General features: G+C 72.8%; 55 protein-coding genes (2 of these 55 running past the window's edge). 36 read left to right on the forward strand and 19 right to left on the reverse strand.

Annotation, left to right across the window (positions count from 1 at the left end):
* The 4 genes in view from ABFJ78_RS19735 to ABFJ78_RS19750 are tightly spaced (at most 30 nt apart) and all read right to left on the reverse strand, a layout consistent with a single transcriptional unit that may run on beyond the window.
* A protein-coding gene (locus tag ABFJ78_RS19735) for a ketosynthase chain-length factor (RefSeq protein WP_436387829.1) crosses the window boundary here: on the reverse strand, nt 1-1,039 show its 5' portion. The gene continues 155 nt to the left of window position 1, outside the view; 1,039 of the gene's 1,194 nt are visible here — the first part of the coding sequence; its start codon is at nt 1,037-1,039; its stop codon lies beyond the left edge, outside the window.
* Nucleotides 1,040-1,050: 11 nt separating this feature from the next.
* Nucleotides 1,051-2,322 (reverse strand): beta-ketoacyl-[acyl-carrier-protein] synthase family protein, encoded by a 1,272-nt coding sequence (locus tag ABFJ78_RS19740; protein ID WP_436387830.1) that lies wholly within the window; start codon nt 2,320-2,322, stop codon nt 1,051-1,053.
* A complete protein-coding gene (locus ABFJ78_RS19745) occupies nt 2,319-2,645 on the reverse strand; it encodes a TcmI family type II polyketide cyclase (protein WP_436387831.1) in 327 nt (108 codons plus the stop codon). Before ABFJ78_RS19745 ends, ABFJ78_RS19740 begins: the two co-directional genes overlap by 4 nt.
* 30 nt (nt 2,646-2,675) lie before the next feature.
* Entirely contained in the window at nt 2,676-4,139 is a 1,464-nt protein-coding gene (locus ABFJ78_RS19750; RefSeq protein WP_436387832.1) for an FAD-dependent monooxygenase, read from the reverse strand.
* 431 nt (nt 4,140-4,570) lie between these two features.
* Between ABFJ78_RS19750 and ABFJ78_RS19755 the strand changes: the two genes are divergently transcribed.
* Genes ABFJ78_RS19755 through ABFJ78_RS19785 form a run of 7 tightly spaced genes read left to right on the forward strand, consistent with a single transcriptional unit; the run spans nt 4,571 to nt 10,572 of the window.
* Nucleotides 4,571-5,335, forward strand: a complete 765-nt coding sequence (locus tag ABFJ78_RS19755) for an SDR family oxidoreductase (protein ID WP_436387833.1) — start codon at nt 4,571-4,573, stop codon at nt 5,333-5,335.
* Entirely contained in the window at nt 5,335-6,510 is a 1,176-nt protein-coding gene (locus ABFJ78_RS19760; protein WP_436387834.1) for an MFS transporter, read from the forward strand. Before ABFJ78_RS19755 ends, ABFJ78_RS19760 begins: the two co-directional genes overlap by 1 nt.
* The gene (locus ABFJ78_RS19765; RefSeq protein ID WP_436387835.1) at nt 6,507-7,097 is read left to right on the forward strand and encodes an NADPH-dependent FMN reductase; all 591 of its coding nucleotides are present in this window, start codon (nt 6,507-6,509) and stop codon (nt 7,095-7,097) included. Before ABFJ78_RS19760 ends, ABFJ78_RS19765 begins: the two co-directional genes overlap by 4 nt.
* Before the next feature lie 41 nt (nt 7,098-7,138).
* Nucleotides 7,139-7,549, forward strand: coding sequence for an antibiotic biosynthesis monooxygenase family protein (locus tag ABFJ78_RS19770; RefSeq protein ID WP_436387836.1), 411 nt, complete (start codon nt 7,139-7,141; stop codon nt 7,547-7,549).
* On the forward strand, nt 7,546-8,166 hold the full coding sequence (locus ABFJ78_RS19775; RefSeq protein ID WP_436387837.1) for a hypothetical protein: 621 nt from the start codon (nt 7,546-7,548) through the stop codon (nt 8,164-8,166). The genes ABFJ78_RS19770 and ABFJ78_RS19775 overlap by 4 nt, the downstream gene beginning before the upstream one ends.
* Nucleotides 8,163-9,353 (forward strand): cytochrome P450, encoded by a 1,191-nt coding sequence (locus ABFJ78_RS19780; protein ID WP_436387838.1) that lies wholly within the window; start codon nt 8,163-8,165, stop codon nt 9,351-9,353. Before ABFJ78_RS19775 ends, ABFJ78_RS19780 begins: the two co-directional genes overlap by 4 nt.
* A gap of 28 nt (nt 9,354-9,381) precedes the next feature.
* Entirely contained in the window at nt 9,382-10,572 is a 1,191-nt protein-coding gene (locus ABFJ78_RS19785; protein WP_436387839.1) for a cytochrome P450, read from the forward strand.
* Nucleotides 10,573-10,617: 45 nt separating this feature from the next.
* Here the strand turns inward: ABFJ78_RS19785 and ABFJ78_RS19790 are convergent, their stop codons facing one another.
* Nucleotides 10,618-11,400 carry an oxidoreductase gene (locus ABFJ78_RS19790; protein ID WP_436387840.1) on the reverse strand — a complete coding sequence of 261 codons (783 nt, stop codon included), beginning with the start codon at nt 11,398-11,400 and terminating at the stop codon, nt 10,618-10,620.
* 181 nt (nt 11,401-11,581) lie between these two features.
* Between ABFJ78_RS19790 and ABFJ78_RS19795 the strand changes: the two genes are divergently transcribed.
* On the forward strand, nt 11,582-12,229 hold the full coding sequence (locus tag ABFJ78_RS19795) for a DsbA family oxidoreductase (RefSeq protein WP_436387841.1): 648 nt from the start codon (nt 11,582-11,584) through the stop codon (nt 12,227-12,229).
* A gap of 31 nt (nt 12,230-12,260) precedes the next feature.
* Nucleotides 12,261-13,847 (forward strand): FAD-binding protein, encoded by a 1,587-nt coding sequence (locus tag ABFJ78_RS19800; RefSeq protein ID WP_436387842.1) that lies wholly within the window; start codon nt 12,261-12,263, stop codon nt 13,845-13,847.
* 10 nt (nt 13,848-13,857) lie between these two features.
* Here ABFJ78_RS19800 and ABFJ78_RS19805 read toward each other — a convergent pair whose 3' ends face one another.
* Entirely contained in the window at nt 13,858-14,532 is a 675-nt protein-coding gene (locus ABFJ78_RS19805) for a DUF4190 domain-containing protein (RefSeq protein WP_436387843.1), read from the reverse strand.
* Nucleotides 14,533-14,802: 270 nt separating this feature from the next.
* On the opposite strand from ABFJ78_RS19805, the gene ABFJ78_RS19810 reads away from it, so the two are divergent.
* The 3 genes from ABFJ78_RS19810 to ABFJ78_RS19820 all read left to right on the forward strand — a co-directional run bounded on the left by ABFJ78_RS19810 (nt 14,803) and on the right by ABFJ78_RS19820 (nt 17,577).
* On the forward strand, nt 14,803-15,762 hold the full coding sequence (locus ABFJ78_RS19810) for an AraC family transcriptional regulator (protein ID WP_436387844.1): 960 nt from the start codon (nt 14,803-14,805) through the stop codon (nt 15,760-15,762).
* Nucleotides 15,763-15,840: 78 nt separating this feature from the next.
* On the forward strand, nt 15,841-16,833 hold the full coding sequence (locus ABFJ78_RS19815; RefSeq protein ID WP_436387845.1) for a carbon-nitrogen hydrolase family protein: 993 nt from the start codon (nt 15,841-15,843) through the stop codon (nt 16,831-16,833).
* A gap of 189 nt (nt 16,834-17,022) precedes the next feature.
* Nucleotides 17,023-17,577 carry a cysteine hydrolase family protein gene (locus ABFJ78_RS19820; RefSeq protein WP_436387846.1) on the forward strand — a complete coding sequence of 185 codons (555 nt, stop codon included), beginning with the start codon at nt 17,023-17,025 and terminating at the stop codon, nt 17,575-17,577.
* Nucleotides 17,578-17,584: 7 nt separating this feature from the next.
* Here the strand turns inward: ABFJ78_RS19820 and ABFJ78_RS19825 are convergent, their stop codons facing one another.
* Nucleotides 17,585-18,886 (reverse strand): MFS transporter, encoded by a 1,302-nt coding sequence (locus tag ABFJ78_RS19825; RefSeq protein ID WP_436387847.1) that lies wholly within the window; start codon nt 18,884-18,886, stop codon nt 17,585-17,587.
* Nucleotides 18,887-19,004: 118 nt separating this feature from the next.
* Between ABFJ78_RS19825 and ABFJ78_RS19830 the strand changes: the two genes are divergently transcribed.
* Complete coding sequence (locus ABFJ78_RS19830) at nt 19,005-19,856, forward strand: PaaX family transcriptional regulator (RefSeq protein ID WP_436387848.1); 852 nt, start codon at nt 19,005-19,007, stop codon at nt 19,854-19,856.
* A gap of 25 nt (nt 19,857-19,881) precedes the next feature.
* Here ABFJ78_RS19830 and ABFJ78_RS19835 read toward each other — a convergent pair whose 3' ends face one another.
* Nucleotides 19,882-20,445 carry a TetR/AcrR family transcriptional regulator gene (locus tag ABFJ78_RS19835; protein WP_436387849.1) on the reverse strand — a complete coding sequence of 188 codons (564 nt, stop codon included), beginning with the start codon at nt 20,443-20,445 and terminating at the stop codon, nt 19,882-19,884.
* Nucleotides 20,446-20,560: 115 nt separating this feature from the next.
* Here ABFJ78_RS19835 and ABFJ78_RS19840 point away from each other — a divergent pair, with 115 nt between their 5' ends.
* From ABFJ78_RS19840 to ABFJ78_RS19850, 3 genes are all read left to right on the forward strand, one after another.
* Nucleotides 20,561-21,751 carry a cytochrome P450 gene (locus ABFJ78_RS19840; protein WP_436387850.1) on the forward strand — a complete coding sequence of 397 codons (1,191 nt, stop codon included), beginning with the start codon at nt 20,561-20,563 and terminating at the stop codon, nt 21,749-21,751.
* Between the two features lie 22 nt (nt 21,752-21,773).
* Nucleotides 21,774-22,346, forward strand: coding sequence for a G/U mismatch-specific DNA glycosylase (gene mug / locus ABFJ78_RS19845; protein WP_436387851.1), 573 nt, complete (start codon nt 21,774-21,776; stop codon nt 22,344-22,346).
* Nucleotides 22,347-22,432: 86 nt separating this feature from the next.
* A complete protein-coding gene (locus ABFJ78_RS19850; RefSeq protein ID WP_436387852.1) occupies nt 22,433-24,001 on the forward strand; it encodes a long-chain-fatty-acid--CoA ligase in 1,569 nt (522 codons plus the stop codon).
* A gap of 4 nt (nt 24,002-24,005) precedes the next feature.
* On the opposite strand, the gene ABFJ78_RS19855 is transcribed toward ABFJ78_RS19850, so the two are convergent.
* Nucleotides 24,006-24,728 (reverse strand): HAD-IA family hydrolase, encoded by a 723-nt coding sequence (locus tag ABFJ78_RS19855; protein ID WP_436387853.1) that lies wholly within the window; start codon nt 24,726-24,728, stop codon nt 24,006-24,008.
* A gap of 25 nt (nt 24,729-24,753) precedes the next feature.
* Complete coding sequence (locus ABFJ78_RS19860) at nt 24,754-25,389, reverse strand: GntR family transcriptional regulator (protein ID WP_436387854.1); 636 nt, start codon at nt 25,387-25,389, stop codon at nt 24,754-24,756.
* Nucleotides 25,390-25,671: 282 nt separating this feature from the next.
* On the opposite strand from ABFJ78_RS19860, the gene ABFJ78_RS19865 reads away from it, so the two are divergent.
* The 4 genes from ABFJ78_RS19865 to ABFJ78_RS19880 all read left to right on the forward strand — a co-directional run bounded on the left by ABFJ78_RS19865 (nt 25,672) and on the right by ABFJ78_RS19880 (nt 30,023).
* Nucleotides 25,672-26,511, forward strand: a complete 840-nt coding sequence (locus ABFJ78_RS19865; RefSeq protein ID WP_436387855.1) for an ABC transporter ATP-binding protein — start codon at nt 25,672-25,674, stop codon at nt 26,509-26,511.
* A gap of 28 nt (nt 26,512-26,539) precedes the next feature.
* The gene (locus tag ABFJ78_RS19870) at nt 26,540-27,520 is read left to right on the forward strand and encodes an ABC transporter substrate-binding protein (protein WP_436387856.1); all 981 of its coding nucleotides are present in this window, start codon (nt 26,540-26,542) and stop codon (nt 27,518-27,520) included.
* Nucleotides 27,520-29,598 (forward strand): iron ABC transporter permease, encoded by a 2,079-nt coding sequence (locus ABFJ78_RS19875; protein ID WP_436387857.1) that lies wholly within the window; start codon nt 27,520-27,522, stop codon nt 29,596-29,598. Before ABFJ78_RS19870 ends, ABFJ78_RS19875 begins: the two co-directional genes overlap by 1 nt.
* A gap of 83 nt (nt 29,599-29,681) precedes the next feature.
* Nucleotides 29,682-30,023: a hypothetical protein gene (locus ABFJ78_RS19880; protein WP_436387858.1), complete on the forward strand. Its 342-nt coding sequence runs from the start codon at nt 29,682-29,684 to the stop codon at nt 30,021-30,023.
* Here the strand turns inward: ABFJ78_RS19880 and ABFJ78_RS19885 are convergent.
* The gene (locus tag ABFJ78_RS19885) at nt 29,989-31,206 is read right to left on the reverse strand and encodes an FAD-dependent monooxygenase (protein WP_436387859.1); all 1,218 of its coding nucleotides are present in this window, start codon (nt 31,204-31,206) and stop codon (nt 29,989-29,991) included. The two genes, ABFJ78_RS19880 and ABFJ78_RS19885, sit on opposite strands and share 35 nt — an antisense overlap.
* Nucleotides 31,207-31,557: 351 nt before the next feature.
* Here ABFJ78_RS19885 and ABFJ78_RS19890 point away from each other — a divergent pair, with 351 nt between their 5' ends.
* The 5 genes from ABFJ78_RS19890 to ABFJ78_RS19910 all read left to right on the forward strand — a co-directional run bounded on the left by ABFJ78_RS19890 (nt 31,558) and on the right by ABFJ78_RS19910 (nt 37,925).
* Nucleotides 31,558-32,130, forward strand: coding sequence for a VOC family protein (locus ABFJ78_RS19890; protein ID WP_436387860.1), 573 nt, complete (start codon nt 31,558-31,560; stop codon nt 32,128-32,130).
* Nucleotides 32,131-32,163: 33 nt separating this feature from the next.
* Nucleotides 32,164-32,613: a hypothetical protein gene (locus ABFJ78_RS19895; protein ID WP_436387861.1), complete on the forward strand. Its 450-nt coding sequence runs from the start codon at nt 32,164-32,166 to the stop codon at nt 32,611-32,613.
* Nucleotides 32,614-32,682: 69 nt separating this feature from the next.
* Nucleotides 32,683-35,445 (forward strand): helix-turn-helix transcriptional regulator, encoded by a 2,763-nt coding sequence (locus ABFJ78_RS19900; RefSeq protein WP_436387862.1) that lies wholly within the window; start codon nt 32,683-32,685, stop codon nt 35,443-35,445.
* 91 nt (nt 35,446-35,536) lie between these two features.
* Nucleotides 35,537-36,634: a ferredoxin reductase gene (locus tag ABFJ78_RS19905; protein WP_436387863.1), complete on the forward strand. Its 1,098-nt coding sequence runs from the start codon at nt 35,537-35,539 to the stop codon at nt 36,632-36,634.
* A 31-nt stretch (nt 36,635-36,665) separates the two neighbouring features.
* A complete protein-coding gene (locus ABFJ78_RS19910; RefSeq protein ID WP_436387864.1) occupies nt 36,666-37,925 on the forward strand; it encodes a fatty acid desaturase family protein in 1,260 nt (419 codons plus the stop codon).
* Between the two features lies 1 nt (nt 37,926).
* On the opposite strand, the gene ABFJ78_RS19915 is transcribed toward ABFJ78_RS19910, so the two are convergent.
* Nucleotides 37,927-38,316: an ATP-binding protein gene (locus ABFJ78_RS19915; RefSeq protein ID WP_436387865.1), complete on the reverse strand. Its 390-nt coding sequence runs from the start codon at nt 38,314-38,316 to the stop codon at nt 37,927-37,929.
* 158 nt (nt 38,317-38,474) lie between these two features.
* Between ABFJ78_RS19915 and ABFJ78_RS19920 the strand changes: the two genes are divergently transcribed.
* Complete coding sequence (locus ABFJ78_RS19920) at nt 38,475-38,852, forward strand: hypothetical protein (protein ID WP_436387866.1); 378 nt, start codon at nt 38,475-38,477, stop codon at nt 38,850-38,852.
* A gap of 82 nt (nt 38,853-38,934) precedes the next feature.
* Nucleotides 38,935-39,609, forward strand: coding sequence for a DUF6766 family protein (locus ABFJ78_RS19925; RefSeq protein ID WP_436387867.1), 675 nt, complete (start codon nt 38,935-38,937; stop codon nt 39,607-39,609).
* Nucleotides 39,610-39,652: 43 nt separating this feature from the next.
* Here ABFJ78_RS19925 and ABFJ78_RS19930 read toward each other — a convergent pair whose 3' ends face one another.
* From ABFJ78_RS19930 to ABFJ78_RS19950, 5 genes are all read right to left on the reverse strand, one after another.
* A complete protein-coding gene (locus tag ABFJ78_RS19930) occupies nt 39,653-41,938 on the reverse strand; it encodes a protein kinase domain-containing protein (protein WP_436387868.1) in 2,286 nt (761 codons plus the stop codon).
* 110 nt (nt 41,939-42,048) lie between these two features.
* The gene (locus tag ABFJ78_RS19935; protein WP_436387869.1) at nt 42,049-42,843 is read right to left on the reverse strand and encodes an IclR family transcriptional regulator; all 795 of its coding nucleotides are present in this window, start codon (nt 42,841-42,843) and stop codon (nt 42,049-42,051) included.
* A gap of 21 nt (nt 42,844-42,864) precedes the next feature.
* Nucleotides 42,865-43,794: a PDR/VanB family oxidoreductase gene (locus ABFJ78_RS19940; RefSeq protein ID WP_436387870.1), complete on the reverse strand. Its 930-nt coding sequence runs from the start codon at nt 43,792-43,794 to the stop codon at nt 42,865-42,867.
* Nucleotides 43,791-43,970 (reverse strand): hypothetical protein, encoded by a 180-nt coding sequence (locus tag ABFJ78_RS19945; RefSeq protein ID WP_436387871.1) that lies wholly within the window; start codon nt 43,968-43,970, stop codon nt 43,791-43,793. The genes ABFJ78_RS19940 and ABFJ78_RS19945 overlap by 4 nt, the downstream gene beginning before the upstream one ends.
* Complete coding sequence (locus ABFJ78_RS19950) at nt 43,967-44,992, reverse strand: aromatic ring-hydroxylating dioxygenase subunit alpha (RefSeq protein WP_436387872.1); 1,026 nt, start codon at nt 44,990-44,992, stop codon at nt 43,967-43,969. Before ABFJ78_RS19950 ends, ABFJ78_RS19945 begins: the two co-directional genes overlap by 4 nt.
* A 191-nt stretch (nt 44,993-45,183) precedes the next feature.
* On the opposite strand from ABFJ78_RS19950, the gene ABFJ78_RS19955 reads away from it, so the two are divergent.
* The 9 genes from ABFJ78_RS19955 (at nt 45,184) to ABFJ78_RS19995 (ending at nt 53,979) form a co-directional block, all read left to right on the forward strand.
* Nucleotides 45,184-45,657 carry a MarR family winged helix-turn-helix transcriptional regulator gene (locus ABFJ78_RS19955; RefSeq protein ID WP_436387873.1) on the forward strand — a complete coding sequence of 158 codons (474 nt, stop codon included), beginning with the start codon at nt 45,184-45,186 and terminating at the stop codon, nt 45,655-45,657.
* 70 nt (nt 45,658-45,727) lie between these two features.
* On the forward strand, nt 45,728-47,116 hold the full coding sequence (locus tag ABFJ78_RS19960) for an MFS transporter (RefSeq protein ID WP_436387874.1): 1,389 nt from the start codon (nt 45,728-45,730) through the stop codon (nt 47,114-47,116).
* Nucleotides 47,117-47,136: 20 nt separating this feature from the next.
* On the forward strand, nt 47,137-48,309 hold the full coding sequence (locus ABFJ78_RS19965; protein WP_436387875.1) for a M24 family metallopeptidase: 1,173 nt from the start codon (nt 47,137-47,139) through the stop codon (nt 48,307-48,309).
* Nucleotides 48,306-49,349, forward strand: coding sequence for an aminopeptidase P family N-terminal domain-containing protein (locus ABFJ78_RS19970; protein WP_436387876.1), 1,044 nt, complete (start codon nt 48,306-48,308; stop codon nt 49,347-49,349). Before ABFJ78_RS19965 ends, ABFJ78_RS19970 begins: the two co-directional genes overlap by 4 nt.
* Nucleotides 49,346-50,425, forward strand: coding sequence for an ornithine cyclodeaminase family protein (locus ABFJ78_RS19975; protein ID WP_436387877.1), 1,080 nt, complete (start codon nt 49,346-49,348; stop codon nt 50,423-50,425). The genes ABFJ78_RS19970 and ABFJ78_RS19975 overlap by 4 nt, the downstream gene beginning before the upstream one ends.
* Nucleotides 50,426-50,451: 26 nt before the next feature.
* Complete coding sequence (locus ABFJ78_RS19980; RefSeq protein WP_436387878.1) at nt 50,452-50,964, forward strand: 3-isopropylmalate dehydratase; 513 nt, start codon at nt 50,452-50,454, stop codon at nt 50,962-50,964.
* A complete protein-coding gene (locus ABFJ78_RS19985; protein WP_436387879.1) occupies nt 50,961-52,241 on the forward strand; it encodes an aconitase/3-isopropylmalate dehydratase large subunit family protein in 1,281 nt (426 codons plus the stop codon). The genes ABFJ78_RS19980 and ABFJ78_RS19985 overlap by 4 nt, the downstream gene beginning before the upstream one ends.
* Entirely contained in the window at nt 52,238-53,485 is a 1,248-nt protein-coding gene (locus tag ABFJ78_RS19990; RefSeq protein WP_436387880.1) for a 3-isopropylmalate dehydratase large subunit, read from the forward strand. Before ABFJ78_RS19985 ends, ABFJ78_RS19990 begins: the two co-directional genes overlap by 4 nt.
* Nucleotides 53,482-53,979 (forward strand): 3-isopropylmalate dehydratase, encoded by a 498-nt coding sequence (locus ABFJ78_RS19995; RefSeq protein WP_436387881.1) that lies wholly within the window; start codon nt 53,482-53,484, stop codon nt 53,977-53,979. Before ABFJ78_RS19990 ends, ABFJ78_RS19995 begins: the two co-directional genes overlap by 4 nt.
* Before the next feature lie 30 nt (nt 53,980-54,009).
* Here the strand turns inward: ABFJ78_RS19995 and ABFJ78_RS20000 are convergent, their stop codons facing one another.
* On the reverse strand, nt 54,010-54,273 hold the full coding sequence (locus tag ABFJ78_RS20000; protein ID WP_436387882.1) for a DUF6510 family protein: 264 nt from the start codon (nt 54,271-54,273) through the stop codon (nt 54,010-54,012).
* 1 nt (nt 54,274) lies between these two features.
* On the reverse strand, nt 54,275-54,936 hold the 3' portion of the coding sequence (locus ABFJ78_RS20005) for a ferredoxin reductase (RefSeq protein WP_436387883.1). It continues 58 nt past the right edge of the window; 662 of the gene's 720 nt are visible here — the last part of the coding sequence; its start codon lies off the right edge, out of view; it ends in the stop codon at nt 54,275-54,277.

The following is a 54,936-nucleotide window of genomic DNA, read 5'->3' on the forward strand; positions in this document are numbered from 1 at the left end:
GGTCGCGGATGGCCAGCAGGGCCGCCGCGACGTCGAGTGAGGCGGCTCCGGCGTTCAGCCGGCCGGTCATCGTCTTGGGCGCGGTCACCGGAACCTGCCCGCGGCCGAAGACGTCGCCGATCGCGTCGGCCTCGATCCGGTCGAGCTCGGGGATCCCGGCGGCGTCGGCGAAGACGACGTCCACTTCGGTCGGCGACACGGCCGCGTCGTCGAGAGCGAGCTCGATCGCCTTGCGCAGCCCCGGTTCCCGGCCGCTGCCCGGCCGTGGGTCCATGGTGGCCCCGTAGCCGGCGAGCTCGCCGTAGACGCGGGCGCCCCGGCTCCGCGCCGACTCCGCGTCTTCGAGCACCAGCAGCGCCCCGCCCTCGCCCGAGACGTGCCCCGCGGCCCCGGCGTCGAAGGGCAGGTAGGCCCGGTCGGGAGCGGCGGAGGCGCTCATCCGGTCCGAGGACATCTGCGCGACCCAGCCCCACGGGCAGATCGCGCCGTCGACGCCGCCGGAGAGGATCAGCCTGCTGCCGAGCCGCAGCTGCCGCCGCGCCTGCGCGAGCGCGTCCAGCCCGCCCGCCTGGTCGCTGACGACGACGCCGGTGAACCCGCGCAGGCCGTTGCGGATGGAGATCTGGCCGGTGTTCACGGCGTAGAACCAGGCGTAGGACTGGTACGCGCTGACGGCCTTGCTCCCCTTGCTCCACAGGTTTTCCAGCTCGCGCTGGCCGAACTCGAAGCCGCCGCCGGAGCTGGCGGTCACGACACCGGCGCTGAACTCGGGCAGCTCGGCGGGCCGGACACCCGCGTCGGCGATGGCCCAGTCCGCGGCCACCAGCGCGAGCTGCGTCATGTGGTCGCTCTGCGGGATCAGCCGCGCCGGCAGGTGGTCGGCGGGGTCGAACCCGGGGACCTCGCCCGCCAGCGTCACCGGGTAGCCCGCCGGGTCGAACCGGGTGACCCGGCCGATCCCGCTGCGGCCCGCGAGGACCGCCGACCAGTACTGCTCGGTGCCGAGGCCGTTCGGTGCGAGCACCCCGATCCCGGTCACCACCGCCGCCCTCACGCGGCCCGCCGTTCCGGGGCGGCCAGCACGATGGCGCTCTGGAAGCCGCCGAAGCCGCTGCCGACGCTGAGCACGACGTCGGTCCGCCACTCGCGGGCGGTCAGCGGGACGTAGTCCAGGTCCAGCTCCGGGTCGGGGTCGTGCAGGTTCGCCGTGGGCGGCACGACGTCGTGCTCGATCGCCAGCGCGGAGGCGGCGATCTCGATCGAGCCGATCGCGCCGAGGGAGTGGCCGACCATCGACTTGATCGAGCTGACCGGCACGGCGTAGGCGTGGTCGCCGAGGCTGCGCTTGAAGGCCGCGGTCTCGTGGCGGTCGTTCTGCTTCGTGCCCGACCCGTGGGCGTTGACGTAGTCGACGTCCTCCGGGGCGCACCGCGCTTCGGCCAGCGCCACCTTGATCGCCTCGGCCATCTCCACGCCGTCGGGCCGCAAGCCGGTCATGTGGTAGGCGTTGGACCGCGACGCGTAGCCGGCGATCTCCGCGTAGATATGGGCACCGCGGCGCCGGGCGCTCTCGTACTCCTCCAGGACGAACCCGGCCGCGCCCTCGCCGAGCACGAACCCGTTGCGGGACCGGTCGTAGGGCCGCGACGCGTGCTCGGGGTCGTCGTTGTGCACGGTGGTCGCCTTGATCGCGTCGAAGCAGGCGACCGTGATCGGCGAGATCGGCGCGTCGGTGGCGCCGGTGACCATGACGTCCACCGCGCCTTCGCGGATCAGCTCGACGGCGTAGCCGACCGAGTCGATGCCCGACGTGCACCCCGTGGACACCACGGTGCTCGGGCCCTCCGCCCCGCTGCTCCAGGCGACCTCGGTCGCGAACGAGCTGGGGACGAAGAAGTTGTACAGCTCGCGGCCGGCGTAGTGGTGCTCGACCAGGTTCAGCCGCCCGTCGTCGCTGACCACCCGGTACTCGTTCTCCAGCCCGATGGTGGACCCGACCGCGCTGCCGAGGGCCACGCCGATCCGGTGCGGGTCGAGCCCGGACAGGTCCAGACCGCTGTCGGACAGCGCTTCCCGCGTGCTCACCACGGCGAACTGCGCGGCCCGGTCCATCCGGCGGATCTCCGCGGAGCGCAGCCCGAGCCGGTCCGGCCGGAAGTCGACCTCCGCCGCGACGCGCGACCGGTAGGCCGACGCGTCGAACAGCGAAAGCGCTCTCGTGGCGGTGCGCCCCTCGCTGATCAGGTTCCAGAACTCCTTGGTGCCGACTCCCCCCGGAGCCACCACACCGATCCCGGTGATGACGACCCTGCGTCGTGTCATGCGTCCCGCTCCCAGGTGTAGAACCGGGTGGCCATCGCGTCCGAAGGCGAGCGCCAGTCCGGCGAATAGGATTCGATGTAGGGCCGCAGATCGGCGCTGATCCGCTGGAAGAGCGGCTCGGACTTGGCCGCCTCGATGTGCTCGCCGCTGTTCTCCTCGGCGAAGTCCTGCAGGTGGAAGTACAGGCCGCGGTAGCTGAACAGCTGGCGGCGCAGGGTGCCCATGCGGTGCGGCAGGTCCGTGGTGTCGAACGCGGCGAACAGCCGGGCCACGTCCTCGCCCGACTCCGGCCGCATCCGGGCGACGATCAGGTTGCTGTGCATGCTCGTGGCTCTCCTCTTTCCCGTTCCCCGTCAGGGAGTCCGTGCCGGGCCGAACCAGCGGTCCAGCGCCGTGGTCAGGTCGTGGTGGCTGCCGGGGGCCGCCCAGGCCACGTGGCCGTCGGGCCGGACGAGGACCGCGGTCGTGTCCCCGGCGGTCTCGCCCGCCGGCGTCCCGGTGACGACGTCGATCCGGTCGGCCCAGGGCGCGGCACGGGCCCGCAGCACCGGGTTGTCCCGCAGGTCCAGCAGCACGCCGCGAGCCGGGCGCAGCAGCGCGGTGGTGGTGACCGGACCGGCGGCCGTCGCCAGTTCCCAGTGCGGCACGCGCCGGCCCAGCAGCGGGTGCGAGCCGGCTCCGACGTCGTAGCGGATGTCCAGGCCGCTGACCAGGCCGGCCAGGTGCCGGGCCGCTTCCGGGACCGCCGTCAGCTCGGCCAGCATCCGGCGCAGCGGCACGATTTCGGGCCCGGACAGGATCAGGTGCCCCTGCGCCCGGGTGCTCACCAGCAGGCGCTCGCCGACCGGGTGGCGCTCGTCGTGGTAGCTGTCGAGGAGCTCGTCGCCCACGTGCCCGCGCACCCGCGCCGCGAGCTTCCAGCCGAGGTTGACCGAGTCCTGGATGCTCGTGTTCATGCCCTGCCCGCCCGCGGCGAGGTGGATGTGCGCGGCGTCGCCGGCCAGCAGCACGCGGCCGCGCCGGTAGCGGGCGGCCTGGCGGGCCGCGTCGCCGAACGCGCTCAGCCACACGGGTTCGCCCGCCGAGACGTCGTCGCCCGCGAGCCGTTGCCACAGCTCGGCCAGTTCGCCGTACCGGACCGGCTCGTCGCGCGGCCGGGGCGCCTTCCCGTGCTCGCTCGCGATCAGCCGGGTGATCCCGCCCGGCAGCTTCGCGGCCATCACCATCCCGCCGGGCACCTGCTCCCCGATCATCCGCGGCCGCACGTCGATCCCGCGCACGTCGGCGAGCAGCAGCTCCCGCGTCGCCGGCGTGCCGGGGAACTCGAACCCGGCGAGGCGCCGGACCGCGCTGCGGCCGCCGTCGCACCCCACGAGGTACTCGCACGTGAGCTCTTCGGTCCGCCGGGCTCCCCGGGCGGTCACCTCGACGTGGCCGTCCTCCTGGCGCAGCCCGACGACCTCGGTCCCGCGCCGCACGTCGGCGCCCAGCTCGAAGGCCCACTTCTCGAGCACTGTCTCGGTGTGCGACTGGGGCACGGTCTTCGCGGGCTCGTGCGCGCTGCCCAGTACGCCGAGGTCCAGGAACAGACCGGCGAAGTGACCGAAGTTCCCGGTCTCCAGCGGGCCGAACTTCGAGAGCAGGCCCCGCTGGTCGAACACCTCCACCGTGCGGGTGGTGAGCCCGACGCCGCGGGACTCCCCGCTGCGTTCGCCGGTGCGCTCCAGCACGATCACGTCGACACCCGCCAGCCGCAGCTCGCCCGCGAGCATCAGGCCGGCCGGACCGGCGCCGGCGACGATCACAGCAGCATCCACGAAAATCTCCTTCGGCAGCGGCGAGTGCCCGCGAGGAACGGGAACGGAAAGAATTCGAGGACGCCCGGGGCGGGGAATCCACCGCGCACCGGCCCCGCTCGAAACACGCGGGGAACGGGTGCGCCCCAGGCCGATCGATGCGACCATCTGACAATGCGGCCGGGGCCGTGGTCAAGCTCCCGGCCCGTTTACTGTGGAGCAACCACTACGCCGCCGGCGGCACCCTGCGGGCCGACCACTACCTCGCGGTGACCCGGCTCACACTGGATTGAGCCGGCGTCGGGCGCCGTGGATAAAGGACTGGTCGAGACCGCCGGAAATGGCGTCGTGCCAAGACATCGGCGGGAATTCACACCGGGCCTGCCGGGGAACGGACCCCGTTCCCCGTGCGCCCGCTGCCGCCACCACGCCGACAGACGGGAAGCGCATCCATGGGCACCCTTTCGAACAAGAGCGCACTGGTCACCGGAGCCAGCCGGGGCATCGGCCGCGCCATCGCGGTCCGCCTCGGCCGGGAGGGCGCGCTGGTCGGCGTGCACTACGGGGAAAACGAGATCGCCGCGAAAGAAACCGTCGCCCGGATCGAATCCGACGGGGGATCCGCCTTCGCCGTCCGCGCCCGTCTGGGCGTTCCCGGGGACGTGCACGAGTTGTTCCGGGCATTCGAAAGCGGACTCAAGGAACGCACCGGGGAAAGCACCTTCGACATTCTGGTGAACAACGCCGGCGCGACTTCACTGGGCACTTCGCCGGAAGATGTCACGCCCGAGGAATTCGACGAGCTTTTCGCGGTGAACGCCAAGGCGCCGTTCTTCATCGTCCAGCGCGCGCTGACGACGATCCGGGACGGCGGCCGGATCGTCAACATCTCCTCCGGGCTGACCCGGTTCGCACAGGCGGACCAGGTCGCCTACGCGATGTCCAAGGGTGCGGTCGAGCAGCTTTCCCTGCACTTCGCCCGGCACCTGGCGCCGCGCGGCATCACGGTCAACAGCGTCGCGCCCGGGATCACGAACAACGGCCAGCCGGTCTTCGACATCCCGGAGGCCGTCGCGCAGATGGCCGAGGTGTCGGCCTTCAAGAAGGTCGGGGACGCCGAGGACGTCGCCGCGGTGGTCGCCTTCGCCGCTTCCCCGGACGCCCGCTGGGTCACCGGGGCCTTCCTCGACGCCACCGGCGGGACGCTGCTCGGCTGATGGCGACCCTCTCCCCGCCGACCGGCCACCGGGCCCTCGTCGGCGTCCTGGCCGGCACCATGCTCGTCGACTCGCTCGAAATCGTCCTGCTGGGCGTGGCTCTGCCCTCGATCCGCGCGGAGTTCGGCCTCTCGGCGGCGAGCGCGGTGTGGGCGCTGGCGGCGTTCCCGCTCGGTTTCGGGCTCACGCTGGTTCCCGGCCGCCGGCTGGGGCACCGCGCGGTCTACCTCACGGCGCTGGCCGTGTTCGGCGCGGCCGCCGTGGTGGCCGGCAGCACGGACGAGCTCGCGGTGCTCGTCGCGGCCGAGTTCGTCAAGGGCTGCTGCGCCGCGCTGACCGCCCCCGCCGGGATCGCCGTCATCACGAGCACGTTCCGCGAAGGGGAAGCCCGGCGGCGCGCGATGCTGGCGTATTCGCTGTCCGGCACCGTGGGGGCGACCGCGGGCATGCTGGTGGCCGGAGTCCTGTGCGGCGGCGACTGGCGGTGGGCCGTGCTGCTGCCGGTGCCGGTGGTCCTCGGGTTGCTCGGGCTCGGACTGCGGCACCTGCCGAAGGGCGTGCTGGTCCGGTCCCGCGCCCGGCTGCCCCGCACGGCGCCGCTGCTGCGCGCGGCGGTCGGCGCCGCGAGCCTGAACGGCGTGTCGGTCGGGCTGTTCGTGGTCGTGAACCTCCAGCTGCAGAACGACTTGGCACGGCCGGCCTGGCTGGCCGCCGTCGTCTGCGCGCCCGCGTTCGCGACGCTCGCGCTGTCGGTGCTGCTCGCCGGGCGGCTGATCACCCGCCACGGCGCGCCCCGGCTGGTCGCCGCGGGTGCCGTCGCCGCCGCGACAGGATGCGCCCTGTACCTCGCCCTGCCCGGACCGGGTGAGCACGGACTCGGCGTCCTGGCCGCCACCGTGCCGATCGGGCTCGCCTACCTGTGCTCGTTCGCCGCGCTCAACGCGGGCGCGGCCGCCGGGCTGCCGGACTCGCGGCGGCCCGGGGCCGGGCTGGTCCTGCAGACCGCCGTCCAGTTCGGCGGCGTCCTCACCGTGGTGCCCGCCGGCGCCCTCCTCACCGCCTACGACGACGTCCGCACGGCGCTCCTGCCGATCGCGGCCGCCGCGGTGGCCGGACTGGCCGCCGCACTGGCCGGGCTGCGAGCCCGGCGCCCGACACCGAAGGGAATCGCATGACCGACCGCCCCCTGCGCGTCGCGCTGATCATCGGCAGCGCCCGGAAGAGCCGCTTCACCACGACCGTCGCGGCGTGGTTCCACGACCGGCTCGCCGAACGCCCGGACGTCGAAACCGACGTCGTCGACCTGGCCGACGTCGACCTGAGCACCGGCGGCCCCAGCCACGAGCCGGACCCGGCGGACGTCGCCGTCCTCGAAGGGACGGCCCCGCGGCTCGCCGCCGCGGACGCGTTCGTCGTGGTGACCCCCGAGTACAACCACAGCTTTCCCGCCGCGCTGAAGAACTTCGTCGACTGGCACCTCACCGAATGGAGCGCGAAACCCGTCGGGTTCGTCTCCCACGGCGGCATCTCCGGCGGCCTGCGCGCGGTCGAGCAGCTCCGCCAGGTCTTCGCCGAGCTGCACGCGGTCACCATCCGCGAAACGGTCAGCTTCCACGGCGGCCCGGCCACCTTCGGCGACGACGGGCAGCCGCTGGCGCCCGAGGGGTGCACCGGCGCCGCGAAAGTGCTGCTCGACCAGCTGCAGTGGTGGGCACTCGCACTGCGCGAAGCGAAGGCCCGTCGTCCCTACCTGGCGGGATGACCGCCTCCGCCGGTTCCGCCGGACGCAGACAAGGAGAGCCCATGACCGACGCCGTACCGCTGACGCACACCTCCGTCGGGGACCGGGCGGCGGACGCCGTCGCCCTGACCGACGCGATCGTCACCGACCCCGTCACGATGATCAACGCCTTCACCGTCCCCGCCGCGGAACGCGCGCTGTTCCTGGACCGCTGGCAGGACAACGCCGCGGCGATGGCCCGCCAGCCGGGCTTCGTCCAGGCGCGGATGTACGAGGCGCTCGAGGACGAGGCGCTGCTCGGCTTCGTCAACGTCGTCCGCTGGGACAGCGGCGCGGCGCTCGCCGAGGCCCGGAAGCAGCCCGAGTGGCGGGCCGCCGTCCAGCGGATGATGGACGACGACGGCCTGCACATCACCGCCCGGCCGATGGTCTACCGGACCGCACTGGTCGTCGACCCCGGCGGTGCGCCGTGACCCCGCGCGGCCCGCTGCCCGCCCTGGACCGGCCCGACGCCGGGACCCTGGTGGTCGAGCTCGCCACCCCGCGCGCCGGCGAATCCCCCGACGACCTGGCCGCCCGGATCGTCGGCCGGCACGAGCGGCCGCCCGCCGGGCTGCTGTCCCTCAGCTGTTTCGCCGCGCTCGACGGGACCGTCGTCGCGACCCTCGGCCAGTGGGCCGCCGGCCACCCGGCCGGGGAACCGTCCGCCGAAACCCCGCCCCCGCCGGGTGAACCGGCGCGGCTGGAGTTCCGGCTCCACCGCAGCGCGCCGCCCGACCCGGGCCGGACCCCCGGGTGCTTCAACATCGTCATCCGGCCGAGCACGGGGCACCGGACCGCCCGGGACTTCGCCGACTCCCTGCTGGCCCGGTCGGGGTCCCTGCCGGAGCTGAACCAGCCCATCACCGGCAGCTTCCACATCGGCGTCGACGGCCGCAGCACGCTCCTCTACTCCGAGTGGGAGACGAAGGAAGAACACGACGAGCACGTGGAAACCATGCGGCACACGATGGCCGACCTGTACGAAGGCCTGCCCGCGCCGCTGAGCGTCCACCAGTACCGGCACTGCCGCAGCCTGGAGATCCCATGACGGCCACGCACGACGTCCCGCTCCGCTTCCCCTTCGGCGAAGAGGAAGCGCTCACGCTCAACCCGGCGTACGCGGCGATCCGGGACACCCCCGGCCTGACCCGCGTGCGGATGCCCTACGGTGCCCCGGCGTGGCTCGTCACCCGCTACGCCGACGCGCGATTCGTGCTCGGCGACCGGCGGTTCGTGCCGGCCGCCGCCGACAACGCCGACGAGCCGCGGATGGCGGAGTACCACCGCAGCGGCGGGATCCTGATGAGCTCGCCGGAGAACCACGCCCGGCTGCGCGCGCTGGTGGCCAAGGCGTTCACCATGCGCCGGGTCGAGGGACTCCGGCCGCGGGTGGCCGAGCTCGCCACCGGCCTGATCGACGGAATGCGGGCCGCCGGCCCGCCCGCCGATCTGGTCGCCGACTACGCGCTGCCGATCCCGGTGGCCGTGATCTGCGAGTTCCTCGGGGTGCCCGCCGACGACCGCGAACGCTTCCGCGGCTGGACCGAGGCCGTGACCGCGCTCGGCGGTTTGACCGCGGCGGACTACGAGCGCAACTTCACCGAACTGCGCGAGTACATGGCCGCGCTGATCGACAACCACCGTTCCGCGCCGCGGGACGACCTGATGACCGCGCTCATCGAAGCCCGGGACGTCGGGGACAAGCTGACCGAGCCGGAACTCGTGGAGCTGTGCATCAGCATCCTGGTGGCCGGGCACGACACCAGCGTCAGCCAGATCGCGAACTTCGTCTACGCCCTGCTCGACCAGCGCGGGGCGTGGCAGCGGCTGGTCACCGAGCCCGGGCTGGTGCCGGCGGCGGTCGAAGAGCTGATGCGGTTCATCCCGCTCATCGCCACGGCCAGCTTCCCGCGGTACCCGACCGAAGACGTCACCGTCGGCGACGTGCTGGTGCGGGCCGGCGAGCCCGTCCTCGTGGCGGTCGGCGCGGCGAACCGGGACGGGCTGCGGTTCGGCTCGCCGGACGAGCTGGTCTTCGACCGCCCGGCCAACCACCACCTCGGCTTCGGCCACGGCGCCCACCACTGCCTCGGCGCGGCGCTGGCCCGGCTGGAGCTGCAGGAGGCGCTGTCCGCGCTGGTGCGCGAACTACCGGGGCTGCGACTGGCGGGTGATCCGGCGTGGAAGTCGGAAATGCTCGTCCGCGGCCCGGGCTCGATGCCGATCGCCTGGTAGGCACGATTTTCCTGGAGGAGAAACAGAAGTGAGCACACAGAGCGTCGACGCGGCCACCTACCCGTTCAACCGGTCGTGCGGGCTGGAGCTCGACGACAGCTACCGGGAAGCCCAGCGCACCCCCGGCCTCACCCGCATCCGGATGCCCTTCGGCGACGCCGCGTGGCTCGTCACGAGGTTCGACGAAGCACGGGCCGTGCTCGCCGATCCCCGGTTCTCCCGCGCGATGTCCTTGGACCACGACGTGCCGCGGATGGCCGAAGGCCGGAACTTCACCGGCATCCTGACCACCGACCCGCCCGACCACACGCGGCTGCGCACCCTGGTCGCCAAGGCGTTCACCATGCGCCGCGTCGAGGCACTGCGGACGAAGGTGCGCGCGCTCGCCGAGCGGCTCGTCGACGAGATGGTCGCCGCGGGCGAGACCGGGGACCTGATGGGCGCGTACGCCCTCGCGATCCCCGAGGAGGTCATCTACGAGCTGCTCGGCGTGCCGCTGGCCGACCGCGACCGGTTCCGGGTCTGGAGCGACAAGGTGCTGGCGGGCAACGAACTCAGCGTCGAGGAGGCGGCGCGCACGCTCGACGAGCTGCGGGCCTACATGCTGGAGCTGATCGCGCAGCTGCGGGTCGCGCCGCGCGACGACCTGCTCAGCGGCCTGGTCCAGGCTCGTGACGAAGGCGACCGGCTGAACGAGGACGAGCTGGTGGACCTGTGCGTCGCGATCCTCATCGCCGGCCACGAAACCACGGCGAACCAGATCGCCAACTTCTCCTACCTGCTGCTCGACCGGCCGGAGCACTGGGAGCAGCTGAAGGCCGACCCGGACCTGATCCCGAAGGCGGTCGAAGAGCTGGTGCGCTTCGTCCCGCTCGGCCTCACCGCGTTGTTCGCGCACTACGCGAGCGAGGACATCGAGGTCGGCGGAACGCTGGTCCGCGAAGGTGAGGCGGTGATCGTGTCGCACGGGGCGGCCAACCGCGACCGGACGCAGTTCGACGACGCGGACGAGCTGCGCCTCGACCGCGACCCGAAGCAGCACCTGGGGTTCGGACACGGCATCCACCGCTGCCTCGGCGCCCCGCTCGCCCGGCTGCAGCTGCAGGAAGCGCTGCGCGCGCTGGTGACCAAGCTGCCGGACCTCCGGCTGGCCGGGCCGCCGGAGTGGAAGGAACACAGCCTCCTGCGCGCCCCGGAGGTGCTTCCGGTGCGCTGGTGAACGGATTCCGGCGGCGGCCCCGGACCGAGGCCGCCGCCGGGCCCGTCACAGCGCGTCGAGCCGGCCGCCGTCGACCACGAACACTCCCCCGGTCACCCAGCCGGCCCGGGCGGACGCGAGGAACGCGACCATCTCCGCGACGTCCTCCGGCCGGCCCGGGGCGCCGAGCGGGGTCGGGCCGCCGAGGTTCGCGTACGTCGTGTCGAAGTCCGTCCCGGTGTCGCGGGCGATGATGCCCGCCAGCTTCCGCGCCGCCGGGGTGTCGACGAAGCCGGGCAGGACGGTGTTGACCCGGACCCGCGGCCCGACGGCCTGGGCCAGGCCCTTCGCGTAGGCGGACAGCGCGGCCTTGGACGCCGCGAAGTCGAGCATCACCGGCTGCGGGGCCCGCACCGCCAGCGCCGATATTTCGACCACCGCGCCACCCGATTCCGTCAGCGCGGGCATCAGGGCGCGATCCATCCGGACGGCGGAAAGGAAATTGGTGTCCAGGCACCGGACCCATTCTTCGTCGGGAATGCTCAGCGGCCCCCCGGGATAGATGCTGGACTCGCCGACGTTGTTCACGAGCACGTCGACGCCACCCAGCACGTCAAGCGCTTCGGTGGCCAGCGCGTCGACTCCCTCCCGGGTGGCTACATCGGCGACGACGAGGTGAACCCCTTGGGGCACTTCGGAATTCTTGGTGCGCGCAGAGGTGACGACCCGCGCACCGGCCGCGGTCAGCCGGGCGACGATCGCGGCGCCGATGCCCCGCGTCCCGCCCGTGACGACCGCGCGTTTCCCGGCGAATTCGGCGGACAGGGGAACAGGAATTGTTTCCGACATGCCGATGATGTTCCCGGCCCGTCCGTCAATTTGTCAAGAAACCGTTCGCCGCGAAAAGCAGACCATTTTCGGCGACTCCTCCCACCCACACCCCCTGGCCCACGTCGCGACCGTCAGGTAATCTGTACGGCAGACAGTCTGTCACACAGATGAACCGTCCCGACCCCGACCAGGAGTCCGAATGCGAATCGAAGCGTGGTCCGACCTGGGTTGCCCGTGGTGCTACCTGGGCAAGCGCAGGCTGGAGAAGGCGCTGGCGGGGTTCGCGCACGCCGGCGAGGTCGAGGTGGTCTGGCGGAGCTTCCAGCTGGCGCCGTCCTACCCGAAGGGCGCCGCCCGGCCGTTGTACGAGGTGATGATGGAGCAGACCGGCGGCAGCCTGGACCAGGTCCGGCGCACGGTCGGCGCCGTGACCGGGCCGGCCGCCGAAGAAGGCCTGGTCTACGACCTCGACCGGGTCCAGATGTGCAGCACCTTCGACGCCCACCGCCTGGCCCACCTCGCCGCGGCGAAGGGCCTGGGCGGCGAGGCGCACGAGCGGCTGCTGCGCGCCCTCCTCGTCGAGGGCGAGATCCTGGACGACGACGAGACACTCGTCCGGCTCGGGGCGGAAATCGGCGTCGCGGAAGGGGAAACCCGCGAGCTCCTGGCCGGGGACGCCTACGCGGAGCAGGTGCGAGAGGACTCGCGGGAGGCCCTCGCCCTCGGCGCGACCGGGGCGCCGTTCTTCGTCTTCGACCGCGCGTACGGCGTCGCCGGCGCGCAGTCGGTACCAGGGTTCGCCGCCGTTCTGGAGCGCGCCCACCAGCGGGCGGTCGCCGCCGGCTGAGCCACGTCCACTTCCGGGGGAGGAAGCGCAGATGTCAGGTGTGAGCAGACGAGCGGTGCTCGGCGGAGCCGGGCTGGCCGTCACGGGACTCGCCGGCGCGGCGGGGCGCGCGGCGGCCGCGGCGGCCGACGGGGACCGCGTCCCGCCGCTGGGACCGGCGGTCGTCACCCCGGACGACGTCCGGTACCAGGACCTGGTCCGGCGCGGCCACAAAAGGTACGTGGCGAACCCGGACTACGTCGAGGTGGTGGGCTCGACGCGACACGTCGAGCAGGCGCTGCGAAAAGCCGTCCGGGCGGGCAAGAAGGTCGTCGTGCGCGGTGGCGGGCACTGTCTGTCCGACTTCGTCGACCACCCGGACACCCGGGTGATCATCGACCTGTCCGGCCTCCGGCAGGTGTACTTCGACGAGCGGCGCGGGGCCTTCGCGGTCGAAGGCGGGGCGCTGCTCGGCGAGGACGTCTACCGGCGGCTCTTCCTCGGCTGGGGCGTGACCCTGCCCGCCGGCTGGTGCCCGCGCGTCGGCGTCGGCGGGCACATCTGCGGGGGCGGGTACGGCGTGCTGTCGCGCATCCACGGGCTGACCGTCGACTACGTGGACGCGGTCGAAGTGGTGGTGGTCGACGAAGCCGGCGAGGTCCGCACGGTCGTGGCGAGCCGCGACACCCACCCCGATCTGCACTGGGCGCACACGGGCGGCGGCGGCGGCAACTTCGGCATCGTCACCAGGTACTGGCTGAAAGACCCCGCGGCCACGGGCCCCGATCCCGCCGGCCTGCTCCCCCGCGCCCCGGAGTCCACTTTGGACTTCAGCTGCGAGTGGCCGTGGGCGGAGCTGGACGAGCGGAAGTTCGTCCGCCTCGCGGACAACCACAGCCGCTGGGTCGAAGCCAACAGCGCCCCCGGCGCGCCGGGCACGAACCTGTACTGCGAGCTGATCCTGCACCGCCGGGCCACCGGGCAGCACCTCACGGTGGGCCAGGCGTTCGGCCCCGGCGCCGAAGCCCTGCTCGACGGCTACCTCGCCGCGCTGGGCGCCGGCGTCGGGACGCCGCGGAAGCTGGTCCGGGCGCGCAAGCCGTACCTCGCCACCGCGCTGGCCGGGTCGCCGGACTCGAAGCCCTTCCGGTTCCGCGTCAAGTCCGGCTACCTCCGTACCGGGTTCACCCGGGAGCAGCTGCACGCGATCCACGCGCAGCTCACCGCCGAGCACGACGACAGCCTGCTCAACGGATCGGTCGGCCTGGCCAGCTACGGCGGCGCGATCAACGCCGTGGACCCGGCCGCCACGGCGGTCGCGACGCGGGACGCGGTGCTGAAGCTGACCTACATCGCGGCCTGGGAAGACCCCGCGAAGGACGCCGTCCACGACGCGTGGATCCGCGAGTTCTACCGGACGGTGTACGCGGCGACGGGCGGCGTCCCCGACCCCGCGGACGGCGCGTACATCAACTACCCGGACAACGACCTGGCCGACCCGGCGCTCAACACGTCGGGCGTGCCGTGGTCGACGTTGTACTACAAGGGGAACTACCCGCGGTTGCAGCGGGTCAAGGCGCGGTGGGACCCGCGGGACGTGTTCAACCACGCCTTGGCCATCCGGCCGGCTCCCCGCTGACACCCGGCGGTCAGGGCCGGTAGGTGCAGATGGCGCCGATGCTGTTGGACTGCTCCACGACCGTCTTGCCGTCGACGGTGATCTTGCAGGTGTTGTCCTTGCTGCCCAGCTTGAAGTCGACCGGGGTGGCGGTGACCGAGGTGAACGTCAAGTCGTCCATCGTCAGGGTCTGGCTCCAGGTCTTGCCCTTCTCCAGGACCTCCTGGGAGTTCGCGCTGAACCCGCTGCTCCACTGCACGTTGGACTTCGCCGCGGTCGTCACCTCCAGGACGACGGTGTGCTTGGCCGGCGCCGCCGCGGTCGGGGCCGCCGCGGCGGGCTGGGATCCGGCGTCCGCGACGGCGGCCGGCGCGGCCGTGGCCGGCAGGCCGTCGGCGGCGTCGTTGACGGCCTTGCCGAAGGCCGCGGTCCAGAGCACGCAGATGACCAGCCCGATCGCCGACAGCACGACGGCGGTGATGGCCAAGCCCTTGTTGCTCGCCCGGCCCCGGCTCGCCCGCAGCGTCCCGACGATGCCGAAGACCAGCCCGAGGATCACCAGCGGCCACGCGATGACCCCGATGATCGGGATGAACGCGAAGATCAGGCCGACCAGGCCGAGCACGAACCCGGCCGTACCGAGGCCGTTCTTGTACTGGTTCGGGATCGGCATCGGCGGCGACGGCGGCATGGGGGCGTAGGACACGGTTGCCTCTTTCAGTCCAGCGGCGACGCGACCGAACGCGTCACGCTCTGCGCCGTTCGTCGCCTCCCGGGCCGCGCGCGCAACAGGGCCCGGACGCCACTCCGGGTCACAGAACGGACTCCGGCGACGTCGTTCACGATCATTTCCGCAGGTGGCGACAGTGAGCGACTGACCCACCGCCGTCACCCAGGGTGAGAAATTGAAACTTCAAGTTCACCCGGACGGACTAAGCGGTGGTGTTCTCCACGGCCCGCGGCGCATCATGACGCCGTGACCGGCGAGCCACCCCTGGGACCCGCCGATGTCCGGTCGACATCGGCGGTGGCCTCCGCGCGGGCTTTCGAATACTGGCGGGACCTCATCTGCGACACCTTCGTCCAGCTCTCCGCGACGCCCACCACGCCCGGCCCCTTCGACGGCGAGCTGGTGCACGCCGACCTCGGGTCGTTCGAAATGACGACCGTGCACGCCGGTGGGCAGCGGGTGCGCCGCACGCCGCGGCTGATCGCGCGGGCCGGGGAGGAGTACCTGCTCGCCAGCATCCAGACGCGCGGCCGGGGCCGGATCGAACAGGACGGCCGGGTCGCCGAGATCGGTCCCGGGGAGATGGCCCTCTACGACAGCACCCGCCCGTACACCCTGCACTTCGACGCCGCCTTCGAGCAGGTCGTCGTGCAGGTGCCGCTGCGGGACATGCTCGCCGAAACCGGCCTGCGCGACGCGCGGGGCGTCACCGCGACGAAGCTCGGCGCGCACAGCACCGCCGGCGTCGTCGCCCAGTTCTTCCACGGGCTCGCGCGGCTGCGGCAGGCCGACCCGCTCGGCGCCGCCGCCCTCGCGACGCAGGGCCGTGGCCTGATGGCGGCCGCGCTCACCCTCTCCGCCGACCGGGTACCGCGCGACGACGCCCTGACCCGGCGGCGCGTCCAGGCCTTCCTGCACGCCCGGCACGCCGATGCGAGCCTCACCGTCGACGACATCGCCCATGCGTTCCTCGTCTCGAAGCGGACGCTCTACCGCCTGTTCGACGGCGGCCCCGACGGGGTGAGCGCGCAGCTGCGGCGCATCCGGGTGGAGCACGCGAAATCCTTGCTGCTCGCCGATCGCGGCCGGCCCCTGGAGTCGGTCGCGGGCGCGTGCGGGTTCGCCGGGGAGCGGCAGTTCTACCGCGTGTTCCGGGCCGAGACCGGCCGGACGCCCGGGCAGTTCCGCGGCACGTCCGGTCAGTGAGGCGGCACGGGCTGTCGGTCCCGGGCCCGGGGTGGACGTCCGATCCTGGGTGCACCCACGAACCCAGGAGGCCGGGCCATGACCGAGCAGGTACGCGTCGCCGTTGTCCAAGCGGAGCCGAAGTGGCTGGATCTGGCCGCGGGGGTGGACCAGGTCGTCGGCCTGATCGCCGGCGCCGCGGCCGGTGGGGCCCGGCTGATCGCGTTCCCGGAGACCTTCCTGCCGGGCTACCCGTGGTGGATCTGGCTCGACTCGCCCGCCTGGGGCATGCGGTTCGTGCCTCCCTACAGCGAAAACTCGATGACCCGCGACGGCGCGGAGATGACGCGGATCGCGGCCGCCGCGGCCGAGCACGGCGTGCACGTCGTCCTCGGCTTCAGCGAGAAAGCGGGCGGCAGCCTGTACATGGCGCAGGCGTTCATCGACGACACCGGCCGCGTGCTGTCGGTCCGCCGCAAGCTCAAGCCGACGCACGTCGAGCGCGCCGTGTTCGGCGAGGGCGACGGCAGCGACCTCCAGGTGCACGACACGAAGCTGGGCCGCCTCGGCGGGCTGAACTGCTGGGAGCACTTCCAGCCGCTGACGAAGTACACGATGTACAGCCTGGGCGAGCAGATCCACGTCGGTTCGTGGCCGAGCTTCTCGGTGTACCGCGGCGGCGCGCGGGCGCTGGGTCCCGAGGTCAACACCGCCGCGAGCCTCGTGTACGCCGTCGAGGGCCAGACTTTCGTGCTCGCGCCGTGCGGGGTGGTCGGCGACGCGGCCCAGGAGGTGTTCTGCGACGACGACACGAAGAAGCAGCTGTTGCTCAAGGGCGGCGGGTTCGCGCGGGTCTACGGCCCCGAGGGCAGCGAACTGGCGGCGCCGCTGGCCGAGACCGAGGAGGGGTTGTTGTTCGCGGACCTGGACTTCTCGCTGATCGCGATCGCCAAGTCCGCCGCGGACCCGGTGGGCCACTACTCGCGCCCGGACGTCTTCCGGTTGCAGGTCAACCTCGCGCCGGCACCCCGGATCGTCCACAGTGGAGCGACGGAGTTCGAGGACGCCGATCTCGTCAGCGAGGGCGCGTGACGGCGTGGAGTCCGCGATCCCCGCCCACCTGACGGCCGAGCGGAGCAGGCCACGGCCGCCGGTCGCCTTACCCGTCGTTCTCGGCACGGTTCGACGAGTCGGTGCGGCAGGACTTCCTCCGCGACGACGGGCTCGAGGTCGGCTGCCACCCGGGGACGGGATTGGTGCGCGCGCTGGGAAACTGACCGCATGACCACAGCACTGATCGTCGGAGACCTCCAGCGGGGCATCACCGAGCGGTTCGCGTTCACGCGCCAGGTGGTGGCGCCGGTGACCGGGTTGCTGCCCCGGGCGCGGGCCGCCGGCGCGCTCGTCGTGCACGTCCATACCGCGTTCCGCGTCAACCGCGCGGACCTGCCCCCGGGCGACGCCTTGTTCGCATCCTTCTTCGAGCTGGGAGACGTCTTCCACGAGGGCTCGCCCGGCATCGAGCCCACCCTGCCGGTGCTCCCCGAGGACGTCGTCGTGCGCAAGCGCCGGGCGAGCGCCTTCGCCGGCACCGACCTGGATCTCGTGCTCCGGGCCCGGGGCGTGGACGCGCTCACCATCACCGGAGTGGCCACCAGCGCGATGGTCGCGGCGACGGCGTACGACGCCGCCGACCGCGGCTACCGCGTGACCCTCCTGGCCGACGGCTGCGCCGACGACGACGCGGGCGTCCACGAGTTCTTCATGGACCGGGTTTTCCCCAGCCGGGGCTTCGAAGTCGGCTCCTGCGCCGGCTGGCAACCGTCGCCGCGCTGAGGACGTCTCAGCGTTCGGCCTTCACCGCGGGCAATCCGGCCGGCTCCGCGAGATCGGTCCGGTTGCTTTCCCGCAACACCAGCACACACGCGACCGTCACCAGGCAGCACCCCGCGATCACCGCCGAGATCACGCCCGTGCCCGCGCCGGCGACCGCGGCGAACACCACCGGGCCGAGGCCCGCGCCGAGGCCGGCTATCTGGTAGCCCAGCGAGGCTCCCGTGTAGCGGGTGCGCGTCGAGAACAGCTCCGTGTACAGCGCCGCCAACGGCCCGTACATCGCCGGGTGCGCCACCGACTGCCCCAGCACCACCGCCAGCGTCAGCAGCGCCGCGTTGCCGGTGTCGATCAGCGGGAACAGCAGGAACCCCACGACGCCGGTGGCCAGCGCGCCCGCGATGACCACCGGGCGGCGCCCGATCCGGTCGGACAGCGCCGAGTAGCCGATGATGCCGATCACCGCGCCGACCGAGGACACCGTGATCGCGTTGAGCACGGTCTGGCGCGAGAATCCCGCGTGCACGGCGTAGGACAGGATGTACGTCGTCAGCGTGCCCTGCGCGACGAACGCGCCGAAACCCACGCCGATCGCCAGCAGCAGGTTCTTCGGGTGGCGGCGCAGGACCTCCAGCAGCGGCGCGCCGGCGCGCTCTCCGGCGGCGGCGAAGACCGGCGTCTCGTCGACCTTCAGCCGGATGAACAGGCCGATGGCGAGCAGCACGACGCTGAGCAGGAACGGCACCCGCCAGCCCCACGCGAGGAACTGCGCGTCGGTCGTCACCGCGCCCATCAGGGTCAGCAACAGCGTGGAGACCACCATCCCGCTGGGCGCCCCGGCGTTGGTGAAGCTCGCCCACAGCCCGCGGCGGCTGGTCGCGTGCTCGGCCGACATCAGCACCGCGCCACCCCACTCGCCGCCGACCGCGACGCCCTGCAGCACCCGCAGCACGATCAGCAGGACCGGCGCCCACACCCCGATCTGCGCATACGTCGGCAGGACGCCGATCAGGGTGCTCGCGATGCCCATCATCGACATCGTGATCACGAGCATCCGCTTGCGCCCCAGGCGGTCGCCGAAGTGCCCGAAGACGATCCCGCCGATCGGGCGCGCCAGGTAGCCCGTGGTGAACGTGCCGAGGCTGGCGATCGTGCCGAGCACCGGGTCGAGGTTGGAGAAGAAGACCTTGGTGAACACCACCGCCGAGGCCGTGGCGTAGAGCAGGAAGTCGTAGTACTCGATCACGCTGCCGAAGTAGCTGGAGAGCACCGCGCGGCGCAGCTGCGCCCGCGAGCGGAGGTTTTCTGCCATCGCGTCCTGCCTCGTCGCCGACCCCACGTGACCCGCGTCACGCCGCGACGAACGTTAAGCAGTTTGGTGACCACCGTCAAGACATTGCCCAACATCCGGCGGGGCTTATGCTCGCGCGGTGAGCGATCTGGCCGTCTCCGCCGCCGAGGGCATCGGCGCCGACACCCCGCGTCCGCAGACGCTGCTGCTCACCTTCTTCGGCGGTCACGTCCTCGACCGCCGGATCCACGTCGCCACCGGGAGCGTGCTCGACGTGCTGGACCGCGTCGGCGTCTCGGAGCACGCCACCCGGTCCACGCTGAGCCGGATGGCCCGGCGCGGCCTGCTCCACCGGGTGCGCCGCGGGCGGCACGTCTACGTCGGCCTCACCGACCGGTCGCGGGCGATCCTGCACGACGGCGAGCGGCGCATCTGGCGGGCCGGGGCGGTCAACCGGCAGTGGGACGGCACCTGGACGCTGCTCGGGTTCTCGATGCCCGAGTCGTGGCAGCGCCAGCGGCACGCCCTGCGCTCTCGGCTGCTGTGGGCCGGCTTCGGCAGCCTGCAGGGCGGCCTGTGGATCGCGCCGGGCGAGGTCGACCCGGTCCCGCTGCTCGACGGCCTCGGCGCCGACGGCCACGTCAAGGTCTTCCAGGCCCGCGCGCTGCCGCCGACCGAGGTAGCCGGGCTCGTCCGGGAGGCCTGGGACATCGACCGCGTGGCCGGGCACTACCGGGCGTTCCTGGCCCGCTGGCAGGACCCGGCGGCCCAGGCACCGGACCGCCTCGCCCGCGACCTGCTCCTGGAGTCCGACTGGCTGCAGACCATCCGGACCGATCCGCGGCTGCCGCGGGAACACCTGCCGGCGGACTGGCCGGCCGAACCCGCCCAGGAGCTGTTCTACGCCTTGAGCAGCGAGCTGCGGCCCGCCGCCCGCGCCATCGCCGCCGACCTGCTCGACTCGATCACCGACGAGCAGGCCGACGGCTGAGCGTCCACAGTAGACAGCCCGCGGGTCAGCGCCAGGTCCCGATGCCGTCGAGGAGCCGGTCGAGGAGGCTGTCCGGGACCGCGTCCCGCTGCATCGCCGTGCGGTAGACGATCGGCCCGACCAGCAGCGACAGCAGGTCCGCCGGGTCGACGTCCGTCTCGAGCTCGTGCCCGGCGACGGCCAGCCGGATCGCCGCGTGCAGCCGCGTCCGGATCGTCTCGTTCGACTCGTCGCGGCGGCGCGCGAGCTGCGGGTCCCAGAGCGCCGACTGCATCATGGCGAGCGACAGACCGGCTACGGCCGGCGGCAGCACCTCGTCGGCCAGCTGCCGCAGCTGCCGCCGCAGCCAGGGCCGGACCGGCGTCCCGGGGTCCTTGAACAGCGGCAGATCGGCGCCGTCCATAACGTCGAGCAGCAGCTGTTCGGACCGCGGCCAGTGCCGGTAGACGGTCGCCCGCCCCACCCCGGCCTCCTGGGAGACGCGCTGGTGGGTGACCGCGCCCGGCCCTTCGCTCGCCAGCAACCCGCGGGCGGCGACCAGGATCGCCTCCCGGGAACGCGCCGCGCGCGGGTCCGTCGAGTAACTCACCGCCGGATCATACGAGCGTCCGCCAGCTATGAGACATGTTGACTCATAGATCACTCCGTGGCAGGGTCGGAATCTGTGAGACACGATGTCTCACAACTTCCCCGGGGAGCAAAACATGCCGGAGCACACCGTCTTGCCGACCGGCCGCCGGGCCGCCGGCTGCCCGTTCGAGCCCGCCGCCGAGCTGACCGCGTTGCGCGAGCAGCCCGGGCTGCCCCGCATCCCGCGGTACCACCCGTTCTTCGGGCAACGGGAGGCCCGCGCCGTCACGCGCTACCACGACGTCCGCGCGGTGTTCGCGCACGAGGACATCGGCGCGGACCTGAACGCCGACCCCGACGCGCCGCGCACGTTGTTCAACCAGCCCGGTTTCCTCCTCGGCTACGACGGGCCAGGACACCTGCGGCTGCGGCGGATGCTGGCGGGCGCCTTCACCGTCCGCCGCCTGCGGGAGCTGGGGCCGTCGATCGAGAAGATCGTCACCGGGCACCTGGACGCGATGCAGGCGGCCGGACCGGGCGCGGATCTCGTGCGGGCGTTCGCGCTGCCCATCCCGTCGCTGGTGATCTGCGACCTGCTCGGCGTCCCCCACGCCGATCGCGCGGACTTCCAGCACCGCAGCGCGGTCCTGCTCGACGCCACCCGCCCCGAGCAGGAGCAGTTCGCCAACTACGCCGCGATGCACGCGTACATGGCCGAGCTCGTCGCCCGGCTGCGCGCCGAACCGGGCGACGGCCTGCTCGGCGAGGTGATCGTCAAGCACGGTGCCGAGATCACCGACGAAGAACTGGTCGGCTTCGGCAACCTGCTGCTCATCGCCGGCCACGAAACGACGTCGAACATGATCGCGCTCGGCACGCTGGCCCTGCTGGGTGAGCCGGACCAGCTGGCCGCCGTCCGCGACGAGGACGACGTGGCGACGCCGGCGATCGAGGAACTGCTGCGCCACCTGTCCATCGTCACCTACCTCGACCGCCGCGCCACTACGGACGTGACCATCGACGGACACCGGATCGCCACGGGCGAGTGGTTGTCGCTGTCGCTCCTGGCCGCCAACCACGACCCGGCACTGGTCGGCGAAGACGCCGGCCTCGACGTCCACCGCAAACCGGTCCCCCACCTGGCGTTCGGCTTCGGCGCGCACCAGTGCCTGGGGCAGCAGCTGGCCCGGATCGAGCTGAAGGTGGCACTGCCCGCGCTGCTGCGCCGGTTCCCGGACCTGCGCCTGGCCGTGCCCTTCGAGCGGATCGAGTTCCGGACGCTGTCGCCGGTCCACGGCGTGACGTCGCTGCCAGTGACGTGGTGACCCCTCCCGCCACTGGTGTTCGATGGGGGGCGTGCGAGAACCGGAACCGAGCGCCGTCCTGCCGGACGTGCTCGCCGAGGGGCTGCGGGTCGTGTTCGTGGGCATCAACCCCGGCCTCTCGTCGGCGGCGGCCGGGCACAGCTTTTCCACGCCGGGCAACCGGTTCTGGCCCGCCCTGCACCGCGCCGGGTTCACGCCCCGGCGGTTGACCGCGGAGGAAGAAGGGCTGCTGCCGGGCTGGGGGCTGGGCATCACGAGCATCGTGCGCCGCCCCACGGCCCGGGCCGCGCAGCTGTCACGTGAGGAGCTGGCCGCCGGCGGCCGGGACCTGGCCGAGCGGATCCGGGCGATCCGGCCGCACTGGCTGGCGATGCTGGGCGTGACCGGGTACCGGGCGGCGTTCGGGGCTCCCCGCGCCCGGCTCGGTCCGCAGGCCGAACCGATCGGCGGTGCCCGCGTGTGGATCGTGCCCAACCCCAGCGGCCTCAACGCGCACTACCCGCCCGCGGCCCTTGCCGTCGAGTTCGCCCGGCTGCGCGTCGCCGCCGGCGTTCCCGACCGCTCCGGTCTCCTCGGCGACGGGCCCCGCGACTGAACCGTGAGCCGCGGCGGTGGACCCTGTGGCGGGCACCGTGGTAGAAGTAGAACGTGTTTCACTTCTGACCGCCTGGAGGTGCGCGGATGAGCGTCCCGACCGTGACCGAGCTCCTCCTGGCCCGCGCCGGCGACGAGCGCCCCGGCCTGCGGTTCGAGGACGAGACCATGTCGTGGGCCGAGCACGTCCGGGCCTCGGCGCGCGGCGCGGCGGGCCTCCGGGCGACGCTGGACCGGGACCGGCCTCCCCATGTCGGCGTGCTGGCCGACAACGTCCCGGCGTTCTCCGTCCTCCTCGGTGCCTGCGCGTTCGCCGGGGCGGTGCTCGTCGGGCTCAACCCCACCCGGCGCGGCGAGGCGCTCGCGCGGGACATCCGGCTCGCCGACTGCCAGGTCGTCCTCACCGAGCCGAAGTACGAGCCTCTCCTGGCCGGGCTGGATCTCGGCGGGATCCCCGTGCGGGAACTGGGATCGTGGCCGCCGGCGGCCGAGCCGGCCGACCCCGTCCCCGCGTCGGCCGACGACCTGCTCATGCTGATCTTCACCTCCGGCACCAGCGGCGACCCGAAGGCCGTCCGCTGCACCCACGGCAAGATCGCGTTCCCCGGCGCGATGCTCGCCGAGCGCTTCGGGTTGTCCACATCGGACACCGTCTACGTCGCGATGCCGATGTTCCACTCGAACGCCGTGATGGCCGGCTGGGCGGTCGGGCTCGCGGCCGGCGCGGGCATCGCCCTGCGGCGCCGGTTCTCCGCGTCCGGCTTCCTGCCCGACGTGCGCAAGTTCGGTGTGACCTACGCCAACTACGTGGGCAAGCCACTGTCCTATGTGGTCGCCACGCCGCCACGGCCGGACGACGCGGACAACCCCCTGCGCCTCGTCTACGGGAACGAAGGGGCGAGCGCCGACCTGGCCGCGTTCGAGAAGCGCTTCGGCTGCAAGGTCGTCGACGCGTTCGGCTCGACCGAAGGCGGCATCGGGTTCGCGCGCACCGACGACACCCCGCCGGGCTCACTCGGCCGGCCGACACCCGACGTGGCCATCCTGCACCCGCACACGGGCCGGCCGTGCCCGCCCGCCGAGTTCGACGCCGCCGGCCGGCTGGTCAACGCCGAGGAAGCCGTCGGCGAGCTGGTCAACACCGCCGGCGCCGGCTGGTTCGCGGGGTACTACCGAGACCCCGCGGCCGACGCCGAGCGCCTGCGCGACGGCCGGTTCCACACCGGCGATCTCGCCTACGCGGACGCCGACGGCTTCTGCTACTTCGCCGGGCGGCTCGGCGACTGGCTCCGCGTCGACGGCGAGAACCTCGGCACGGCCCCGATCGAGCGGATTCTGCTGCGGCACCCCGCGATCACCGACGCCGCCGTCTACGCGGTGCCCGACCCCGTGACCGGCGACCAGGTGATGGCCGCCGTCGTCACCGACGGCACTTCCCTGGACCCCGCCGAGTTCGGCCGCTTCCTCGCCGGCCAGCCGGATCTCGGACCCAAGCAGGTGCCGCGGTACGTGCGCACGGTCCGGGAACTGCCGCGGACGTCGACGTTCAAGGTGGTCAAGCGGCAGCTTTCCGCGGAGGGCCTGAACTGCCCCGACGTGGTGTGGGAGCGCACGGGGCCGGACATCGCCTACACCGCTCTGTCCACTGTGGTCTGAGCGGTCAGGCGAAAGCCGCGTCGACGGCGTCCGCGAAGGCGCCCATGGACGGGAATTCCAGGTTGTACGACCAGTCGCCGCTCGGCTCCGGCGTCGCACCCCACCCCGGCCGGTCGTGGCGGCGGTTGATCCACACCGACGGCAGCCCTTCGCGCTTCGCCGGCACGTGGTCGTGGAACAGGCTTTGCGCCACGTGCAGGAGTTCCGCGCGGGCCACCCCCAAGGACGGCAACGTCTCGTCCAGCGCGCGGAAGTGGTTCTCGGCGGGCTTGTAGGCACCGACGTCCTCGGCCGTGATGATCGCCGCGAACCGGCCGCGCAGCCGCTTGTTGCTGCCCGCGAACCCGTCGCGGTGCACGTTCGAGAGAATGATCAGCTGATAGTGCCCGGCGAGCCGCGCCAGCGCGTCGGCCGAATCCGGGAACGCGGGCCAGTCCGGCACGGACCCGCCCAACCGGCGGGCCCAGTCGTCGCTCACCTCGGCCCCGAGCCCGGCACCCGTGCGGCGGAACGCTTCCGCCAGGACGTCCGAGTACAGCGTGGCCGGCGCTTCCCGCTCGACGGCGGCCTCGTGGCCGGCGTAGGCGACCAGCAGTTCCTCCCCGGAGACTCCGAGGCCGCGTTCTTCGGCCCACGGCGACAGGACGGCCGCGATGCCCGTCTCCCAGTCGATCAGGGTGCCGTAGCAGTCGAAGCTCAGCGCCTTGAAGCTCGTCAGGTCCGTCATGTGTATGACAGTATAACAATGGGGGTCAGCCGACCAGGCCGTCCAACGCGTGCGCCAGGTGGTCCCGCATCGCCGTGACCGCGCGTTTCTCGTCCCCGGAGCGCACCGCGTCGAGCAGCACGCGGTGCTCCGCCGCGAGGTCGCCGGCCCGCGGGTAGGAGTCGCTGAGCTGGGCCAGGCAGAGCTGCATCTCCTCCTGCATCGCCGGGTAGATCCGGTCGAGCCGCGGGCTGCCGGCGCAGCCGACCAGCGCGACGTGGAACTTCGTGTGCGCGTCGACCCGGTCACCCCAGCTCGCGCCGGCCGCCAGGGCTTCCATCGCGGCGAGCCCGGCTTCGGCGGCGGCGACCGGACGCCGCTCGGCGACGATCCGCCGGACCGCCTCCAGCTCGAGCGGCGTGCGGACGAAGAACAGGTCCCGGACGTCGTCCGCGGTGAACACCGGGACGCGCAGCGAGCGGCCGGCAGACCGTTCGGCGAGGTTGCGGGCCAGGAGTTCTTGCAGGGCTGAGCGCACGGTGGGACGGGCGACGCCGAACATGCTCGCCAGGCCGACCTCGGTGAGCGGCTCCCCCGGCTTGAGGTCGCCGCCGAGGATGTGCCGCCGGATCTCCGCGACGAGGGCGTCGCGCGTGCTGATGCCGCGCAGAGGCACGGTCACGCGGTCCCCTTTCCCACAGCCGGGCCGAACGGGCCACCAGTCTGACATGGCGGACTCGGTGGCGTGGAACCTCCAGCGAGGGCCACTCCGCCTCGGCGGTCCCCGGCCGCCGGGCGCACTGAGCGAAAGAGCAGGCCGATGCGCCGAGGGGGAGGGGCGCACCGGCCTGCACGCAAGACGCTAGCCGGACCACGGCGTCTTCGCGCGTTGGCCGCCCGTTCCGCGGCCGATGTGCTGTTTGCCACCTTGTTGCTTAGGTAAGCCTGACCTTATCGTTCTCGCGTGTCCGTCGACCCCCGCCGCGCCGACAGCGGTGTCCACGCCCGTGAGCTCGACGTCGCCTACGGCAGCGATGTCGTCGTGCGCGCCGCGTCCGTCTCCCTGGTCGCCGGGACCGTGACCGCGCTGATCGGCCCGAACGGCAGCGGGAAGTCGACGCTGCTGCGCGCGCTGGCGCGGCTGCACCCGCCCGTCGCCGGGACGGTCACCTTCGCCGACGGTGCCGACCTGCGGGCACTGTCCGGAAAGGACATCGCCAAGCGGATCACCATGCTGTCGCAGCAGCGGACCGCGCCCGGCGGGGTGAGCGTGCGGGAGCTCGTCGAGTTCGGCAGGCACCCGCACCGGTCCCGCTGGGGCGGCCGCGATCCCGAGGGTCCCGCCGCCGTCGAGCGCGCGCTGGCGCTGACCGGCCTGGCCGCCCTCGCCGACCGGCCGGTGCAGGCCCTCTCCGGCGGGCAGGCGCAGCGGGTGTGGCTCGCGAGCTGCCTGGCCCAGGACACCGCGCTGCTGCTGCTCGACGAGCCCACGACCTTCCTCGACCTGCGCTACCAGGTGGAGATCCTCGACGTCGTCCGCGACCTCGCCGACCGGCACGGCGTCGGCGTCGGGGTCGTGCTGCACGACCTCGACCAGGCCGCCGCCGTCGCCGACCGCGTGCTGCTGCTGGAGGGCGGCCGGGTCACCGCCGACGGCTCCCCCGCCGACGTGCTCACCTCGGCCAACCTCAGCCGGGCCTACGGCATCCGCGTGGACGTCGTCCTCGACCCGGCCGACGGCCGGATCCACACCCGCGCGGTCGGCCGCTTCAACGAAACCGGCGCGCGCGCCGCGTCGGCCTGACCCCCTGCCCCATCGAAACAGGAGAAACATGCGGATCACCCGGATGCTCCTCGGCCTGTCCGCGGCCGCCACGTTCTTCGTGGCCGCCTGCGGCACCACCGAGGAGCCCACCAGCAACGCGGCCGCCACGAGCGGCGCCGCCGGCCCGGTCACGGTCGTCGACTCGCGGGGCAAGGAGGTCAAGCTGCCCCACCCGGCCAAGCGCGTCGCGGCGACCGAGTGGAACGCCGTCGAGCACCTGGTGTCGCTCGGCGTCATGCCGGTCGGCGTGTCCGACATCAAGGGCTACGGCCAGTGGGTGAGCGCCGCCCCGCTCGACGGCACCCCGAAGGACATCGGCACCCGCGGCGAGCCGAGCCTCGACACGCTCGGCTCGCTGGGCCTGGACCTCGTGGTCGTCACCGACAGCGTGACCGAAGGGGCGCTCGAGCAGATCGAGGCGAAGGTGCCGGTGATCGTCATCAACGGCGGCAACGCCAGGGACCCGATCGCCGGGATGTACGCCGGCCTGGACGTCATCGCGAAGGCCACCGGCACCGAAACCCGGGCCGCGCAGCTGAAGTCCGAGTTCGAGCAGAAGCTCACCACGGGCAAGGCGGAGGTGGAAAAGCTTGGCGCGGCGGGGCAGAAGGTCGCGTTCTCCGACGCCTACGTCACCTCGGGCGCGGTCAGCATCCGGCCCTACACCAAGGGCGCGCTCGTGTCCGCGGTGTTCGGTCGGCTCGGCCTCGAAACCGCGTGGACGATGGACGGCGACCCGACCTACGGGCTCGGGCAGGCCGACGTCGAAGGCCTGACCCAGCTGCCCGACGTGCGGTTCTGGTACATGGCCAACAACGCCGACGGCGACCCCTACCAGCAGGAGCTGGCCGGCAACGCGATCTGGAAGAACCTCCCGTTCGTCAAGAGCGGCAAGGTGCACCGCTTCCCGGACTCCCTGTGGATGTTCGGCGGGCCCAAGTCCATGGCGCAGTTCGTCGACGCGGCCGTCGCCGGGCTGAAGGGGTAGTGGTCACCCTGACCGAGCCGCCCGTGGCCGCCGTCCGGCGACACGGGCGGCTCGCCCTGCTCGGGGCCGGGCTCGCCGCCCTGCTCCTGCTGGGTTCGGCCGTGCACCTCACGCAGGGCACCGCGAACCTGGACCCGCTCGACGTGCTGCGCCTGGTGTTCGGCGGGGCGACCGGCGACACGACCGCCGTCGTCGTCGAGTCGCGGCTGCCGCGGTTGCTCGCGGCGCTGGTGGTCGGGGCAGCGCTCGGCGTGGCCGGCGCGGTGCTGCAGACGGTGTCCCGCAACGCCTTGGCGTCGCCGGACACCCTGGCCGTCAACGCCGGCGCGCACCTGGCGGTCGTCGCCGTCGCCGCGTTCGGCGTCTCGCTGCCGCTGCTCGGCGCGACCGGTGTCGCGTTCGCGGGCGGGCTCGCCGCCGCCGTGGTCGTGCTCGGACTGGCCGGCACCGGGGGCACCGGGATCGTGCGGCTGGTGCTGGCCGGCACGGCGATCGCGCTGGCCCTGGTCTCGGTGACCCAGGTCCTGCTGTTGCTGTACGCCCAGGAAACCCGCGGCTTGTTCGCCTGGGGCGAGGGATCGCTGGAGCAGAACGGGCTCGGCGGGGTCCGCACGCTCGGCCCCGTCGTCGGCCTCGCGCTGGCCGCGCTGCTCTTCCTGGCGCGGCGGCTCGACCTGATCCACGTCGGCGACGACCACGCCAGGACCCTCGGTGTCCACATCGGACGGACCCGGGTCGCCGCGATCGGGCCGGCCGTGCTGCTGGCCGCGGCGGCGGTGACCCTCGCGGGCCCCATCGGGTTCGTCGGCCTCGCCGCGCCGGCGCTGGCCCGCCTGCTCGCGTCCGCGGTGCCGGGCCTGCACCGGCACGCCGCGCTGCTCCCGGTTTCCGCGGCGCTGGGCGCGGCGCTCCTTTTGGGCGCCGACGTACTGCTCCGCACGATCATCAGCCCGCAGCGAGCGCTGGAGGTGCCGACGGGCGTCGTGACGACGATCCTCGGCGCGCTGTTCCTCGTGGTCCTGGCCCGCGGCGCCCGGATCACGTCCGCGACCGCCGAACCCCCGGCGGCCGGCGCGCGCGGCGGGGTGAGCGCGGTCCGGTACGGCGTCGTGCTGGGTGTGCTGGCCCTCGTGGCGATCGGCGTCGCCGTGGGAGCGGTGCTGCTCGGGGACGCGAAGCTGCTGCTGGGCGACGTCGTCAACTGGGTGACCGGCCAGGCGGGCCCGCTCGTCACCGGCGTGCTGGACACCCGCGTCCCCCGCGTGGTGGCGGCGCTGCTGGCGGGCGCGGCGCTGGCGCTGGGCGGCGCGCTCACCCAGGCGGTCGCCCGCAACCCGCTGGCCGAACCGGGGATGATCGGGGTCGTCGGCGGGGCGGGCCTCGGCGCGGTCGCCGTGATCACCCTGGTCTCCGGCGTCGGGTTCTGGACGCTGACCGGGTCCGCGGGCCTGGGGGCCGCCCTGGCGATGGCCGTGGTCTTCGCCGTCGCGGCCCGGGGCGGGTTCACCAGCGAACGCCTGGTGCTGATCGGTTTCGGCGTGCACGCGGCCTCGCAGGCGCTGGTGACGTTGCTGATCACGCTGTCCGACCCGTGGAACGAGACGAAGGCGCTGACCTGGCTGGGCGGTTCGACCTACGGCCGCACGTTCACGCACCTGGTGCCGATGGCGCTGGCGGTGCTGCTGGTGGCACCGGTGCTGGTCCGCATGCGGCGCGAGCTCGACCTGCTGTCCCTGGACGACGAGACCCCCCGGGTGCTGGGCGTGCCGGTCGCGCGGACGCGGTTGCTGCTGCTGTCGTGCGCGGTGCTGTTGACCGGCGCGGCGGTGGCGGGGATCGGCGTCCTGAGCTTCGTCGGCCTGGTGGCGCCGCACGCGGCCCGCGCGATCGTGGGCAGCCGGCACGCCCGGCTGGTGCCGGCGGCGGCGCTGCTGGGCGCGATCCTGGTGTGCACGGCGGACACGGCGGGCCGCACGCTGATCGCGCCGGGGCAGCTCCCGGCCGGTTTGATGACGGCGATCATCGGCGCGCCGTACTTCGTGTGGTTGTTGTACCGGCACCGCACCCGGGGCCGCTGACCGCTCCCGGGGAACTTCCGGTGAACAAGCCCGCGCGGCGTGGACGACCGGCGATACCCTCCGGCTCGGAGGTGGTGGCGCCCATGGCAGACATCCGGCCGTACCAGCACCGGGGCATCGGGTTCGCGGTCACCAGCTGGTTCCTCGCGATCCTTGGCGGGGCCGGCGCGTTCCTGTTCGGCTCCGCCGCCGCGCGGAGCACCGGCTCGTGCCTGCCGGACGAGACGCTCTTCCCGTGCACCGAGACCGGCCGGGACGTCGTCCACTGGCTGCCGCCGCTCGGCTGGCTCGCCGCGATCCTGCTCGCCTGGGCGATCGGGGCGGCGCTCTCCCGCCGCGGCGCACCCCGATGGCCGGCCGTCGTGGCCGGCGTGGCGGGCTACGCGGTCGTCATGACGGCCGACTGGTTCCTCGCGGTGCGCTGAGCCGGTCGCCGGCTCCCGAGTCCGGCACCCCCGCGTAGTCCGGCAGCTCGACGCCGTTGATCGCGCGCTCGACCAGTGCGGTCAGCGCTTCCATGTCGGGCTCCGGGCCCGGCTCGGCGGCGCCGCGCATTTCCGCGTGCAGCCGGCCGATCTCCTGGTTCGCCTCGACGAACGACCGCATCCGGCTCTCGTACGCGGCGAACGCCACCGCCGGGTCCCACCCCGCGGCGGCCAGCTCGCCGGCCAGCAGGTAGGCGCCGACCAGGGCCAGGCCGGTGCCCTGCCCGGACAGCGGCGACGAGCTGAACGCCGCGTCCCCGAGCAGCGCCACCCGGCCGCTCGACCAGCGGTCCATGACCACCTGGGCGACCTGGTCGAGGTAGAAGTCCGGCGTGTCGTCCAGGTGCGCGAGCAGCTGCGGCGTCAGCCAGCCCAGGCCGGCCACCCGCTCGCGCAACAGGCGCTTCTGGGCCTCGACGTCCCGGTAGTCGACGTCGAAATCGGGCGAGGCGAAGGAGAACATGGCCATCGCGCGGGTGGCGTCCCCGATCGGCCGCAGCATCGCGGAACGCCCGGGCTCCTGGTGCTCGAGCAGCCAGCGGTCGAGCCCGAACTCGTTGGGCACGCTGTAGAACGCCAGCACGTGCCCGAGGTGGCGGACGAACTCCTCGTGCGGCCCGAACACCATCGCCCGCAGCGCCGAGTGCAGCCCGTCCGCGCCGATCACCAGGTCGAAGCGCCGCCGGTCGCCGCCCGCGAAGACCACGTCGACGCCGTCCGCGTCCTGGGAAAGCTCGGCGATCCGGTCGCCGAAGACGTACTCGACGCCGTCGCGGGTGTCGTCGTAGAGCACCTGGGACAGGTCGCCGCGGAGGATTTCGATCTCCGAGATGTAGCCGTCGCCGCCGTCGTCCTCCGCGCGGAAGGTCTCCAGCACGGTCCCGTCCGCGGCAACGGTGTGCGCACCGGCGGTCTCGGTGCGGGCCGCGCGCACGGCCGCGTCCAGTCCCATCCGGCGGATGACCTCCCTGGTCACGCCGCGCGCGTCCACCGCCTGCCCGCCGGGACGCAGCCCCGGAGCCCGTTCCACGACGGTCACCTCGGCCCCCCGCCGCCGCAGCCAGTGGGCCAGCGCGGGCCCCGCGATGCTCGCTCCGGCCACCAGCACCTTGGTTCCGCTCACTGCGCCCCCCTGCTCGCCGGTCCTCGTCGACGCCCGGATGGTAGCGGGATCCCGGTCCCGGGCGGCGTACCTCGGCCCAGGGCCCCCGGCAAAGTCAGGTCAGCGCGGCCGATCCGGTCGCCCGCACGTCATGAACGGGTCGTTCACCTCGACAGACGACATGAACGACCCTTTCATGACATCGCCGCGACGCCGGGCAGACCGCGCGGCCACGACTTTGCCGGAGCCCTGGCGCGCCCGGGCCCGGGGGTCGACCAGGGTGTCTCCCTGGGGCCACGGGGGCCGGCGCGGAGCACTGTGGGGCACAGAGCGGCGAACCCCCGCCGCCACACCGCCCAAGGAGTTCCGATCATGGACATGAAGCTCGAGGTCGTGGTCCTCCCCGTCGCCGACGTCGACCGGACCAAGCACTTCTACAAAACCCTCGGCTGGCGCGAAGACGCCGACATCGACTTCGGCGCGTCCCGCGTCGTGCAGCTCACCCCGCCGGGCTCGCCGGCCTCGGTCCACTTCGGCACCGGCCTGACCGACGCCGCCCCCGGGTCGGTCCGCGGCACCTACCTCGTCGTCGAGGACATCGAGGCCGCCCGCGCCGAGCTCGCCGCCCACGGCGTCGACGTCAGCGAGGTGTTCCACCGCGACGCGACGGGCGCGTTCGCCCCGGGCGCGCACCCCGACCGCGGCACCTACTCGTCGTTCGCCTCCTTCCACGACCCCGACGGCAACACCTGGCTGCTGCAGGAGATCACCACCCGCTTCCCGGGCCGCGTCGACGGCGTGACCTACGGCTCCACCGGAAAGCTCGAGCAAGCACTGCGTGCCGCCGCGGCCGCGCACGGCGAGCACGAGAAGGAGACCGGGAAGTACGACGAGAACTGGCCGGAGTGGTACGCCCGGTACATGGCCGAGCACCAGGGCGCCTGAAAACCCCCGCAACACACCGAGGAGACCGGAAAGATGTCCACGATCCACCTGCGCCAGGCGACCACCGCCACCCCGGAGCAGTTCCTGGCCGCCCTGACCGACTTCGGCCCGGAGCGCGCGAAGCTCTTCGGCCGCAGCGCGGCCGACTACCTGCAGGTGCACGGCCGAGGTCCCGGCCACGCCGACGTCACCGAAGGATCGGGCGGCATCTGGGAGCGCCTGAGCTACGACTGGTCCGATCCGGCCGAGGTCGTGATGCGGACCACCGACTCCAACACCTGGGGCGGCGCGTCCGGCCACACCTACACCTTCACGCGGCTGCCGGACGGCACCACCCAGGTCGACGCCGTGGTGGTGCGGGAAGGCAAGAACCTCAAGGGCCGGCTGCTCGGCGGCCTGCTCGGGCTGCTGGGCAAGCGGGTCCTCGGCGGGGAACTGGCGAAGACCGCCAAGGCGATCGAAGCGCGGTACGACGACGCGTGAGGCGCCGGCCGGCTGCGCTAGGGTTCGGTGACCCGGCAGGTCGTCGCCGGTCGGTCGTGGGAGGTTCGCATGCCGGGGCGTGGGCCGGCGCTGATCGGCCGGCACAGCGAATGCGCCGCTCTCGACCGCCTCCTCGCCGGCGCCCGATCGGGGCAGGGCCAGGTGCTGGTCCTGCGCGGCGAAGCCGGGATCGGCAAGACCGCCCTGCTGGAGTACGCGCAGTCGCAGGCCCCGGGGTTCCGGGTCGCGCGCGCCGCCGGGGTCGAAGCCGAGCAGGTGCTGGCCTACGCCGGGCTGCACCAGCTGTGCGCGCCGTTCTTCGACCGGCTCGACCGCCTGCCCGAACCCCAGCGCGACGCGCTCGCCACGGCCTTCGGGCTGAGTGCCGGCGCCCGGCCGACCCGCTTCCTGGTCGGGCTGGCGGTGCTGACGCTGCTCGCCGACGTCGCCGAGGACCAGCCACTGCTCTGCCTGGTCGACGACGCGCAGTGGCTCGACCGGATGTCCGCGCTGGTCCTCGCCTTCGCCGCCCGCCGGCTCCTCGCCGAGCGGATCGCCGTGGTCTTCGCGGTGCGGGAGCCCGGCCGCGAGCCCGACCTGGCCGGGCTGCCGGAGCTCCCGATCGGCGGCCTGGGCGAGGCCGAGTCGGAGGAGCTGCTGGCCTCGGTGCTCAAGGGACCGGTGGACGGCCGCGTCCGCGCCCGGATCGTCGCCGAAACGCACGGCAACCCGCTGGCGCTGCTGGAGCTGCCGCGGGCGTGGACGGCCGATGGAGCCGCCGACGGTTTCGCTCGGCCCGAGTCGGCGCCGCTCGCCGGGCGCATCGAGGAATGCTTCGTCCGGCAGCTGGAGCCGCTGCCCGCCGACACGCGGCGGCTGCTGCTCATCGCCGCCGCCGAGCCCCTCGGCGACGCCACCCTGCTGTGGGCCGCGGCGGGCCGGCTCGGGCTCGGCGCCGACCCCGCGGCCGCGGCCGAGGCGACCGGGCTGATCGAGTTCGGCCGCCGGATCCGGTTCCGCCACCCGCTGGTGCGGTCGGCGGTCTACCGGTCGGCGCCGGCACCGGACCGCCAGGACGTGCACCGGGCGCTGGCGGACGTGACCGACCCGGACCGCGACCCCGACCGCCGGGCCTGGCACCGCGGGCAGGCGACCGTCTCCCCCGACGAAGACGTCGCGGCCGACCTCGAACGCTCGGCGGGACGAGCCCGGGCCCGCGGCGGCCTGGTCGCGGCGGCCGCGTTCCTCGAGCAGGCGGCACTCCTGACGCCCGAACCCGCCCGGCGCGCGCACCGCGAACTGGCGGCGGCCGCCGTCAAACGCGACGCCGGCGCGCTCGAAGCGGCGCTCGGCCTCCTCGACTCGGTCGCGGCCGGACCGCCGGACGCCGAGCGCGCCGCCCAGGTCGAGCACCTGCGCGGGCAGATCGCGTTCGACCGGCGACGCGGCGGCGACGCGGCCCGGCTGCTGCTCCGCGCGGCCGAGCGGCTGTCCCCGCTCGACGCGAACCGGGCGCGCGAGACGTACCTGGAGGCGCTGGCGGCGGCCCTGTGGGCCGGCTCGGACCGGGCCGATCTCGTCGCGGCGGCCAAGGCCACCCGCGCCGCTCCCCCGGCACCCGTGCCGCCGCGCGCCGTCGACCTCGTCCTGGACGCGCTGGCCACCCGGCTCGCCGACGGCTACCCGGCCGCCGCGCCGCTGCTGTCCCGGGCGGTGGCGGCGGTCCACGCACTCGACGTCGGCACCGAGGAGACCGGGCGGGTGCTCTGGCTGCTGGGCAACCGCGCCGGCGGCATGATCGCCACCGAAGCGGCGGACTTCGCGGCGGCGCGGGCGTTCGCCACGCGTCAGGTCCAGCTCGCCCGCGACGCCGGCGCGCTCGTGCAGCTGCAGTTCGCGCTCAACTTCCTCGCCGTCAACGAGCTGCTCGCGGGCGAGCTGACCGCGGCGGCGGCCTCGGCCGAGGAGGACCGGGTGATCGCCGGCGCGACGGGCAACGCGCCGGTCGGCTACGGCGCGATGCTGCTCGCGGCGTTCCGCGGCCGGGAGGCACCGGCGGTGGAGCTGTTCGAGGACACCGCGCGCGACGCGTCGGGACGCGGTCAGCTCCGGCTGGTGACCCTCGCCGACTACGGACGCGCGGTGCTCTACAACGGCCTCGGCCGCCATGACGCCGCGCTGGCCGCCGCCCGCCGGGTGTTCGACCACGACGTGGTGGGGTTCCAGGGCCTCGTCACCGCCGAACTGGCCGAGGCGGCGTCGCGAACCGGGGACGAGGAGCAGCTCCAGGCCGCGGCCGCCCGGTCGGCCGACCGAGCCTCGGCGGCCCGGGCCGCGGAAGCGCTGGGTCTCGACGCTCGCATACGCGCGTTGGGCAGCACCGGTTCGGAAGCCGACCGCCTTCACCGCGAGTCGATCGCGTACCTCGACGGGACCCCGCTGCGTGTGGACCTGGCCCGCGGCCACCTGCTCTACGGCGAATGGCTGCGCCGCGAGGGCCGCCGCGTGGACGCCCGCGCACACCTGCACACCGCGTACGAGCTGTTGTCCGCCATGGGGCTGGAGGCGTTCGCCGAGCGGGCCCGGCGCGAGCTGCAGGCCACCGGGGAGACCGCGCGGAAACGCACGGTGGAGACCACCGGCGAGCTCACCGCCCAGGAGTTCCAGATCGCCCGGCTGGCCGGGGAAGGCTACTCGAACCCCGAAATCGGCACCCGGCTGTTCCTCAGCCCCCGCACGGTGGAATGGCACCTGCGCAAGATCTTCGGCAAGCTCGGCATCAGCTCCCGCCGGCAGCTGCGCGACGTCGTCCCGGCCGGGGCCGGCACGTAATCCCGCGGTTCATCCTGCAAGTTGAGTGCACGCCCGTACACTCAATGGGCATGGTCACCTCCGAAGCCGGTACCACGCGGGGTGGTGCGTGATGGCCGAAGTGGGAATGCGTCCCCCGGCGTCGCCGCTGCGGCGCCGGGCACTGCGCGCGCTGCGCTGGCTGTTCACGCCCCTGCGGCCGGACGACTACCTCGAACTGATCAACCCGCTGTGGTCGACCCGCGAGCTGCGCGGGCGCGTCGAGCGGGTCGAGCCCGAACGCGGCGGCGCGGCCACCGTGCTGATCCGGCCGGGCTACGACTGGGTCGGGCACCGGCCCGGGCAGTACGTGCGCCTCGGCGTGGTCATCGACGGCGTCCACCACTGGCGCGCGTACTCGCTGACGTCGAGCCCGGACCGCGCCGACGGGCTCATCTCGGTCACGCCCAAGAAGGTCGACGGCGGGGTCGTCTCGCCGTACCTGGTCGAGCGGGCCCGGCCCGGCGAGCTCGTCCGGCTCGGGGAGGTCGAGGGCTCGTTCACCCTGCCGGACGCCCTCGATTGCGGCCTGCTGTTCGTCACGGCCGGCAGTGGCATCACGCCGGTCATGAGCATGCTGCGGCACCTGGCGCCGGGGCCCGGGCTGCGCGACGTCGTGCACGTCCATTCGGCGCGGGAGGCCGGCGGCGTCATCTTCGGCGACGAGCTGGCGGCGCTGGAGAAGCAGCACGCCGGCTTCCGGCTCGAACTGCGCATCACCGGCCGCGACGGCCGGTTCACCCCGGCCGAGCTGGACGCGCTGTGCCCGGACTGGCCGGAGCGCGAGACCTACGCCTGCGGTCCCGGTGAGCTCCTCGACGCGCTGCGGGAGCACTGGAAGCGCCACGGCGACGTCGACCGGCTGCACCACGAACGGTTCCAGCCGATCGTCGGCGGCGAAGGCGCCGACGGGGAGGGCGGCACGGTGCACTTCGCGCACCGCAACGTCGACGCGGACTGCCCGCCCGGCACCCCGATCCTCGTCGCCGGCGAGGAAGCGGGCGTCGACATGCCCTTCGGCTGCCGGGTCGGGGTCTGCCACACGTGCGTGCTGCCGATCCGGGAGGGCCGGATCCGCGACCTGCGCACGAACGTCGTCAGCGAGAAGCACAACGAGATCGTGCGCACCTGCGTGCACGGCGCCGAAGGCCGGGTCACGGTCGAACTCTGAAGGTCGAACTCCGAAGCGGAGAAAGGAAACCATGACACCGACGCACCCGTTCGCCCACCTGAGCGCGGACCAGCTCGCCGAGCTCGCCCGCGAGTTCGACGCCATCCACGACGACGTGCGCGCCGACCTCGGCGAGCGCGACCGCCGGTACATCAAGGGCGTCATCCGGCTGCACCGGCAGATCGCGGTGGCCGGCCGGACCCTGCTGCTCGGCTCCCGCTCCAAGGCGGCCTGGGCGGCGGGCACCGGCTGCCTGGCGGTCGCGAAGATCCTGGAGAACATGGAGATCGGGCACAACGTCCTGCACGGCCAGTGGGACTGGATGAACGACCCGTACATCCATTCGTCCACTTGGGACTGGGACACGGCCTCGACCGCGGCGGCGTGGAAGCACTCGCACAACTACATCCACCACACGTACACGAACATCCGCGGCAAGGACAAGGATCTCGGCTACGAGATCATGCGCATCGACCCGCACCAGAAGTGGCACCCCGCGTACCTGGCGCAGCCGGTGTACAACCTGCTGCTGATGGCCTTCTTCGAATGGGGCGTCGCGGTCCACGACCTCGACATCGAGGCGATCCGCGCCGGCGAGAAGCCGCTGAAGGACGTGTGGCACGACATCAAGGGCATCTCGGGCAAGGCCCGCGACCAGATCCTGAAGGACTACGTCGGCTGGCCGCTGGTGAGCGCCCTCGCCGCGACCGCCGTCGGACGGCTCGTGCGCCCCGAACCCCGGTCCCGGCGCCGGGTTCTGGCCGACCGCGTCCGCGGCAAGCGGTTCAAGAGCGCGCTCCGCGCCCAGCTCGCCGCCGTCCGCGAGGAGGGCGGCGGCACGTTCGCCGCGACGTTCTGGGCGGACTTCACCGCGAACATCATCCGCAACGTGTGGGCGCACTCGATCATCTTCTGCGGCCACTTCCCCGACCAGACCTACACGTTCAGCCAGGAGGAGGTCCGCGACGAGACCCGCGGCGGCTGGTACGTCCGCCAGCTCGTCGGCGCGGCGAACATCACCGGCTCGCCGCTGTTCCACCTCATGAGCGGCAACCTCGGCTACCAGGTCGAACACCACCTGTTCCCGGACATGCCCAGCAGCCGCTACGCCGAGATCGCCCCGCGGGTCAAGGACATCTGCCGGCGCTACGGCCTGCCGTACAACACCGGGCCGCTGTCCCGCCAGCTCGGCACGGTGCACCGCACGATCCTGCGCCTGGCGTTCCCGGGCGGGAAGCCGCGCCCGAAGCCCGGCCCCTACCGCGGCGAGGAGCTCGGCCGCGCCGCCTGACTCAGGGAATCGCGAGCTCGGCCCAGACGGTCTTGCCGGTGCTGCGCTGCCACTGGCCCCAGGTGACGCTCACCGCGGCGACGGCCCGCAGGCCCCCGCCGCCGGACCGGCGCACGCAAGCGGTGTCGAGGCAGCCGTCGTCGACCTCGACGCCCAGCCACCCGGGCCGCCGCAGCAGCCGGACCTGCCGCGGCGGCTCGCCGTGGAGCAGGGCGTTGGTGGCCAGCTCTTCGACGACCCAGACGGCGACGCGCCGCCGGTCGTCGGGCAGGTCGGCCAGGACGCGCTCGGCCCAGGCGCGGACGGTCGCCACTTCGCGCAGGTCGTCGGCGACCTCCAGCGCGACGACCCGGAGCTGCTCGTCCGAGCGGGGAAGCTGGTGCGTCGTCATCGGCGCCTCGCCTTTCGTCACCGGCCACGTCGGGTGGTCCGTCGGTGGGTTACTACCCCACCGGGAGCCGTCACGAACCTGCGAGTCCGGCCGGATCGCTCGATCGGGCGCGGCGGCGCGGCAGGTGTGAACGCCGTCTCATCCGGGTACCTCCTGGTGTGCACAAGATCATCGCCGGGCTCGGTACCGCAGTGGTTCTCCTCTGCGGATGCTCGGCGGCCGACACCTCCTCCGCCCAGGACGCGGCCCAACGGTTCGAGGCGGCCCTCGGGGAGGGTGGCGCATCCGCGTGCGCGCTCCTGGCTCCCCGGGCCCGGGACGGGCTGGGACCGGGCGGCTGCGCCACGGGCTCACCGCTCTCCGCGCTCCCCCGCGCCCCGGTCGGGTCGATCGTCGTCTGGGGCGACGAAGCCCAGGCCCGGACCGCGGCCGACACCCTGTTCCTGCACGACTTCACCGACGGCTGGCGCGTGACCGGCGCGGGCTGTCACCCCCGCAACGAACAGGTCTACGACTGCGTGGTGGGTGGCCGATGAAAGCCCGCGCCGTCTACATCGGATACCTCGTCGTCGTCCTCGGTGGACTGGCGTACTTCATCGTGATCGGGGTGCTCGGGCGATGAAACGGTTCCTTCGCGACAACGGGCTGTCCCTGGCGTTCGGCGCGCTGTTCCTGGTGAGCCTGGTCGGCCAGGCGCTGTCCGGGCTGGCCGACTTCAACGACCGGCAGGTCGCCCACGGTGCCGACACCGTCGGGCTGGGCGCCTACCTGACGTCCTCGTCGTTCGCGGTCGACGTCGCGGAGAACTGGCAGTCGGAGTACCTGCAGTTCTTCCTCTACGTCTTCGCGACCGTGTGGCTGGTGCAGCGCGGGTCGCCGGAGTCGAAGCCACTGGGCCGGATCGGGACCGAAAGCGACGAGGACCAGCAGGTCGGCCGCTACGTCAAGGCGAACTCGCCACCGTGGGCGAAGGCGGGCGGCTGGCGGACCGCGGTGTTCGCCCGCTCGCTGGCGCTGGTGATGCTCGGGATCTTCGTGTTGTCGTGGCTCGCGCAGTCGGTCGCCGGGGTCGCCGCGTACAACGCGGAGCAGCTGAGCGACTTCGGGGACCCGGTGTCCTGGGTGGACTACCTCGTGTCGGCGGACTTCTGGAACCGCACGCTGCAGAACTGGCAGTCGGAGTTCCTGGCCATCGGCTCGATGGCGGTGTTCAGCGTGTACCTGCGCCGCCGCGGCTCTCCCGAGTCGAAGCCGGTCGGCGCCTCGCACGGTGTCACCGACGAAGCCGGGTAACGCTCCGGCGACCACGTGGCCGGCGCTGCCTTGCGACAGATCGTCAGTGCGGCCTTGAGAGGTCGCCGGGCTGGAAGCCTTCCACCGTGTCGGTGACGGGCTTGTCGAGCTCCGCCTTGTGGGCGGCCGGGTAGACCCAGCGCAGCCCGGCCGCCGACCCCGCTCCGATGGCCTCGTGCTCGTAGAAGATCCGGCCGTCGCCCTGGAAACCCGAGACCGTGTAGCCGTTCTTGTCGGCGGAGCGGAACGTCACCCGGCCACCGTTCCCTTCGACGGAGGTGATCACCTCGGCCAGCTTGTCGGCCGGCCGCATGCTTGCCGAGTTGGTTCCCCACACCGTCAGCGTCGCGCCGAGGCCGGCGTCGGTGAACCGCATCCCCTCGCCGTTCTCCGGGACCCACGACGACGCCGTGTAGCCCGGCGGCACCAGCGTCGTGAACCCGAAGCGGGCGTTCGTGTACGTGTTCCCCGCACCGGGCTGCTCCGACTTCGACGTCGGCGGAGCGGTCGTCGAGCGGGTCGTGGCGGAAGCGGCCGGCGCGGTCTTTCCCAGCATCGTCAGGAACTTCGGCTGCAGCAGGTCGTCGAGCTCGGCGTACGGCAGTACCACGCTCTCGTTCCCGGCCGCGGTGGCGCAGCCGAGGTCGTACCACAGGACTTCGAACTCGGCACCGGTGTCGGTGAACCCGAACGTCGCGCCCGGCACGTGGTCGCCGCCGCCGGTGCGTTCGGCGGCGTCGATGCTGACCCGCCGCTCCGGATCTCCCACCACCGTGGGCACGGTGCAGAAGCCGTTCCTCGTGTGCGGGGACAGCCGCTGGGTCAGCGTCCGCATGCCGGCGGCCGTCAGGATCTCGGGCCGGAAGACGTCCTTCGGACCCAGCACCTGGCCGGTGGCGAGGTCGACGGTGAGCGCTTCGGGGAACCGCCACGTCGTGTGCGCCAGCACGTCCGAGTCGAGATCGTGGTCGTACCGCACGGAAAGCAGGCCCGGCGTCTGCCGCAGCACGCGCGCGGACGAGCGCACCCCGAGCGTTTCGCCTTCCTGCCGGACCCGCTCGAGCGTGCTCGGTTCGGCGACGCCGTCGTGGATGGACTTCAGCCGCTTGTCGACCGGGGCCCGCAGCGCGTCGTTGATCCGCTGCCGGAGCGCGGCGTCCGCGCCGCCGGACACCTGCGGGTACTGGAGCTCGTAGCCGATCGGCAGCGCCTGGTCCCGCCCGGACATCGTCTGCAGGGCGACCGACAGCGGCGCGGGCGCGGCGGGCGGGTCGTCCCCGTTCGGGATGAGCAGCACCCCGCCGGCGACCAGCCCGCCGACGATCGCGGCGGCGGCGGCGATCTTGCCCACCATCGCCGCGGTCAGCCCCGTCCCGGTGCCCGTGGCGGTGGCCGTCGCCCCGGCTCCCGCGCCGGCGGCGGCGAGCGGTGCGGCGGCGGTGCCCGCGGTCGTCAGGAGGGCCAGCGGCGTCAGCGCCGTCAACGCCGCGGCCGAGGCGGCCAGCCGCTTCCAGCCGCGCTTCTCCCAGTTCTTCCCGTAGGCCTTGCGCGCGACGGCTTCCAGCTCGGTGACGAAGGCGCCCGCCGTCGCCGGCCGCCACGCGGGGTCCTTCGCCATGCCCCGCGCGATCAGCGGGCGCAGCGCCTCGGGCACCGCGTCCATCGGCACCGGCGCGCCGCCGTGCAGGGCGCGCAGCTGCTCGCTCGTGTCCGCGTCGAACGGCCGGTGCCCGGTGACGCACTGGTAGAACACGCACGTCGCCGCGTAGACGTCGGTGGCGGGCAGGCCCGGCTGCCCGGCCCACTGCTCCGGCGCCATGTAGGACGGGGAGCCGGCGGTCAGTCCGTTGTGTCCGTCCAAAGTGGCCAGCCCGAAGTCGACGAGCTTCGACTCGCCCTCCCGCGACACCAGCACGTTCCCGGGCTTGTAGTCCCGGTGGACCACCCCGGCCGCGTGCGCGTCGGCGAGGCCGAGCAGCGAGCCCTTCAGGATCGCGAGCGCCGCCTCGGGCGCCAGGACGTTCTCCGCCACGAGCAGGGCGCGCAGCGAGACGCCGGGCACCGCCTCCATGACGAGCGCGGCGCCTTGCGGCGTCTCGACGAAGTCGAAGAGCCGGACGACGTGCGGGCTCCGCAGGCCGGACAGCAGCCACGCCTCGTGCCGGAACCCGCCGGCGATCCGCGCGTCGGCGAGGAACTCCGCGCGCAGGTACTTGATCGCCGCCATGTTCCCGGAGGCCTCGTGCTTGGCCAGCACGACCCGCCCGAAGCTTCCGCTGCCGAGCACGTCCACTTCGGCGTACCCGGGCACGCTCCAGGTGTCGTTCATCCCCGCCGCTTCCCCTCGCCGTGTCCTCGTCGCGGAGGCAGACGATAACCCGCCGGGGTCGCCCTTCGTGGCAATTCACGCAAAAGTGTCACTTAAGCCTGGTGGCGGCGCTACCTCGGCCGCCCGGCCGGGAACACCCGCGACGACCCACCCGCCAGCGTCCGGCCGATCCCCCGCGCCGCCGCCATCACCAACGGCGCCAGCGCGCCCGGCGCCGCGCTACCGGTCCGCACGACCAGTGAAACCGCCGCCACCACGGAACCGTCCGCGGCGAAGACCGGAGCACCGACGGACAGGGCGTCGACAGTCACCTGACCATCACTCACCGAATAGCCGAGCTTGCGGACGTCGGCGAGCATGTGGCGCAGCCGGGTGGGGTCGGCGACCGTCTTGGGCGTGAACGTCCGCAGGGTGCCCCCGAGCACCTCCTCCTGCACGGCCGCCGGCGCGTGGGCCAGCAGGACGAGCCCGACACCGGTCGCGTGCAGGGCGAACCGGCCGCCGACGCGGGTCCAGACCGGGACCGCGTCGCGGCCGGCGATGCGCTCGACGAACACCACCTCGAGGCCTTCGCGCACGGCCAGCTGGACGTTCTCGTGCGTCACCTCGTACAGGTCTTCGAGGAACGGCATCGCCGCGTCGCGCAGGCCCAGCCCGCGCGGCGCGAGCGACGCGACCTCCCACAGCCGCAGCCCGACCCGGTAGCGGCCCGCCGCGTCGCGCTCCAGCGCGCCCCACTCCACGAGCTCGGCCGCGCGGCGGTGCGCGGTCGCGAGCGAGACGCCCGAGCGGCGGGCCAGCTCGCTCAGGCTGAGCTCGGTGGCGTCCGGCGTGAACGCCTCGAGCAGCGCCAGCACCTTGCTCGTCACCGAGGTGCCGGCGCCGTGCTCGGCGCGCCGGGTCATCGCCTCACGCTACCCGGCGCGTCACAGGTCCAGCACCAGCCGCGGGCCCGCGCAGCGCGACACGCAGATCATCATCACGTCGCCGGCCTCCTGCTCGGCCGGGGTGAGCACGGCGTCGCGGTGGTCGGGCACGCCCGCCAGGACACCCGTCTCGCACGTGCCGCACGTGCCCTCCCGGCACGACGACAGGACCGGCACGCCGGACTCCTCCACGACTTCGAGCACCGACCGGTCCGCCGGCACCGAAAGGGTGCGCCCCGACTGCGCCAGCTCGACCTCGAACGCGGTTTTCGCCTCGGTGTCCGGTTTCGCCGTGAACCGCTCCACGTGCAGCGTGCCGGGCGCGCAGCGCTCTTCCATCGCCGCCAGCAGCGGCTCGGGGCCGCAGCAGTAGACCGCTGCGCCCGGCTCGGCGGCCAGGGCCGCGTCGAGGTCGAGCAGGCCGCGCTCGTCCTGCGGGACCAGCTCCACGCGGTCGCCGTAACGGTCCCGCAGCTCGGCGGCGAACGCCATCGACGCCCGCGTGCGGCCGCCGTACAGCAGCCGCCACCGGGCACCCGCCGCCTCGGCCGCGGCGAGCATCGGCACGAGCGGCGTGATGCCGATCCCGCCCGCGACGAACAGGTAGTGCGACGCCGGTTCGAGCGCGAAGTGGTTGCGCGGGCCGCGCACGCGCAGGGTCTCGCCGTCCGTCAGCCGCTCGTGGACGTGGGCGGACCCGCCGCGGCCCGCCGGCTCCCGCAGCACGGCCACCTGCAGCACCGACCGGTCGGCCGGGTCGCCGCACAGCGAGTACTGCCGCACGAGGTCGGGCCCCAGCACCAGGTCCAGGTGCGCGCCCGGCTCCCACGCGGGCAGCTCGCCACCGTCCGGGGCGCGCAAGGTCAGCCGTACGACGCCTTCGGCGAGGCGTTCCTTGGCCGCCAGGACAACGTCCAGCTCCAAGCTCATCGGTCCCTCGTTTCGTGACCGCCGGGGTGGGCCAGCAGCCACTCCCACAGCTCCACCGGGTCCTCGGATTCGTGCTCGGCGCCGCAGTGGCACACCCCGACGAGCAGGTCGGTGCCGAGCTTCCAGTGGATGCGGACCACCGCGTCCCCGGACAGCATCGCCACGCGGGCGCTCACGAGGCCGCCAGCTTCGCGAGAATGCGCCGCGCGGCCAGCCCCCCGGTGTCGATGTTGACCGAAAGCTCCTGGTAGCCCTCGGGTTCGGTGGCGATGACGCGTTCGAGGATGTCGAGGGCGCGCACGTCCTGCAGCACCACCGTGCGGTTGTTCTCGGCCAGGAAGTCGGACACGCCCTGGTCCTCGAGCGCGAAGTCCCGGGCCACGGCCCAGAAGTCGTGCGTGCTGTGCTCGGTCTCCGGGGTGATGGCGTAGACGACCTCGACGTGGAAGCCGTCGGGGTCGGTGCCGTCGTCGTTCGGCAGCACGCCGACCGGCGCGATCCGGCTGTGCAGCAGGTACAGGCACGGCGGGTGGTACTCGATGTCCTGCCAGCGCGTGATCCGGCCTTCGATGCCGGTCGACTTCGCGTAGAACGCCGGGCATTCGGCGTCGGCCATGTGCCTGCTGACGTAGATGATCCCGCGGTCCTCGTCGACCTCCGTCGTGATGGGCGTCTCCGCGACCTCCGGCGTCCCGATGTAGCCGCCGTGCAGGTAGGTCTCGTGGGAGAGGTCGAGCAGGTTGTCCACGAGCAGCTCGTACCGCGCGGCGAGCGGCTCCATCCCGCTCACGGTGGTGTACGCCGGATCGGCGAGCCACGGGGCGCGCGGGATCGCGGCCGGGTCGGCGAGGTCGCGGTCGCCGATCCAGACCCAGACGAACGAGTCCTGCTCGACGACGGGGTACGACGGAACCCGGGCGGTGCGCGGGATCCGCTTCTGGCCGGGGACGGCGACGCACGAACCGGCGCGGTCGTAGGTGAAGCCGTGGTAGCCGCAGATGATCCGGTCGCCGTCGAGGCGGCTCTCGGAAAGCGGGTAACGGCGGTGCACGCAGCGGTCCGCGAGCGCGGTGACTTCGCCGGATTCGGTGCGGTAGAAGACGATCGGCTCACCGAGCACCGTGCGGGCGAAGAGCTCCCGCCCCACCTCGCGGCCGTAAGCGGCGACGTACCACTGGTTGCGGGCGAACGGTGCCATCGCGCCTCAGAGCTCCTTCGATCGGGGGTCGGCACCTCGAAGTTCTCACCCCGGCCGTGACGGCGGCCATCCCGCTTTTCACTGGCTGAAAAACCCGGCCGGTCACGAAATCACCCCTTCCCAGCGGGCCGTTCGCGGACGTACAGTCGGCGCCGACGTTATTTCGGGTACCGGAACGTACGGGGACCAAAGTGACAACTCGCGACACCGAAACCTTCGACGAGCTGGGGCCGGACGCCTCCCTGGGCGAGGTCCTGCTCGCCCTCGGCGGGCGGCTGACCCGGCTCCAGACGGAACTGCTGGCCGGCCTCGAGCAGCCGCTCACCATCCGGCAGTACCGGATCCTGTCGCGGGTCGGGGCCGGGCACACGTCGCTCACGGCGCTGTGCAAGCTCGCGCACCGCAACCCGTCGACCATGTCCGAAAGCGTCGACAAGCTGGTCACCCAGGGATTCCTGTCCCGGCAGCCGTCGGCCAGGAGCCGGCGCACCATGCAGCTCGAGCTGACCGCCAAAGGGGTGGAGGCGCGGGACGCCGCGCGGCGCGCGCTCGACAAGTTCACCGCCGAGCTGACCGCGGGCCTCACCCCCGAGGTCCGCGCGGAGCTCCTGCCCGCGCTCTCCGGGCTCTACCACAGCGTCCAGGGCAACCTCGACGACCGGTAGCGGGCAAGACCCGAGGGGGGGTCCGCAGAGCGCACAACCGCTGGTCCATGCCACAGAGAGGTGGCCCGCCATGCCCCCGTCCCCCACCGCCGCGTCCCGCGCGGTGCTCGCCCGGCTCGACGAGTCGGCGTTCACCGCGCGGCACCTCAGAATCTACGTGACCGTCCTCTTGGGACACTTCCTGTGCGGGTTCGTCATCAACCTGACCGGGGTGGTCCTGCCGGGCGTCGTCAAGACGTTCCACCTCACCAGCGAATCGGCCGGGGTGTTCTCCTCGGTCCTGTTCGCCGGCATGCTCGTCGGCGCGGCCGTCGCCGGTACCGTGTCCGACCGGTTCGGCCGGAAGGTCCCGCTGGCCGTCACGATCATGGTCTACGCGCTGTTCTCGCTGGCCGCCGTGTTCGCGCCCAGCTTCGGCGCGCTCCTCACCTTCCGGGCGCTGCAAGGCATCGGGCTCGGCGCGGAGATCGCCGTGGCCCTGCCCTACATCGCGGAGTTCGTGCCGTCCCGCCACCGCGGGCCGCTCGTCACCGCGGCCACGGCCGCCTGGCTGATCGGCCTGCCGACGGCGGCCGCGGTCGGCACCGCCGTGGTGCCGGGGTGGGGCTGGCGAGCGATGTTCGCGATCGCCACCGTGCCGGTGCTCGTCGGCGCCGTCATGCTGGCCACACTGCCGGAGTCGGTGCGCTACCTGCTGCGCCGCGGCCGGCTCGCCGCCGGCACGGCGATCGTCGACACGCTCTGCCGCGGCACCGGCACGAGCACGCCCGCCGAGCACCCCGAGGCGCCCGAAACCCGGGGCACCGTGCGCACGCTCGTCGCCCGGCACTACCTCCGCTACACGATCGCCCTCTGGTTCATGGAGGTCTGCGCGGGAGCGTTCCTCTACGGGCTTTCGAGCTGGCTGCCCTCGATCCTCGAAAAACAAGGTGTGGGCCTGCTCAAGAGCTTCGGCTACACGGCGATCATCACCACGGCCGGCGTGGTCGGCGCACTCCTGGCCGGGCAGCTGATCAACCGGATCGGCCGCCGCGTGGTGCTCGGCGCCGGGTTCGTCCTCAGTGGACTGCTGTGCCTGCTCTGGGGCACGACGTCCGCGGCCGGCGCGGTGATCCTGCTCGGCTCGCTGGCGACGTTCTTCGGCAGCGGCCTCGCCGGCAGCACGCTCTTCGCCTACGCCAGTGAGCTCTACCCGACCGCGAGCCGCGCGACCGGGCTCGGCTGGGCCGCGGCGTGGCAGAAGGTCGGCGGGCTCGTCATGCCGGCGCTGGCCGGGTTCGTCCTGGCCATGCACACCTCGCAGTTCCTGTTCTTCCTGCTCTTCGGCGTCATCTCGGTCGTCGCCGGGATCGCCGCGCTGGTGGCGACCTTCGAGACCCGCGGCCGCACCGTCGAGCAGATCACCCGGGAGATCACCGGGGCACCGGTGGCGCCCGCGCCGACGATGGCCCGCTCCTGACCCACCCCGTGGAGGAAACCATGACGATCGACCACGCCCCGGCGCCCGCCGGTGCGGGCCTGTCCCCGGACGACCAGGCGGAGCTGCGGCTGCGGCACCGCAAGATCCGCGCCGCGATGGCCGAACAGGGCCTCGACGTCGTGCTCGCCTACGGCCCGGCCTGGCGGCGTGAGAACATCCGCTACTTCACCGACGTGACCCCGGCCGGCAGCGCCGCGCTCGTCGTCTTCCCGGCCGAGGGCGACCCCGTCGCCTTCTCGACGCGGCCGTCGGACCTCCCGGCGTTCACCGCGCAGGGCTGGGTCGGCGACGCCCGCCGCCTCGACCCGGCGGACCCCGCGGAGCTGGGCGTGGTGCTGAAGGAGCTGGCGCCGCGGCGCATCGGGATCGCGCTCCACGAGCTCGTGCCGCTCGTGCTCATGGAGACGATCCGCGCCGCGGCGCCGGGCGCCGAAGTCGTCTCGGCGACGAAGCTGCTCGACACCGCCCGGCTCGTGAAGAGCGAGTGGGAGCTGACCCGGATGCGGCGCAGCGCCGTCGTGTGCGCCGCTGGCTGGGAAGCGTTCGTCGACGTGCTGGAACCCGGGCTGCCGGAGTACCGGATCGTCGCCGAGGTCGAAGCGCGGGTGAAGAACCTCGGCGCCGAAGACAACTTCATGCTCATCGCGTCGGGCCGCGACGAGGTCCGCGGCATGACCCCACCCGGCGACCGGCGACTCGAAGCCGGGGACCTGGTGCGTACCGAGCTGACGCCCAAAATGGACGGTTACTGGCTGCAGATCTGCCGCTCCGCGGTGGTGGGCACGGCCGACGACGGGCAGCGCAAGTCGTTCGACCTCTTCAACGAAGCCGTCGAAGCGGGCATTTCCGTGGTGCGGCCGGGGATCACCGCGCACGAGGTCGCCGTGGCGCAGAACGACGTGTTCCGCAAGTACGGTTACGGCGAGTACTGCACGAGCGAGTACACCCGCGTACGCGGGCACGGCCACGGCCTGCACCTCGACGAGACGCCGATCATCGAGGGCAACCACACGGTGCTGCCCGAAAATTCGGTGTTCATCATCCACCCCAACACCTACACGCCGCTGGCCGGCTACCACGTGCTCGGCGACCCGGTGCGCGTGACCGCCGACGGCTGCGAAGTGCTGATCACGACCGAACGCAAGCTGTTCGAGACAGGAGACGTGGCGTGAAACGAGGGTTGCACGTACTCGATCCCGCGGAGGTGCCCGACCGGGAGTGGCACGACCGCGTGGCCGCGCTGCAGCGGGCCATGGCCGCCGAAGGCGTCGACGTCGCTCTCGTCTACGCCGACGTGTCGCGGTCGGACGACCTCGCCTACCTGACCAACCTGTGCCTCTACTGGAACGAGGGCGTGCTGGCGATCCCCGCCGAGGGGCCCGTCACGTTCCTGACGAAGCTTTCGCTGCGCGTGCAGAACTGGATGCGGCGCTCGTCGACGGTCACGGAGTTCGGTAGCGGCAAGAACTTCGCCGACCTCGTCGCGAAGTACCTGCTGGACCGGCCGACCGGCACCGTCGGCCTGGTCGACGCCGCGCTGTGGCCCGCCGACGTCGCCGAAGAGATCGTCGCCGCCGTGCCCGGTTGGCAGGTCCGCCGCCTCGGCGGGCTGGTGCGTGAACAGCGGCTGGTGCCGTCCGCGGCCGAGACCGAGCTGCTGCGGGCAGCAGGCCGGATCCTGGACGACGCCGCGGCGAAGGCGACGGTCGCGGGCAGCACCGCGGGCAGCCGCGTCGAGACCGTCGAACGCGCCCTGCGCGGCAACGGCTTTCTCGACCTGTACCCGCAATCTCTGTCCACTTCGGACGGCGTGACGTCGTTCGCCGTCACCGGCCAGTACCGGATGAACTGGGTGCACGCCAGCCGCGTCCTCGACGACGGCGGCTGGCCTGACGCCCTGAAGGAGGCCCTCGCGAGCGCGATCGCCGCGGCCAAGGCCGGCGCCACCGTCGGCGCTCTCGCCGAAGCCGCCGCCCCCGCGCTGGCGAAGCTGCCCGAAGGCGCGAAAGCCGAGGTCCGCTGGGTCAACCAGGCGGACCTGTCCACCGCGGGCGAATTCCGCGCCCAGGAGCCCGAAGCCGTGCTGGCCGACGGCGAGGCGGGCGCGGTGTCCGTGGAGGTCGCGTTCGCCGACGGCGGCACCGCGGCCGTGGCCGAAACCGTTCGCGTCACCGACGGCGAACCCGAACACCTGACAGGAGCACAACGGTGAGGATCCTTTCCAACGGCGACATCGAGCAGGTGCTCACCGCCGGCGAAACGCTCGACGCGCTCGAAACCGCGTACAAGGAACTGAACTCCGGCCAGGGCGCCAACCGGCCGCGCAACCACACGTACTTCCCGGTCGAGGACAGCCGCCACCCCGGCTTCCGCTTCCGGTTCAAGTCCCAGGAAGGCGGCAACGCCTCCAGCGGCGTGTGGGCACTGCGGATCACCTCCGACATCGCCGGCGTCGAGACGCTGCCGAGCGGCGTACAGCGGCGGCGGCTCATCCCGGCCGCGCCCGGCGGCCGGTACGTCGGGCTCGTCACGCTCTACAGCCTGACCACCCTCGAGCCGCTCGCCATCATGCACGACAGCTTCATCCAGAAGATGCGCGTCGGCGCCACTTCCGCGCTCGGCATCCGCGAACTGTCCAATCCGGACGCGACCGTCGCCGGCATGTTCGGCTCCGGCTGGCAGGCCGAAGCCCACCTCGAGTGCCTGCTCATGGTGCGGCCGGGCATCGAAGAAGTCCGCGTCTACAGCCCGACGGCCGAGCACCGCGAGGAGTTCGCGCGCGTGTGGAGCGAAAAGACCGGCCGCAAGATCGTGGCCGTCGACGAGCGGCGCGACGCGGTGGCGGGCTGCCACATCGTCACCTGCGCCACCGCGGCCATGGAGCCGTGCTTCGACGGCGCCTGGCTCGACCCCGGCACGCACGTCACGGCGATCACCTCGCCCGACGGCACGGCCACCCGCCGGGAGCTCGACGACACGACGTTCGACCGCGCGGCGCGGATCACCGTGCTCTCGCGCGAGCAGGTGCACCACGACAAGCAGTACGACATCCTCGGCCCCGTCGAGCGCGGCCTGCTGCAGTGGGACGACATCCGGGAGCTGGGCGACCTGCTGCTCGGTGACGCGCCCGGCCGCACCAGCCCCGACGACATCACCGTGTTCGCCAACAACACCGGCATGGGCATCCAGTTCGCGGCGGTGTGCGCGCGGGCGCTCGCCCTGGCCGAGCAGCGCGACCTGGGGAACACGGTGCCGACCGACTGGTTCCTCGAGGAGACCAGCCCCTGACCGGGACTTCGAACGGAGACGCAACCATGGGCAGCGCACATCGCGTCGGAGGCAAGGTCATCACCTTCGGCGAAAACGTGAACACCGACGTCATCATCCCCGGCCGCTACCTCGTGAGCATCGACCCGGCGGAACTCGCCGAGCACGCTTTCGAGCCGCTGGGGCCGGAGACGCAACACCGGCTGCGGGCCAGCGACGTCGTCGTCGCCGGGCGCAACTTCGGCTGCGGCAGCGCGCGGGAGCAGGCCGCCACGTGCCTGATCGGCGCCGGGGTCAAGGCGGTCGTCGCGGCCTCCTTCTCCCGCGTGTTCTTCCGCAACGCGATCAACACCGGGCTCGTCGCGGTCGAGTCGCCCGCCGCGGCGGAAGCGGCCGCCGACGGCGGCGAGCTGTGGGTCGACTACGACGCGGGCACGGTCGAAACGGGCGGGCAGACCTTCCCGTTCAGCCCGTACCCGCCGGTGCTGCGGGAGATCATGGCCGACGGCGGCCTGATCCCGCACCTGATGGCGAGCTTCGCAGCGGGAGGAACGAAATGACCGGCAAGACCTTCGCGCAGAAGGCGATCGAGCGCGCGTCCGCGGTGGCGGACCTCGCGCCCGGGCAGATCGTCGACGCGTACCCGGACCTGTACATGAGCCACACCGCGAGCTGGCGGTGCATCCGGACGCTGGAGAAGATGGGCGTCGAAAAGCTCTTCGACGTCGACCGCGTGGCGATGGTGATGGACCACCTCTCCCCCGCCATGAACGCGAAGACGGCCGCCGACCACGCGCTGTGCCGCGAGTTCGCGAAGAAGATGGGCGTGAAGAACTTCTTCGACGTCAACAGCGGGATCGCGCACATCGTCCTGATGGAGCACGGGCTCGTGCGGCCCGGGCAGTTCATCATCGGCACCGACTCGCACTCCACGATCTACGGCGCGCTGGGCGCCTTCGGCACCGGTGTCGGGTTCAGCGAGATCACCGCCGCGTGGGTCACCGGCAAGCTGTGGGTCAAGGTGCCCGAGTCGGTCCGCGTGGTCATCGACGGCGACCTCGCCCCCGGCGTGTACGCCAAGGACGTGATGCTCAAGCTCATCGGCGACCTCGGCGCCGACGGGCTGACCTACGATTCGGCCGAGTTCTCCGGCTCCTACGTCGAAGGCATGTCCGTGTCGGAACGCATGACGTTCTGCAACCTGGCCATGGAGATGGGCGCCAAGAACGCCTACGTAGCCCCGGACGCCACCACGCTCGCCTACCTCGACGAAGCCGGAGTGCCGCGCGACGAACTCGACATCCTGCTGCCGGACGAAGACGCGACCTACCGCGCCACGGTAACCCTCGACGGGCCGACGCTGGCGCCGCAGATCGCCGTGCCGCACACGGTCGACAACGTCGTCGGCGTCGGCGACGTCGCCGGGACCAAGCTCGACCAGGTGTTCATCGGCTCGTGCGCCAACGCCAAGTACGACGACCTCGTGATCGCGGCCGACGTGCTCGCCGACCACCGGGTCGCGCCGGGCCTGCGGCTGATCGTGACCCCGGCGTCGGCGAAGATCATGGCGAGGGCCGCGGAGAACGGGGTGCTGACGAAGCTCATCGACGCGGGCGCGATGATCACGAACCCGGGCTGCGGGGCGTGCGCGGGCAACGGCGGCGCGATGGCCGACGGCGAAACCACGCTGTCGACGGCCAACCGCAACTTCCAGGGCCGCATGGGCAGCTACGACGCGAAGATCTTCCTGTCGAGCCCGGCGACGGCCGCGGCCTCGGCGATCCGCGGGGTCATCACCGACCCCCGGGAGATCGTGGCGACGGCGGTGGTCGCGTGAACCTCGTCGAGAAGATCCTCGCCCGCGCGAGCGGCCGCGAGTCGGTGGCGCCCGGCGAGATCGTCGTCGCGAAGGTCGACCGGCTGATCATGCACGACCTGTCCGGGTACTTGACGTCGCAGGTGTACGAGAAGCGGGTCAACGTGCCCATCCCGGACCCCGAGCGGGCCGTCATGGTGTTCGACCACCACTTCGCCCCGCCCACCGAGCAGCAGGCGAACGTGCTGCGGCACAACCGGGAATGGGCCCGCAAGCACGGCCTCACGCTGTACGACTGCGGCAACGGCAACCTGCACCACGCGGTCGTCCGGAAAGGACACATCAAACCCGGCATGATCGTGGTCGGCTCCGACAGCCACACGCCCGTGCACGGGACGCTGGGCGCGCTCGCCGTGGCGCTCGGCAACGACTCGCACGCCGGAACCGTGCTGCCGTACGGAAAAGCCTGGTTCAAGGTGCCCGAGACGACCCGGGTCCACCTCGAAGGCACGCCGAAGCCGGGCGTGACGCCGCGCGATGTCGCGCTGTGGCTCGTCGGCCGCATCGGCGAGGGCGAGCTGAACTACCGGGCCGTCGAGTTCGGCGGGCCGTACGTGCGCGAACTGTCCTTTTGGGACCGTTGGCTGTTCCCGTTGCTGTGCGTGGACCTCGGGGCGAAGTGCAGCTTCGTCGAGCCGGACGAGGTGACCGAGGCGTTCGTGCGGACGCTGCCGGGCGAGGGACCGGACCTGCTGGTACGCGGCGACGGCGAAGAGGCGGCGCAGGTGCTGCGCTTCGACGTCGGCGCGGTCGACCCGCAGGTCGCGTGCCCGCCGACCGTCGGCAACGTCAAGCCGGTCACGGAGGTCGCGGGCACGCCGATCCAGTACGCGGAGCTGGGCGGCCACGGCGGCGGCCGGCTCGAGGACTTCCGCGCGGCGGCCGAAGTGCTGGCGGGGCACCGGGTCCACCCGGACGTGCGATTCCACCTCGTGCCGTCCAGCCGCGAGGTGTTCGCGGAGGCGGCGAAAGAAGGGCTCGTGCTCGCGTTGCACGAGGCGGGGGCGACGTGGTTCCCGCCGAGCACGGGCTCGAACCAGGCGTACAACATGGGCGCGCTGGCCTCGGACGAGGCGATGATTTCGACGCACGCCCGCAACTTCCCCGGCCGCAACGGGAGTCCCGACGCGTCGATGTACCTGGCGTCGTCGGAGACCGTCGCCGCGTCGGCCGTGGCGGGCGTCATCGCAGGGAGGACCGCGTGAAGTTCGAAGGCCGCTGCTGGCGGTTCGGGGACAACATCCCGACCGACCGGCTCGTGAAGACGCAGTACGTGTTCGAACCGATGGACGTGCTGGTGCGGCACGTGCTGGAGGACCTCAACCCGGAGTTCCCGAAGAAGGTGCAGCCGGGCGACATCGTGTTCGCGGGCAAGCACTTCGGTCAGTCGTCGGGGCGGGCGATCGCCACGAAGGCGTTGCAGGCCACCGGGATCGGCTGCGTGGTGGCGGAGACGTTCGCGCGGACGTTCTACCGCAACTGCTTCGAGATCGGCTTGCCGGCACTGGAGATCGGGCTCAACCCCGACCTCGCGGCCGACGGCGACCGGGTGCGGGTGGACCTCACCCGCGGCGAGTTCACGAACCTCACCACGGGCACGAGCGTGCGCGGCGCGGCGGCCGACCCGTTCCTGGTCGAGATGCTCGACGCGGGAGGGTTGATCGCCTTCGCGAAGAACCGGCCGGAGGTGTTCCAGTAGGACGGTTTTGAAGAACGGAGTCCCCGCCGGTCAGCCCGTCGTCAGGCGCAGGGTGGCGATCCCGCGCATGTCGAGCGTGGCGCCGGTGGGGGCTTCGGCGTACCGCAGCAGCACCTGGTCGCAGCCGGGGCACCGCGCGATGTAGCCCATCGGGGCGCCGTACACCGCCGCCGCGGCGAGGCGGTCGGACCGGCCGCAGCCGGCGCAGACCGCCGTCGCGCTCGTGACGTCGGCGGTGAACACGCTGCTCAGCGGGCCCGCCAGGACGTTCCCGTCGAGGTGTGCGTCCGTCATTTCACCCTCCGCTCGCTCCGAACCGCTCCGCGCGCACGCGGCCGGGATCGTGCCCGGCGTCGACCAGCAACCCGGTGACCGTCTCGACGAACGGCGTCGGCCCGCACACGTAACAGGTCGGCGCGTCGTCCGCGGGCAGCCCGTACGCCTTCAGGTCGGCCGCGTCGATCCGGTGCGGCGCGCGCTCGACGCCGTCCGGTGCTTCCCGCGTGTACAGCACGACCGTCTCCGGGCCGCCCAGCTCGTCGGCGAAGCAGACGTCGGCCGGGGTCCGGACCGAGTAGAGCAGCCGGAACGCCGAGCGGGCCCGCACCATCGCCATCAGCGGGGCGACCCCCGAGCCGCCACCGATCAGCAGCACCGGCTCCGGCTGCTCGGGCCGCCACACGAACCAGCCGCCGAGCGGCCCGAGCACCTCGACGACGTCGCCGACCTCGATGTCCCGCACGAGGTACGGCGATACTTCCCCGTCGGGAACGAGTTGCACGGTCACCTCGATGAACTCGCCCTCGGCGGGTGCGGACAGCGAGTAGCTCCGCTGCGCGGTGTAGCCGTCCTCGGCGGTGAGCCGGATGTCGACGTGCTGCCCGGCGAGGTGGCCCGGCCAGTCCGGCACGGCGAACCGGAGGGTGCGCGCGGTGGCCGTCTCGTCGCGGGTCTCGA

It is taken from the genome of Amycolatopsis sp. MEPSY49 (assembly GCF_051337345.1).
Lineage (GTDB): Bacteria > Actinomycetota > Actinomycetes > Mycobacteriales > Pseudonocardiaceae > Amycolatopsis.

What these genes read in the sequence shown, in the direction of transcription:
- ABFJ78_RS19740 (WP_436387830.1), bottom strand. Translation starts at nt 2,322, where the DNA reads ATGACACGACGCAGGGTCGTCATCACCGGGATCGGTGTGGTGGCTCCG.
- ABFJ78_RS19745 (WP_436387831.1), bottom strand. Translation starts at nt 2,645, where the DNA reads ATGCACAGCAACCTGATCGTCGCCCGGATGCGGCCGGAGTCGGGCGAG.
- ABFJ78_RS19755 (WP_436387833.1), top strand. Translation starts at nt 4,571, where the DNA reads ATGGGCACCCTTTCGAACAAGAGCGCACTGGTCACCGGAGCCAGCCGG.
- ABFJ78_RS19760 (WP_436387834.1), top strand. Translation starts at nt 5,335, where the DNA reads ATGGCGACCCTCTCCCCGCCGACCGGCCACCGGGCCCTCGTCGGCGTC.
- ABFJ78_RS19765 (WP_436387835.1), top strand. Translation starts at nt 6,507, where the DNA reads ATGACCGACCGCCCCCTGCGCGTCGCGCTGATCATCGGCAGCGCCCGG.
- ABFJ78_RS19770 (WP_436387836.1), top strand. Translation starts at nt 7,139, where the DNA reads ATGACCGACGCCGTACCGCTGACGCACACCTCCGTCGGGGACCGGGCG.
- ABFJ78_RS19780 (WP_436387838.1), top strand. Translation starts at nt 8,163, where the DNA reads ATGACGGCCACGCACGACGTCCCGCTCCGCTTCCCCTTCGGCGAAGAG.
- ABFJ78_RS19790 (WP_436387840.1), bottom strand. Translation starts at nt 11,400, where the DNA reads ATGTCGGAAACAATTCCTGTTCCCCTGTCCGCCGAATTCGCCGGGAAA.
- ABFJ78_RS19795 (WP_436387841.1), top strand. Translation starts at nt 11,582, where the DNA reads ATGCGAATCGAAGCGTGGTCCGACCTGGGTTGCCCGTGGTGCTACCTG.
- ABFJ78_RS19800 (WP_436387842.1), top strand. Translation starts at nt 12,261, where the DNA reads ATGTCAGGTGTGAGCAGACGAGCGGTGCTCGGCGGAGCCGGGCTGGCC.
- ABFJ78_RS19815 (WP_436387845.1), top strand. Translation starts at nt 15,841, where the DNA reads ATGACCGAGCAGGTACGCGTCGCCGTTGTCCAAGCGGAGCCGAAGTGG.
- ABFJ78_RS19820 (WP_436387846.1), top strand. Translation starts at nt 17,023, where the DNA reads ATGACCACAGCACTGATCGTCGGAGACCTCCAGCGGGGCATCACCGAG.
- ABFJ78_RS19825 (WP_436387847.1), bottom strand. Translation starts at nt 18,886, where the DNA reads ATGGCAGAAAACCTCCGCTCGCGGGCGCAGCTGCGCCGCGCGGTGCTC.
- ABFJ78_RS19840 (WP_436387850.1), top strand. Translation starts at nt 20,561, where the DNA reads ATGCCGGAGCACACCGTCTTGCCGACCGGCCGCCGGGCCGCCGGCTGC.
- mug (WP_436387851.1), top strand. Translation starts at nt 21,774, where the DNA reads ATGGGGGGCGTGCGAGAACCGGAACCGAGCGCCGTCCTGCCGGACGTG.
- ABFJ78_RS19850 (WP_436387852.1), top strand. Translation starts at nt 22,433, where the DNA reads ATGAGCGTCCCGACCGTGACCGAGCTCCTCCTGGCCCGCGCCGGCGAC.
- ABFJ78_RS19855 (WP_436387853.1), bottom strand. Translation starts at nt 24,728, where the DNA reads ATGACGGACCTGACGAGCTTCAAGGCGCTGAGCTTCGACTGCTACGGC.
- ABFJ78_RS19870 (WP_436387856.1), top strand. Translation starts at nt 26,540, where the DNA reads ATGCGGATCACCCGGATGCTCCTCGGCCTGTCCGCGGCCGCCACGTTC.
- ABFJ78_RS19880 (WP_436387858.1), top strand. Translation starts at nt 29,682, where the DNA reads ATGGCAGACATCCGGCCGTACCAGCACCGGGGCATCGGGTTCGCGGTC.
- ABFJ78_RS19890 (WP_436387860.1), top strand. Translation starts at nt 31,558, where the DNA reads ATGGACATGAAGCTCGAGGTCGTGGTCCTCCCCGTCGCCGACGTCGAC.
- ABFJ78_RS19895 (WP_436387861.1), top strand. Translation starts at nt 32,164, where the DNA reads ATGTCCACGATCCACCTGCGCCAGGCGACCACCGCCACCCCGGAGCAG.
- ABFJ78_RS19900 (WP_436387862.1), top strand. Translation starts at nt 32,683, where the DNA reads ATGCCGGGGCGTGGGCCGGCGCTGATCGGCCGGCACAGCGAATGCGCC.
- ABFJ78_RS19905 (WP_436387863.1), top strand. Translation starts at nt 35,537, where the DNA reads ATGGCCGAAGTGGGAATGCGTCCCCCGGCGTCGCCGCTGCGGCGCCGG.
- ABFJ78_RS19910 (WP_436387864.1), top strand. Translation starts at nt 36,666, where the DNA reads ATGACACCGACGCACCCGTTCGCCCACCTGAGCGCGGACCAGCTCGCC.
- ABFJ78_RS19915 (WP_436387865.1), bottom strand. Translation starts at nt 38,316, where the DNA reads ATGACGACGCACCAGCTTCCCCGCTCGGACGAGCAGCTCCGGGTCGTC.
- ABFJ78_RS19925 (WP_436387867.1), top strand. Translation starts at nt 38,935, where the DNA reads ATGAAACGGTTCCTTCGCGACAACGGGCTGTCCCTGGCGTTCGGCGCG.
- ABFJ78_RS19930 (WP_436387868.1), bottom strand. Translation starts at nt 41,938, where the DNA reads ATGAACGACACCTGGAGCGTGCCCGGGTACGCCGAAGTGGACGTGCTC.
- ABFJ78_RS19935 (WP_436387869.1), bottom strand. Translation starts at nt 42,843, where the DNA reads ATGACCCGGCGCGCCGAGCACGGCGCCGGCACCTCGGTGACGAGCAAG.
- ABFJ78_RS19940 (WP_436387870.1), bottom strand. Translation starts at nt 43,794, where the DNA reads ATGAGCTTGGAGCTGGACGTTGTCCTGGCGGCCAAGGAACGCCTCGCC.
- ABFJ78_RS19950 (WP_436387872.1), bottom strand. Translation starts at nt 44,992, where the DNA reads ATGGCACCGTTCGCCCGCAACCAGTGGTACGTCGCCGCTTACGGCCGC.
- ABFJ78_RS19960 (WP_436387874.1), top strand. Translation starts at nt 45,728, where the DNA reads ATGCCCCCGTCCCCCACCGCCGCGTCCCGCGCGGTGCTCGCCCGGCTC.
- ABFJ78_RS19965 (WP_436387875.1), top strand. Translation starts at nt 47,137, where the DNA reads ATGACGATCGACCACGCCCCGGCGCCCGCCGGTGCGGGCCTGTCCCCG.
- ABFJ78_RS19980 (WP_436387878.1), top strand. Translation starts at nt 50,452, where the DNA reads ATGGGCAGCGCACATCGCGTCGGAGGCAAGGTCATCACCTTCGGCGAA.
- ABFJ78_RS19985 (WP_436387879.1), top strand. Translation starts at nt 50,961, where the DNA reads ATGACCGGCAAGACCTTCGCGCAGAAGGCGATCGAGCGCGCGTCCGCG.
- ABFJ78_RS20000 (WP_436387882.1), bottom strand. Translation starts at nt 54,273, where the DNA reads ATGACGGACGCACACCTCGACGGGAACGTCCTGGCGGGCCCGCTGAGC.